At 69.4% G+C, this 56,897-nt stretch carries 52 protein-coding genes and 2 pseudogenes (2 of these 54 only partly in view); 34 read left to right on the top strand and 20 right to left on the bottom strand.

Features of this window, described 5'->3' with window-relative positions:
- Positions 1-1,134, top strand: the 3' portion of a protein-coding gene (gene pruA, locus OG734_RS10720; RefSeq protein ID WP_330293623.1) for an L-glutamate gamma-semialdehyde dehydrogenase. Its footprint begins 492 nt before the window's first position; the window shows 1,134 of its 1,626 coding nt (coding positions 493-1,626); the start codon falls outside the window, past its left edge; it ends in the stop codon at positions 1,132-1,134.
- 288 nt (positions 1,135-1,422) lie between these two features.
- Here the strand turns inward: pruA and OG734_RS10715 are convergent, their stop codons facing one another.
- The 3 genes from OG734_RS10715 to OG734_RS10705 form a co-directional block, all read right to left on the bottom strand.
- Positions 1,423-2,025, bottom strand: coding sequence for a HutD/Ves family protein (locus OG734_RS10715; RefSeq protein WP_330287264.1), 603 nt, complete (start codon positions 2,023-2,025; stop codon positions 1,423-1,425).
- Between the two features lie 277 nt (positions 2,026-2,302).
- A complete protein-coding gene (locus tag OG734_RS10710) occupies positions 2,303-3,325 on the bottom strand; it encodes an ornithine cyclodeaminase family protein (RefSeq protein WP_330287263.1) in 1,023 nt (340 codons plus the stop codon).
- A gap of 343 nt (positions 3,326-3,668) precedes the next feature.
- A complete protein-coding gene (locus OG734_RS10705; protein ID WP_330287262.1) occupies positions 3,669-4,334 on the bottom strand; it encodes a GntR family transcriptional regulator in 666 nt (221 codons plus the stop codon).
- A 96-nt stretch (positions 4,335-4,430) separates the two neighbouring features.
- On the opposite strand from OG734_RS10705, the gene glyA reads away from it, so the two are divergent.
- The 6 genes from glyA to OG734_RS10675 are packed head-to-tail and all read left to right on the top strand — an operon-like array spanning position 4,431 to position 11,282.
- Positions 4,431-5,774, top strand: a complete 1,344-nt coding sequence (gene glyA / locus OG734_RS10700) for a serine hydroxymethyltransferase (RefSeq protein ID WP_330287261.1) — start codon at positions 4,431-4,433, stop codon at positions 5,772-5,774.
- Positions 5,771-6,991, top strand: a complete 1,221-nt coding sequence (locus OG734_RS10695) for a sarcosine oxidase subunit beta family protein (RefSeq protein WP_330287260.1) — start codon at positions 5,771-5,773, stop codon at positions 6,989-6,991. The genes glyA and OG734_RS10695 overlap by 4 nt, the downstream gene beginning before the upstream one ends.
- Before the next feature lie 23 nt (positions 6,992-7,014).
- A complete protein-coding gene (locus tag OG734_RS10690) occupies positions 7,015-7,311 on the top strand; it encodes a sarcosine oxidase subunit delta (RefSeq protein ID WP_328842721.1) in 297 nt (98 codons plus the stop codon).
- Positions 7,308-10,208, top strand: coding sequence for a sarcosine oxidase subunit alpha family protein (locus OG734_RS10685; protein WP_330287259.1), 2,901 nt, complete (start codon positions 7,308-7,310; stop codon positions 10,206-10,208). The genes OG734_RS10690 and OG734_RS10685 overlap by 4 nt, the downstream gene beginning before the upstream one ends.
- Positions 10,201-10,809, top strand: a complete 609-nt coding sequence (locus OG734_RS10680; RefSeq protein ID WP_330287258.1) for a sarcosine oxidase subunit gamma — start codon at positions 10,201-10,203, stop codon at positions 10,807-10,809. Before OG734_RS10685 ends, OG734_RS10680 begins: the two co-directional genes overlap by 8 nt.
- On the top strand, positions 10,809-11,282 hold the full coding sequence (locus tag OG734_RS10675) for a hypothetical protein (RefSeq protein ID WP_330287257.1): 474 nt from the start codon (positions 10,809-10,811) through the stop codon (positions 11,280-11,282). Before OG734_RS10680 ends, OG734_RS10675 begins: the two co-directional genes overlap by 1 nt.
- 122 nt (positions 11,283-11,404) lie before the next feature.
- On the opposite strand, the gene tnpA is transcribed toward OG734_RS10675, so the two are convergent.
- Positions 11,405-11,821, bottom strand: coding sequence for an IS200/IS605 family transposase (gene tnpA / locus OG734_RS10670; protein WP_330287256.1), 417 nt, complete (start codon positions 11,819-11,821; stop codon positions 11,405-11,407).
- 25 nt (positions 11,822-11,846) lie between these two features.
- Between tnpA and OG734_RS10665 the strand changes: the two genes are divergently transcribed.
- Both OG734_RS10665 and OG734_RS10660 read left to right on the top strand, forming a co-directional pair.
- Positions 11,847-13,070, top strand: a complete 1,224-nt coding sequence (locus OG734_RS10665) for an RNA-guided endonuclease InsQ/TnpB family protein (protein WP_330287255.1) — start codon at positions 11,847-11,849, stop codon at positions 13,068-13,070.
- A 51-nt stretch (positions 13,071-13,121) separates the two neighbouring features.
- A pseudogene (locus tag OG734_RS10660) lies at positions 13,122-13,472 on the top strand (formyltransferase family protein); the annotation flags it as partial.
- A gap of 89 nt (positions 13,473-13,561) precedes the next feature.
- On the opposite strand, the gene OG734_RS10655 reads toward OG734_RS10660, so the two are convergent.
- From OG734_RS10655 to OG734_RS10640, 4 genes are all read right to left on the bottom strand, one after another.
- Positions 13,562-13,975 (bottom strand): hypothetical protein, encoded by a 414-nt coding sequence (locus OG734_RS10655; RefSeq protein WP_330287254.1) that lies wholly within the window; start codon positions 13,973-13,975, stop codon positions 13,562-13,564.
- 251 nt (positions 13,976-14,226) lie between these two features.
- Positions 14,227-15,330 carry a mandelate racemase/muconate lactonizing enzyme family protein gene (locus OG734_RS10650; RefSeq protein ID WP_330287253.1) on the bottom strand — a complete coding sequence of 368 codons (1,104 nt, stop codon included), beginning with the start codon at positions 15,328-15,330 and terminating at the stop codon, positions 14,227-14,229.
- 18 nt (positions 15,331-15,348) lie between these two features.
- Positions 15,349-16,443 (bottom strand): alcohol dehydrogenase family protein, encoded by a 1,095-nt coding sequence (locus OG734_RS10645; RefSeq protein ID WP_330287252.1) that lies wholly within the window; start codon positions 16,441-16,443, stop codon positions 15,349-15,351.
- 38 nt (positions 16,444-16,481) lie between these two features.
- Positions 16,482-17,660 (bottom strand): hybrid-cluster NAD(P)-dependent oxidoreductase, encoded by a 1,179-nt coding sequence (locus OG734_RS10640; protein ID WP_330287251.1) that lies wholly within the window; start codon positions 17,658-17,660, stop codon positions 16,482-16,484.
- A gap of 472 nt (positions 17,661-18,132) precedes the next feature.
- Here OG734_RS10640 and OG734_RS10635 point away from each other — a divergent pair, with 472 nt between their 5' ends.
- From OG734_RS10635 to OG734_RS10600, 8 genes are all read left to right on the top strand, one after another.
- Positions 18,133-19,443, top strand: a complete 1,311-nt coding sequence (locus tag OG734_RS10635) for an aromatic ring-hydroxylating oxygenase subunit alpha (protein ID WP_330287250.1) — start codon at positions 18,133-18,135, stop codon at positions 19,441-19,443.
- 86 nt (positions 19,444-19,529) lie between these two features.
- Positions 19,530-20,792 carry a quaternary amine ABC transporter ATP-binding protein gene (locus OG734_RS10630; protein WP_330287249.1) on the top strand — a complete coding sequence of 421 codons (1,263 nt, stop codon included), beginning with the start codon at positions 19,530-19,532 and terminating at the stop codon, positions 20,790-20,792.
- The gene (locus tag OG734_RS10625) at positions 20,789-21,766 is read left to right on the top strand and encodes an ABC transporter permease (protein ID WP_330287248.1); all 978 of its coding nucleotides are present in this window, start codon (positions 20,789-20,791) and stop codon (positions 21,764-21,766) included. The genes OG734_RS10630 and OG734_RS10625 overlap by 4 nt, the downstream gene beginning before the upstream one ends.
- Before the next feature lie 66 nt (positions 21,767-21,832).
- Positions 21,833-22,714, top strand: a complete 882-nt coding sequence (locus OG734_RS10620) for a glycine betaine ABC transporter substrate-binding protein (RefSeq protein WP_330287247.1) — start codon at positions 21,833-21,835, stop codon at positions 22,712-22,714.
- Positions 22,715-22,885: 171 nt separating this feature from the next.
- Positions 22,886-24,100: a formaldehyde dehydrogenase, glutathione-independent gene (fdhA, locus tag OG734_RS10615; protein WP_330287246.1), complete on the top strand. Its 1,215-nt coding sequence runs from the start codon at positions 22,886-22,888 to the stop codon at positions 24,098-24,100.
- 86 nt (positions 24,101-24,186) lie between these two features.
- Entirely contained in the window at positions 24,187-25,569 is a 1,383-nt protein-coding gene (locus OG734_RS10610; protein WP_330287245.1) for an FAD-dependent oxidoreductase, read from the top strand.
- A 94-nt stretch (positions 25,570-25,663) separates the two neighbouring features.
- Positions 25,664-26,578 (top strand): 4-hydroxy-tetrahydrodipicolinate synthase, encoded by a 915-nt coding sequence (gene dapA, locus OG734_RS10605; RefSeq protein WP_330287244.1) that lies wholly within the window; start codon positions 25,664-25,666, stop codon positions 26,576-26,578.
- A 68-nt stretch (positions 26,579-26,646) separates the two neighbouring features.
- Complete coding sequence (locus tag OG734_RS10600; protein ID WP_330287243.1) at positions 26,647-28,149, top strand: aldehyde dehydrogenase family protein; 1,503 nt, start codon at positions 26,647-26,649, stop codon at positions 28,147-28,149.
- A gap of 252 nt (positions 28,150-28,401) precedes the next feature.
- Here OG734_RS10600 and OG734_RS10595 read toward each other — a convergent pair whose 3' ends face one another.
- The 8 genes and pseudogenes from OG734_RS10595 to OG734_RS10560 form a co-directional block, all read right to left on the bottom strand.
- Positions 28,402-29,187 carry an IclR family transcriptional regulator gene (locus OG734_RS10595; protein WP_330287242.1) on the bottom strand — a complete coding sequence of 262 codons (786 nt, stop codon included), beginning with the start codon at positions 29,185-29,187 and terminating at the stop codon, positions 28,402-28,404.
- A gap of 951 nt (positions 29,188-30,138) precedes the next feature.
- Entirely contained in the window at positions 30,139-31,224 is a 1,086-nt protein-coding gene (locus OG734_RS10590; protein ID WP_330287241.1) for an aldo/keto reductase, read from the bottom strand.
- 139 nt (positions 31,225-31,363) lie between these two features.
- Complete coding sequence (locus OG734_RS10585; protein WP_330287240.1) at positions 31,364-32,359, bottom strand: SMP-30/gluconolactonase/LRE family protein; 996 nt, start codon at positions 32,357-32,359, stop codon at positions 31,364-31,366.
- A 141-nt stretch (positions 32,360-32,500) separates the two neighbouring features.
- Positions 32,501-32,725, bottom strand: a pseudogene (locus tag OG734_RS10580) (aldo/keto reductase); the annotation flags it as partial.
- A complete protein-coding gene (locus OG734_RS10575; protein ID WP_330287239.1) occupies positions 32,677-32,925 on the bottom strand; it encodes an aldo/keto reductase in 249 nt (82 codons plus the stop codon). The pseudogene OG734_RS10580 and the gene OG734_RS10575, both read right to left, overlap by 49 nt.
- Before the next feature lie 258 nt (positions 32,926-33,183).
- Positions 33,184-34,437 (bottom strand): MFS transporter, encoded by a 1,254-nt coding sequence (locus tag OG734_RS10570; RefSeq protein ID WP_330287238.1) that lies wholly within the window; start codon positions 34,435-34,437, stop codon positions 33,184-33,186.
- 404 nt (positions 34,438-34,841) lie between these two features.
- A complete protein-coding gene (locus OG734_RS10565) occupies positions 34,842-35,720 on the bottom strand; it encodes a helix-turn-helix transcriptional regulator (protein ID WP_330287237.1) in 879 nt (292 codons plus the stop codon).
- Between the two features lie 130 nt (positions 35,721-35,850).
- On the bottom strand, positions 35,851-36,126 hold the full coding sequence (locus OG734_RS10560) for a hypothetical protein (protein WP_330287236.1): 276 nt from the start codon (positions 36,124-36,126) through the stop codon (positions 35,851-35,853).
- 248 nt (positions 36,127-36,374) lie between these two features.
- Here OG734_RS10560 and OG734_RS10555 point away from each other — a divergent pair, with 248 nt between their 5' ends.
- From OG734_RS10555 to OG734_RS10515, 9 genes are all read left to right on the top strand, one after another.
- Positions 36,375-37,085, top strand: a complete 711-nt coding sequence (locus OG734_RS10555; protein WP_330287235.1) for an SDR family oxidoreductase — start codon at positions 36,375-36,377, stop codon at positions 37,083-37,085.
- 91 nt (positions 37,086-37,176) lie between these two features.
- Complete coding sequence (locus OG734_RS10550) at positions 37,177-38,181, top strand: DJ-1/PfpI family protein (protein ID WP_330287234.1); 1,005 nt, start codon at positions 37,177-37,179, stop codon at positions 38,179-38,181.
- 171 nt (positions 38,182-38,352) lie between these two features.
- On the top strand, positions 38,353-38,751 hold the full coding sequence (locus OG734_RS10545) for a MerR family transcriptional regulator (RefSeq protein ID WP_330287233.1): 399 nt from the start codon (positions 38,353-38,355) through the stop codon (positions 38,749-38,751).
- Between the two features lie 637 nt (positions 38,752-39,388).
- On the top strand, positions 39,389-40,597 hold the full coding sequence (locus tag OG734_RS10540) for an NAD(P)/FAD-dependent oxidoreductase (protein ID WP_330287232.1): 1,209 nt from the start codon (positions 39,389-39,391) through the stop codon (positions 40,595-40,597).
- Positions 40,594-40,908 (top strand): (2Fe-2S)-binding protein, encoded by a 315-nt coding sequence (locus OG734_RS10535; protein WP_330287231.1) that lies wholly within the window; start codon positions 40,594-40,596, stop codon positions 40,906-40,908. The genes OG734_RS10540 and OG734_RS10535 overlap by 4 nt, the downstream gene beginning before the upstream one ends.
- Positions 40,892-42,406, top strand: coding sequence for an NAD(P)/FAD-dependent oxidoreductase (locus OG734_RS10530; protein ID WP_330287230.1), 1,515 nt, complete (start codon positions 40,892-40,894; stop codon positions 42,404-42,406). The genes OG734_RS10535 and OG734_RS10530 overlap by 17 nt, the downstream gene beginning before the upstream one ends.
- 130 nt (positions 42,407-42,536) lie before the next feature.
- Positions 42,537-43,442 carry a dihydrodipicolinate synthase family protein gene (locus OG734_RS10525; protein ID WP_330287229.1) on the top strand — a complete coding sequence of 302 codons (906 nt, stop codon included), beginning with the start codon at positions 42,537-42,539 and terminating at the stop codon, positions 43,440-43,442.
- Between the two features lie 79 nt (positions 43,443-43,521).
- Entirely contained in the window at positions 43,522-44,523 is a 1,002-nt protein-coding gene (locus OG734_RS10520) for a proline racemase family protein (RefSeq protein WP_330287228.1), read from the top strand.
- Between the two features lie 52 nt (positions 44,524-44,575).
- Complete coding sequence (locus tag OG734_RS10515; RefSeq protein WP_330287227.1) at positions 44,576-45,247, top strand: GntR family transcriptional regulator; 672 nt, start codon at positions 44,576-44,578, stop codon at positions 45,245-45,247.
- Positions 45,248-45,331: 84 nt separating this feature from the next.
- Here the strand turns inward: OG734_RS10515 and OG734_RS10510 are convergent, their stop codons facing one another.
- Positions 45,332-46,720: a lanthionine synthetase LanC family protein gene (locus OG734_RS10510; RefSeq protein ID WP_330287226.1), complete on the bottom strand. Its 1,389-nt coding sequence runs from the start codon at positions 46,718-46,720 to the stop codon at positions 45,332-45,334.
- Between the two features lie 149 nt (positions 46,721-46,869).
- On the opposite strand from OG734_RS10510, the gene OG734_RS10505 reads away from it, so the two are divergent.
- On the top strand, positions 46,870-47,394 hold the full coding sequence (locus tag OG734_RS10505) for a MarR family winged helix-turn-helix transcriptional regulator (RefSeq protein WP_330287225.1): 525 nt from the start codon (positions 46,870-46,872) through the stop codon (positions 47,392-47,394).
- A gap of 177 nt (positions 47,395-47,571) precedes the next feature.
- On the opposite strand, the gene OG734_RS10500 is transcribed toward OG734_RS10505, so the two are convergent.
- Positions 47,572-48,330 carry a DUF4142 domain-containing protein gene (locus OG734_RS10500; protein ID WP_330287224.1) on the bottom strand — a complete coding sequence of 253 codons (759 nt, stop codon included), beginning with the start codon at positions 48,328-48,330 and terminating at the stop codon, positions 47,572-47,574.
- Positions 48,331-48,486: 156 nt separating this feature from the next.
- On the opposite strand from OG734_RS10500, the gene OG734_RS10495 reads away from it, so the two are divergent.
- The 4 genes from OG734_RS10495 (at position 48,487) to OG734_RS10480 (ending at position 51,095) form a co-directional block, all read left to right on the top strand.
- A complete protein-coding gene (locus tag OG734_RS10495) occupies positions 48,487-49,017 on the top strand; it encodes a MarR family winged helix-turn-helix transcriptional regulator (RefSeq protein WP_330287223.1) in 531 nt (176 codons plus the stop codon).
- A gap of 156 nt (positions 49,018-49,173) precedes the next feature.
- On the top strand, positions 49,174-49,791 hold the full coding sequence (locus OG734_RS10490; protein ID WP_330287222.1) for a DsbA family protein: 618 nt from the start codon (positions 49,174-49,176) through the stop codon (positions 49,789-49,791).
- Positions 49,792-49,866: 75 nt separating this feature from the next.
- Positions 49,867-50,673 (top strand): MBL fold metallo-hydrolase, encoded by an 807-nt coding sequence (locus OG734_RS10485; RefSeq protein ID WP_330287221.1) that lies wholly within the window; start codon positions 49,867-49,869, stop codon positions 50,671-50,673.
- The gene (locus OG734_RS10480; protein ID WP_330287220.1) at positions 50,664-51,095 is read left to right on the top strand and encodes a nuclear transport factor 2 family protein; all 432 of its coding nucleotides are present in this window, start codon (positions 50,664-50,666) and stop codon (positions 51,093-51,095) included. The genes OG734_RS10485 and OG734_RS10480 overlap by 10 nt, the downstream gene beginning before the upstream one ends.
- A gap of 103 nt (positions 51,096-51,198) precedes the next feature.
- Here OG734_RS10480 and OG734_RS10475 read toward each other — a convergent pair whose 3' ends face one another.
- Both OG734_RS10475 and OG734_RS10470 read right to left on the bottom strand, forming a co-directional pair.
- Positions 51,199-51,813, bottom strand: coding sequence for a hypothetical protein (locus OG734_RS10475; protein WP_330287219.1), 615 nt, complete (start codon positions 51,811-51,813; stop codon positions 51,199-51,201).
- A gap of 177 nt (positions 51,814-51,990) precedes the next feature.
- Entirely contained in the window at positions 51,991-55,254 is a 3,264-nt protein-coding gene (locus OG734_RS10470; protein WP_330287218.1) for a BTAD domain-containing putative transcriptional regulator, read from the bottom strand.
- A gap of 175 nt (positions 55,255-55,429) precedes the next feature.
- Here OG734_RS10470 and OG734_RS10465 point away from each other — a divergent pair, with 175 nt between their 5' ends.
- The 3 genes in view from OG734_RS10465 to OG734_RS10455 are tightly spaced (at most 29 nt apart) and all read left to right on the top strand, a layout consistent with a single transcriptional unit that may run on beyond the window.
- Complete coding sequence (locus OG734_RS10465; RefSeq protein WP_330287217.1) at positions 55,430-56,104, top strand: NADPH-dependent FMN reductase; 675 nt, start codon at positions 55,430-55,432, stop codon at positions 56,102-56,104.
- Positions 56,047-56,823, top strand: coding sequence for a thioesterase II family protein (locus tag OG734_RS10460; protein WP_330287216.1), 777 nt, complete (start codon positions 56,047-56,049; stop codon positions 56,821-56,823). The genes OG734_RS10465 and OG734_RS10460 overlap by 58 nt, the downstream gene beginning before the upstream one ends.
- Positions 56,824-56,852: 29 nt before the next feature.
- On the top strand, positions 56,853-56,897 hold the 5' end (the start) of the coding sequence (locus tag OG734_RS10455; protein WP_330287215.1) for a BTAD domain-containing putative transcriptional regulator. 2,343 nt of this gene lie beyond the right edge of the window; the window shows 45 of its 2,388 coding nt (coding positions 1-45); it begins with the start codon at positions 56,853-56,855; its stop codon lies off the right edge, out of view.

Raw genomic sequence — 56,897 nt, 5'->3', positions numbered from 1 at the left:
GCGCTCCCCGGTGACATCAACATCCTCGACCAGCGTCCGCTGGAGGGATTCGTCCTCGCGATCACCCCGTTCAACTTCACCGCGATCGGCGTCAACCTGCCGACCACTCCCGCCCTCATGGGCAACACCGTCGTGTGGAAGCCCGCGGAGAAGGCGGCTCTCGCGGCCGAGGTCACCATGCGGGTACTCGAGGAAGCCGGGCTGCCGCCGGGTGTCATCAACCTGGTCCACGGTTCCGGCGCCGCGGTGTCTGCCACCGCCATCGCGGACCCGGACTTCGCCGGCCTCACCTTCACGGGCTCCACGGCGGTCTTCCGGAGCCTGTGGCGCGCCATCGGCGACAACATCGACACCTATCGTTCCTTCCCCCGGCTGGTCGGCGAGACCGGCGGCAAGAACGCCGTCCTCGTGCACCCGACGGCGGACGTCGACGCTGTCCGCACCGCGCTGGTCCGTTCGGCCTTCGAGTACCAGGGCCAGAAGTGCTCCGCGGCCTCGCGCGCGTACATCGCGCGCTCGGTGTGGAACAAGCTCCGTGACGAGCTGGTCGACATCGTCCGCGAGCTGCCCGTCGGTGACCCGACCAAGCACGAGACGTACGTCGGTGCGGTGATCGACCGGAACGCTGCGGATCGCCTCCAGTCGGCATTCGACCGTGCGAACGCGCTCGACACCCACGAGCTCCTGGCGGGCGGCAGGACGGACACGTCGACAGGCTGGTTCGTCGACCCGACGATCTACACCACGACCGACCCGACGGCGTTCACCCTGTCGGAGGAGTTCTTCGGTCCGCTGCTCACCGTGTACGTCTACGAAGACAGCCAGTGGGACACCGTCCTCCGCGAGGTCGACCGTGCCAGCGGCTACGCGTTGACGCTGTCCGTCTTCGCCTCCGACCGCCGGGCGATCTCCAACGCCCTCGACGTGCTCCGCAACACGGCCGGCATGACCTACGTCAACGACAAGCCGACTGGTGCGCTCATGGGCCAGGTCTCCTTCGGCGGCGGCCGGGCCTCGGGCACCAACGACCGAACGGGTTCGCGTCTGGCGCTGCAGCGCTGGATCTCGCCGCGGTTCATCAAGGAGAGCCTCACCCCCGCCACGGACTGGACGTACCCGTACCTCCAGCGGTGACGGCATGACCGCGAGTTCGACCATGACGTGTCACCGCGGGGCCGGACTCGTCTCCGGCCCTCGCTGCGGATTTCCCTGCCGGCCCCCGTGCCGAGCGGCCACGTGTCAGGACCGCGTGGGCGACTCGTGACCGTAGGGCGGGGCGCGCAGGGGTGTCTCCCGACACACCCCGCCGCGTTGTCATCGCGGGACTACACCGGTGCGGGGTGTGCGCCACGATGCGGGAGCGTCAGCACATCGCCGACACCGAGTACGAGACGACCGGTCGGCGGGCGCCGTTTCACGTCGTCAGCGCGCCGCGGTGATCCTGATCCCGGCCACCGTGCCGTCGCCCCGCAGAGTCAGCGCCACCGGGCCTTCGTGACGCACGCAGTCGAGACGGCCGAGCGTGGTCTCCCGGCCGTCCGGTCCGCCGACTTCGATCCCGTCGGTGACGGCCATGACGAGCAGGGTCTCGCCCGCGGCGCAGCCCAACTCTGTTCCCCGTGCGGTGGCGACGGTGATGATCCGCACCTGTGCCGCCGCCCGGCTCCTGCGGGTCATCACATTCATGTTGCGGACCGCGCCCACCTTGAGCCGACAGTCCGTCGCCGCGTCGCCGGAGAAGGCGAAGGGACTCAACGGCCCGACCGGATGTCGTATCCCGTCCACAGTCAGCACCATGCCCTCGCCCTCGACGAGGGTGATCACGCGGTCGATCCCGGGAAAGACGGAGAAGGAGCCTCCCGCGTCCACGTCCGCGACACTCACCCGCCAGTCGAAGCCGTCCGCGATCTCCGCCGAAGCCACCGGCGTTCGTACGGCGCCCGACGCGACCTCTCGGGTTATACCGCCGCCGTTCTTCCACGGCACGCTGCGGTAGTCGCTCCAGCGCAGAGCGTCTCTGCCCATCCGACACCGCCTTCTTCCGTCATCCGGCCGACCGCCTTCACCGGCGAACCCGGGCCACCAGCCGCTCGGTTGTCGGAACGCAGGAGCGCAGGAGCGCCCAGGCACGTGATCATCGCGCCTGGGGCCAGCCTACGCGCCGACCAGGCACGGAGGGCGAGAGTGCCTCACCGGACGGGTCGAGCTGAGGAGGCCCGGCGCGATTCCGAGCGCCGGGCGGTCTCCCGCCGCGGCCAGGTCGGACAGCGTCGTGAGCATGCCGCGTCCGGGCCGACCTGAGTCAGCGGGGGGTCGTTGACGCTCGTTCCGCACCCGCGGTGTTTCGCGGCCAGTCGACGCTCTGGCCGACGCCGTGTGCTTCGGCCCGTTGGTAGATGCTCCAGGCAGCCGCTGCGTCCTGAACTCCGAGGCCGGCGCTGATGTACGTGACGATGTCGTCGTCGCTGACGCGACCGGTCGCGGCACCGGTCAGGACATGGCCGAGTTCGAGGATTTCCAGCTCCGCCGCGTCGTCCTGGGCCAGAGCCGCGACGATCGGACCGCAGTTCTGCCGAGCCGTCGGTTCGTGATCGACGACGACATGACGGCCGGCGCGGAGGATGTCGGGTCCGATCTCGCAGCGGTGCCGGTCGAAGGAGCCCACCGTGACGACGGTGGTGCCCGGGGAGAGCTCGCGCGCGGAGAACAGCGGCTCCGTTGCCAAGGTGGCGCAGACGATGACGTCCGCCTCGGCGATCGCGTCACTCAGGGACTCCACCTGCTCGACGTCGAACCCCTGCTCGCGCAGGCGGCCGACGGACGCGTCGAGCGAGGACGGGCGCGGTGACCACATTCCGGTCCAGGCGTAGGACCTCTCCCTGTGCAGTGCGGCGATGTGCGCCTGCCCCTGCACGCCGGACCCCAGTACGAGCAGACGGGTCGCGTCCTTCCTGGCCAGTGCCCCGACTGCGACCGCGCTGGCAGCGGCTGTGCGCAGGGTGGTGAGCGCTGTGCCGTCCATGAAGGCCACAGGAACGCCGGTGTGTGGGTCGAGCACGGCGACCACGGCATTCACTGTTGGTCGGCCCGTCACCGCGTTCCCGGGATTGATGCTCCCGAACTTGCAGACGGGGCCGCTTTCGCGGTCGAGGCGGGAGGCATAGCAGAAGACGGTGTCGGGCTCGTCTGCCATGTGGCCGCCCAGGATCTTCTCGGGTTGCCACGCCTTTCCCTGTGCGAGAGCGATGAAGGCCGTCCGCTGCGAGGAGATCGCGGTGTCGATGTCGAAGAGGGAACGGACGTCCTGCTCGTCGAGGAATCTCATGGCTGCTGCACCGTTCGCCGCCGTGAGGCCGGCATCACGGCAGTGGTCTCAGCCGCGAGACCGGCGGGACCACCGGGGATCGCGGCCAGGAGCCTGTCCGACGCGCTTGGTGAGACAAGTGCGATGCGGTCACCGCTCGGGTATGACGACATTTTCGAGTCTCCTCAAGGGCGACCAGCTCGGGGTTTCGCGGGGAGCCGGCAGCGTGGCCGCCGGTGGTAACGAAGTATGTGAAGGACAGCGGCGACCAACAACGCCTTCGCTGCCGGACCGGTCCTCGCGGTACGTCTGAGTCAAAAATCCGGCCGCGTTCCCGACAGCCGGCCGCCCGCGCAACGCCTTCTCAGATGGCCGCGCGAATGGCCTGTTCGAAGCCCACGACGTGACTGCCGGCCAGCTGTGCCGCCGTGTCGGGGTCACCGGCGACGATCGCCTCGATCAACGGTCCGTGCTCTTCGACGTGACCCGCCATGTCGGACAACCGGTCGACGAACAGGCACCAGATGCGGGTGGCCAGGTTGTCGTACCGGACGAGGGTGTCCTCCAGGTACGGGTTGTGTGTGGCCGCGTAGATGGCGCGGTGGACCTGAAGGTCCAGGTGCATGAGCTCGGTGGCGTCGCGCCGCCCGGGATCCACGCTCTCCAGCTCCCGCAGGACGGCCGTCAGCGTCGCGCGGTCGGTGGCCGTGGCGCGCCGCGCAGCCTGGGACGCGGCCAGGGGCTCCAGTTCCTGGCGCACCTCGGAGATGTGGGCCAGGTCGGTGATGTTGACGTCGGTGGCGAAGGTGCCGCGCCGGGGGTAGGTCGCGATGAGGCGCTCGTACTGCAGCCGCTTGAGGGCCTCGCGCACCGGCGTCCGTCCGACGCCGAGGGACTGTGCCAGCTGGTCCTCGTTGATCGGCGCCCCCGGGCGGATCTCCAGCATGACGAGCCGGTCGCGGATGACGCGGTACGCGCGTTCGGCGAGGGACAGTTCCTCACCCGCGGGCTCTGTCGCCGTCTGCTGCATGAGATGCCCCCTTGACCTGACCGACAAGCTCCCATACCTTACCGCACAGGTTGATATATCAGTCGTTCATTAGTTGGCTCTCAGAACGGTGTGCAGATGGCAACGAACCCGTCCACCACCACGGTCGCCTCCCCTCTCTCCGTCCCGCTCAGCGAGCTCGACCCGGAGGTCGCCACCGCGGTCGACGCCGAGCTGTGCCGTCAGCAGTCCACCCTGGAGATGATCGCCTCGGAGAACTTCGCCCCGGCGGCAGTCATGGAGGCCCAGGGCTCGGTTCTCACCAACAAGTACGCCGAGGGCTACCCCGGCCGCCGCTATTACGGCGGCTGCGAACACGTCGACGTCATCGAGCAGTTGGCCATCGCCCGGGTGAAGGAACTGTTCGGCGCCGAGGCCGCCAACGTGCAGCCCCACTCGGGTGCCCAGGCCAACGCGGCCGCGATGTTCGCGTTGCTCCAGCCCGGCGACACGATCCTCGGCCTCGACCTCGCGCACGGCGGCCACCTGACCCACGGCATGCGCCTCAACTACTCCGGCAAGCTGTACAACGTCGTGCCGTACCACGTGCGTGAGTCCGACCTGCGCATCGACATGGACGAGGTCGAGCAGCTCGCTCTCGCCCACCGGCCCAAGATGATCGTCGCCGGCTGGTCCGCCTACCCCCGGCGCCTGGACTTCGCCGCGTTCCGGCGGATCGCCGACGCGGTGGGCGCGTATCTGCTGGTGGACATGGCGCACTTCGCCGGGCTGGTGGCAGCGGGCCTGCACCCGAACCCGGTGCCGTACGCCGACGTCGTGACGACCACCACACACAAGACCCTCGGCGGCCCGCGCGGCGGGGTGATCCTCAGCCGTGCCGCCCTGGCCAAGAAGATCAACTCCGCGGTCTTCCCGGGCCAGCAGGGCGGCCCGCTGGAGCATGTCATCGCGGCGAAGGCCGTGGCCTTCAAGGTGGCGGCGAGCGCGGAGTTCAAGGAGCGTCAGCAGCGCACCCTGGACGGCGCCCGCATCCTCGCCGGACGACTGCTGGCCGACGATGTGGCCGAGGCCGGGATCACCGTCCTGACCGGCGGCACCGAAGTCCACCTGGTCCTCGTCGACCTGCGGAACTCCACGCTCGACGGGAAACAGGCCGAGGACCGGCTGCACCGCATCGGCATCACCGTCAACCGCAACGCGGTGCCGTTCGACCCCCGCCCGCCGATGGTCTCCTCGGGGCTGCGGATCGGCACCCCGGCCCTGGCCACCCGCGGCTTCGGCGCGGCGGAGTTCCGGGAGGTCGCCGACATCATCGCCGAGGCCCTGAAGGACGAGCAGCTCGGCGACGAGCGCGCGGCGTTGTTGCGCGACCGGGTCGAGAAGCTCGCCTCCGCTTTCCCCCTCTATCCCCACCTGTCCAATCTGTCCCACCTGTCCCACCTGAACGGAGACGCGGTATGACCAGCACGGCGCTGCCGGAGCATCCGGACTGGCTCTGGCGCAACCCCGACCCGCGCTCCTCGTACGACGTCGTCATCGTCGGCGCGGGCGGCCACGGCCTGGCCACCGCCTACTACCTCGCCAAGAACCACGGCATCACCAACGTCGCCGTCCTGGAGAAGGGCTGGCTGGCCGGCGGCAACATGGCACGCAACACCACGATCATCCGCTCGAACTACCTGTGGGACGAGAGCGCGGCGATCTACGAGTACGCGCTCAAGCTGTGGGAGCGGCTCCCGGAGGAACTGGACTACGACTTCCTGTTCAGCCAGCGCGGCGTCCTCAACCTCGCGCACACCCTGCAGGACGTCCGCGAGGGCATGCGCCGAGCCAACGCCAACCGCCTCAACGGCGTCGACGCCGAGTGGCTCGAACCGGAGGAGGTCGCCAAGGTCTGCCCCATCCTCAACGTCTCCTCCCGCACCCGGTACCCGGTCCTCGGCGCCACCTTCCAGCCGCGCGCCGGCATCGCCAAGCACGACCATGTCGCCTGGGCGCTGGCCCGCCGGGCCGACGAGATGGGCGTGGACCTGATCCAGGGCTGCGAGGTCACCGGCTTCCTCAAGGACGGCGACCGGGTCGTGGGCGTCGAGACCAACCGGGGCCGCATCCTCGCCGGCAGTGTCGGCCTCGCGGCCGCCGGGCACAGCAGCGTGCTGGCCGAACGGGCCGGCGTCCGGCTGCCGGTGCAGTCCCATCCGCTGCAGGCGCTGGTCTCCGAGCTGCACGAACCGGTACACCCGACGGTCGTCATGTCGAACCACGTGCACGTGTACGTCTCCCAGGCCCACAAGGGCGAGCTGGTGATGGGCGCGGGCGTCGACTCGTACAACGGCTACGGCCAGCGCGGCTCCTTCCACGTGATCGAGCAGCAGATGGCCGCCGCCGTCGAGCTGTTCCCCGTCTTCGCCCGCGCGCATGTGCTGCGGACCTGGGGCGGCATCGTCGACGTCAGCCCGGACGCCTCCCCGATCATCGGTACCACCCCGGTGGAGAACCTTTACGTCAACTGCGGGTGGGGGACCGGCGGGTTCAAGGCCACCCCGGCCGCCGGCTGGACCTTCGCGCACACCATCGCCACGGGCGAGCCGCATCCCCTGAACGCCCCCTTCGCCCTCGAACGTTTCGCGACGGGCGCCCTGATCGACGAGCACGGCGCCGCAGCCGTGGCCCACTGACAGCCTGCTGAGAGAAGGACACCGTGCTGCTGATCAGCTGCCCATGGTGCGGTCCCCGCAACGAGACCGAATACCACTACGGGGGACAGGCCCACGTCCCCTACCCCGGCACCCCCGCCGACCTCACCGACGAGCAGTGGGCCGAGTACGTCTTCTACCGGGACAACCCCAAGGGCCCCTTCGCCGAGCGGTGGATGCACAGCATCGGCTGCCGCCGCTGGTTCAACGTGCTGCGGGACACCGCCACCCACGAGGTACTGACCTCCTACCGGCTCGACGAGCCACGCCCCGAACTGCCCCAGGCCGGAGGACAGCGATGACCGACACCGACCAGCACTTCCGGCTCCGACAAGGCGGCCGTATCGACCGCGACGCCGTACTGCGGTTCACCGTCGACGGGCGGGAGTTGACCGGGCACCCCGGCGACACCGTCGCCTCGGCGATGCTGGCGAACGGCGTGGTCGAGGTCGCCCCCTCGCTCTACCGCGGTCGCCCGCGCGGCATCGTCGCCGCGGGCGTCGAGGACCCGAACTCCCTGTTGCAGGTGGACGGTTCGTACTCGGAGGGCATGCTGCCCGCGACGACGACGGAGCTGTACGACGGCCTGTCCGCCTCGACACTGTCCGGGATGGGCCGGCTCGACCCGGGCTCCGACCCCGCCGTCTACGACAAGAAGTACGTCCACACCGACGTCCTGGTCGTCGGCGCCGGACCGGCCGGGCTCGCTGCCGCCGCCGCTGCCGCGGGCTCCGGCGCCCGCGTGATCCTCGTCGACGACCAGCCCGAGTCCGGCGGTTCGCTGCTCTCCGCGCGCACCGAGCGGGCCGGCGCGCAGAGCGCCCTGGAGTGGGTCGCCGAGATCCGCGCGGCACTCGACGCCGCACCCGAGGTCGTCGTACTGCAACGCACCACGGCGTTCGGCTCGTACGACGACAACTACCTGCTGGCCCTCCAGCGGCGTACCGATCACCTCGGAGCCGACGCCCCCGAAGCCTCCGCAGGCGTCTCACGGCAGCGGCTGTGGCACATCCGGGCCCGGCAGGTGGTCCTGGCGACCGGCGCGCACGAACGTCCGCTGGTCTTCTCCGGCAACGACCGCCCCGGCGTGATGCTCGCCGCGGCCGTGCGCTCGTACCTCAACCGGTACGCCGTGGCGCCGGGCTCGCGGGCCGTGGTGAGCACCACCAACGACAGCGCCTATGACACGGTCGCCGACCTTCACGCCGCCGGGATCGACATCGCCGCCGTCGTGGACGCCCGCCCCGAACTGTCCCACCGGGCCGCCGAGGTCGCCGTGGCGACGGGGGCGCGGGTGCTGACGGGCAGTGCGGTGGTCGACACCGAGGGGGACGGTCGGCTGACCGGCGTCACCGTCCAGGCCCTCGACGAGAACGGTCAACTCGCCGATGCTGCCGAGTCGTTCGACTGCGACCTGCTCGCCGTCTCGGGCGGCTGGAGCCCGGTTGTGCATCTTCACAGCCAGCGCCAGGGCCGGCTGCGCTGGGACGATGACCTGGTCGCCTTCGTCCCCGACGGCACCGTACGGGACCAGCAGGTCGTCGGTGCGGCTCGCGGGACGTACGACCTCGACGGCTGCCTGTCCGAGGGAGCGCGGGCCGGTGCGCGGGCCGCGACGGACGCGGGGTTCGCGGTTCCCGTACCGTCGCCCGGCGATGCGCGGTCCGGCGCCGGGCCGACGCGTGCGCTGTGGCTGGTGCCCGCCCCCGACGGTGACCCCGGCAGTTGGGACACCCACTTCGTCGACCTGCAGCGCGACGTCACCGTCGCCGACGTCTGGCGGTCCACCGGCGCGGGCATGCTCGGTGTCGAACACGTCAAGCGCTACACCTCGCTCGGCACGGCCAACGACCAGGGCAAGACGTCGGGCGTCAACGCGATCGGTGTGATCGCCGAGGCCCTCGGCGCGGGCGCGTCTCCCGGGGAGATCGGCACCACGGCCTACCGGGCGCCCTACACGCCGGTGGGCTTCGCCGCCCTGGCCGGCCGTGAGCGCGGTGAACTGTTCGACCCCGAACGCACCACGTCCATCCACAGCTGGCATGTGGCACACGGAGCGGAGTTCGAGGACGTCGGGCAGTGGAAGCGCCCCTGGTACTACCCCCGGCCCGGCGAGGACATGGACACGGCCGTGGCCCGCGAGTGCCGCGCGGCCCGCGAGGGCGTCGGCCTCATGGATGCCTCCACCCTCGGCAAGATCGAGATCTGGGGCGCGGACGCGGGCGAGTTCCTCAACCGCGTCTACACCAATGCCTTCAAGAAGCTCAAGCCCGGCTTGGCGCGCTACGGCGTGATGTGCAAGCCGGACGGCATGATCTTCGACGACGGAGTGACGCTTCGCCTCGACGACAACCGTTACTTCATGACCACCACGACCGGTGGCGCCGCCGGGGTCCTGGACTGGCTGGAGGAGTGGCTGCAGACCGAGTGGCCCGAGCTCGACGTCCACTGCACCTCGGTGACCGAGCAGTGGTCGACGATCGCGGTCGTCGGCCCGCAGTCACGCCAGGTCGTGGCCCAACTCGCGCCCGATGTCGACCTGTCCGCCGAGGCGTTCCCCTTCATGGCCTTCCGCGAGACCACCCTGGCCTCCGGCATCCCGGCCCGCATCTGCCGGATCTCCTTCTCCGGCGAACTCGCCTACGAGATCAACGTCTCCGCGTGGTACGGCCTGGCCGTCTGGGAGCAGGTGTACGCGGCCGGGCAGCCGTACGGCATCACCCCGTACGGCACCGAGACCATGCACGTGCTGCGGGCCGAGAAGGGGTACATCATCGTCGGTCAGGACACCGACGGCACCGTCACCCCACAGGACGCGGGCATGTCCTGGGTGGTCTCCAAGCAGAAGGACTTCGTCGGGAAGCGGTCCTACTCCCGCGCAGACACCTCCCGCACCGACCGCAAGCAACTCGTCGGCCTGCTCCCCGTCGACCGTACGACCCGGCTGCCCGAAGGCACCCAACTCGTCGCGCCGGATGTGCCCGTCACCCCCGAGGCCGGGCCGGTGCCGATGCTCGGCCACGTCACCTCCAGCTACCACAGCCCGGCCCTCGGCCGCCCCTTCGCCCTCGCCCTCGTCGCCGACGGGCGGGCAAGGATCGGCGAGACCCTGCTCGCCCCGGTGGGCGAGGACCTGGTGCCCGTCGAGGTGACCGACTTCGTTCTCTACGACCCCGAAGGGACCAAGCGAGATGGCTGAGCCGATCGCTGCATCGCGTACCAGCCCCGTGGCGCATCTGGCAGAACGGATGCGGGCCGCCACCGTCACCGGCGCCCGAGGCGTCACGCTGACCGAGTGGCCGTTCATCGCCATGGTGAACGTGCGCGTCGACCCCGCGTCCGAAGCGGCAGACCGTATCGGGAAGGCCCTGGGGGCGCCGCTCCCGTCGCGGTGCGGCCACACCTCCGCATCCGGACCTCACACGGTCCTCTGGCTCGGCCCCGACGAGTGGCTCGTCCTGTCCCAGGCCGACGCGACCGCTGTGACCGCCGAGTTGAGGGAGGTGCTCGGAGCGGACCCCGGCTCGGTCGTGGACGTCTCGGCGAACCGCACCACGCTGGAGCTGAGCGGCCCGGCCGCCCGGCACGTGCTGGAAAAGGGCTGCACGCTCGACCTCCACCCCCGGGCCTTCGGCCCCGGCCAGGCCGTGTCGACCACGGTGGGACCCGTCGCCGTACTCCTTTGGCAGGTCGACGACACGCCGACCTACCGGCTCCTCCCACGTTCCTCGTTCGCCGACTACCTGGCCCGCTGGCTCATCGACGCGATGAGCGAGTACCACGGCCCGGAGATTCCCTGATGGCGTCGACCGGTGACGGCACGCACAAGGTCACCCCGGACAAGGCCGTCAAGGCCATGCGCGACACCGGCCGGGACATGAAGGCCAAGTACATGGAAACCGAAACCGCCCACTCCGACTCGCGGACCGACCCCACCACGGCACCGGTCGAGCACGTACTCACCCTCGACTGCCCCGAAGCTCCCGGCATCGTCCACGCCGTCTCCCGGTTCCTCGTCGAGCACGGCAGCGACATCATCGACAACCAACAGTTCGGAGACCGCAGCGACGGCCACTTCTTCATGCGGGTGCGCTTCGCCACCGTCGGCAGCGAGAACACCCCGCAGACCCTGCGCCGTGACTTCGCCGCCGTGGCCTCCTCCTTCACCATGCGGTGGCACCTCGAACCGGTCAGCACCCGGCGCCGCGTGCTGATCATGGTGTCCCGCTACCGGGATTCATTCGCAGTGCATCGGGCTTCGGCCCGGTGGTGAAGCGAATCTGAGGGTTGCGACGCGGAGCGTCGCAGGTTCTTGTCCGGCGGAGCCGGACGGCGTGTTCCGCACCCGTGGCGCGGAGCGCCACGACGGCCGGTCCCGGCGGGGCCGGGTGATGCTCACGAGGGCCGGTTCTGCTGTTCGATGTACTGCCTGACCGCGGTGAGTGGGGCGCCGGCGACGGTGCCGGCGAAGTAGGAACCGGACCAGAGCTTGTTGGCCCGCCAGTAGTGGCGTACCAGGTCGGGGAACTCCTGGCGCAGACGGCGGGAGGAGACTCCTTTGAGTGAGTTGACGAGTTTGGTGACGGCGACCTTGGGCGGGAAGTTCACCAGGAGGTGGACGTGGTTGTCCTCGCCGTTGAACTCCACCAGCTCGCACGCGAAGTCCGTACACACCGACCGCATGATCTCCTCCATCCGCGCCAGATGAACATCCGTGAACACGTTGTGCCGGAACTTGGTCACGAAGACCAAGTGCACATGCATCACGAAAACACAGTGCCGGCCAGTTCTGATCTTCCGCGTCTCGCCCATAACCCAAGTATGTAGCGTGACGGTCATGCAGCTTCGGTACGCCTTCAGGTTGTACCCGGACTCCGGCCAGCAAACGGCACTGGCGAAGGCGTTCGGGTGCGCCCGCGTCGTGTTCAACGACGCGGTGCGCGCCCGCGAGGACGCTCGCACAGCGGGCGAGGCGTTCCCGACGGCCGGTGAACTCTCCAGGAAGCTGGTCACCGAGGCGAAGCAGACCGACGCGCGGTCGTGGCTGGGCGAGGTGTCCGCCGTCGTGCTCCAGCAGTCCCTGCGCGATGTGGAGGCTGCCTACAAGAACTTCTTCGCCTCCCTCAAAGGAGCCCGTAAGGGTCCGAAGACGGGTGCGCCCCGGTTCAAATCCCGCAAGGACAACCGGCAGTCGATCCGGTTCACCGCCAATGCCCGCTGGAAGATCACCGGCAGTGGGCGGCTGAACCTGCCGAAGATCGGGGCGGTGAAGGTGAAGTGGTCACGCACTCTGCCCACTACCCCGACCTCGGTCACCGTGATCAAGGACGCGGCCGGTCGGTACTTCGCCTCCTTCGTCATCGACAGCGACCCGCACGCCGACGCCGCCGCGATGCCCGCCACCGACCACACGATCGGCATCGACCTGGGCCTGACCCACTTCGCGGTCCTCTCCGACGGCACGAAGATCGACAGTCCCCGGTTTCTGCGTCGCGCGGAGAAGAAACTGAAGCAAGCCCAGCGGGAGCTGTCCCGCAAGCAGAAGGGATCCAGGAACCGGGAGAAGGCCCGCCTGAAGGTCGCCCGCGCCCACGCACAGGTTGCCGACGCACGCCGGGAGTTCCACCACCAGCTCTCCACCAAGCTGATCCGCGAGAACCAAGCGATCGGTGTGGAGGACCTGGCGGTCAACGGACTCGCGCGCACCAGGCTCGCCAAGAGCGTGCACGACGCGGGCTGGTCACACTTCGTGCACATGCTGGAGTACAAGGCACTCCGGTACGGCCGGACCCTGGTGAAGATCGGCCGGTTCGAGCCGACCTCCCAGACCTGCTCGGCCTGCGGTGTCAAAGACGGACCCAAGCCCCTGAACGTCAGGGAATGGAGCTGCACCGCCTGCGGCACCCTCCACGACCGCGACCACAACGCCGCGATCAACGTCAAGACGGCCGCCGGACTGGCGGTCACAGCCTGCGGAGCGCCGGTAAGACCAGGACTCGTCCCGGCACAGCGCGAAGAAACAGGAAGCCACGGATTCCCGCCCGAAACCTGTGCCGCGTAGCGGCACAGCTACGGATGAGAAGGCCAGAATCCCCGGGCTTCAGCCCGAGGAGCAAGTCAAATGCAGGTGCTCTCCGACGACGACCTGTGCACCCGACTGGCCGGCCGCATGATCAACATCCACCACTCGTTCCTGCCCAGCTTCAAGGGCGCCAAGCCCTACCACCAGGCACACGAGCGGGGCGTCAAGCTCGTCGGCGCCACAGCCCACTACGTCACCACCGACCTCGACGAGGGCCCGATCATCACCCAGGAGGTCATCGACGTCGACCACAGTCACACCCCCGACGACCTGGCCGCCATCGGCCGTGACGCGGAGTCGGCGGCCCTGGCTCGAGCAGTCCGGTGGCACTGCGAAGGCCGGGTGTTCGTCCAGGGCAGGCGCACGGTGGTCCTGCGCTGACGGCACGGACGCAGGGTGGTGTCCGGCACGCCGGAATCCGCCGGCGATCCGGCGCCGACACCGTCACCGGCAGCCCGTTCTGCCAGGCGTCACCGTCGGCCCGGCACCGGTGAGGGTGTCGTTTCCTGCTCTACCTGGGCCTCGCCCCCCTCGTGATCGTCGGAGTCGTCGGGGCGACCTTCCTGCGCACTTCTGGACGCAGTTGAGTCTTTATCAAGCCTCATCCATGTGAACGGATCTGATTGTGGCGTCCACGTGCCGCACCAGGCGCGGAGGCCGTCGCGGAGTGCGGTCGTCGATGCCGCGAAGCCGGGCACGTTCTCGTGGGTGAGCAGCGGATTGTTCGCCAGGAGAACCTCGACCTCGTCGAGCCATGACGCGTCGGTGGGAACGAGATGCCGGTGGAAACGTGGATGACGCCGCACCCATGTCTCGACCGTGCCCCGGGCGGGGCTGTCGGGCTCGCCCCCGACGAGAAGGTGCACTTCCGAGCCCGCGGTCACCCGCCGGTCGAGACTCTCCAGGAAAGCGCCCAGAGACGCGCCCGGGCCGGTCGAATCGTGCGTGTCCGGTGTGTCCGGTCCGCCTCGGCTTCACCGTCGGGGACATCTGGGCCTGAGCCCTGAGCCCGGTCCGGACGAGCGGGGCCCCACCACTGGGTCACGGTCACCAGGCTCGTGCTGTCTGACGACGGCCGTGGAGTGGTCAGCCGGACGGGGTCCCCACCAGGCGGTCCACCTGACCCTCCGCTCAGCTACGCGAAGGATGCGACAGGCTTGCCGAAGACGCCCTCGTCGGGAACGACGCCGAGACCGGGGCCGGTCGGTACCTGAACATGGCCGTCTACGACCCGGACCGGATTGTCCGAGTCGTAGTGGACGTCCATGAAAGGTTCGGCGAGCCATACGCCTTCGAGCAGCCGCGGCTGCACCGTCGCGCCGATGTGAACGCATGCGGCAGCGATGATGTCCCCTCCCCATGAGTCATCACACGTATGAGGCATGGAACGTGACTCGCAGAGGTCTCGGACGGTCGCGATACCTCCCAGACCGCCGAATCGGGTGACCTTGAGTCCGAATCCGTCGCACACTCCGAGCGAGATCGCCCGGAGCACGTCATTCAGACTCTCGGTGTTCTCATCGAGGTAGATCCCGTGGTGCAGTTGCCCGCGAATCGCGGCGATCTCCTCCATCGTGTTGCAGGGCTGCTCGAAGACGAAGGGGATGTCGGCGCATTCCCGGCCGATGCGAAGCACGTCGCGTGTGTTCAGCGCCCGGTTGGCGTCGACGGAAAGGCGGGTGCAACCCGTCGCTTCCCACACCTTGCGGATCGTCTCGATATCGAGTTCGACCGGTCGCCCGCCCACCTTGATCTGAAGACGCGGATAGCCCTCGGCGATCCTTTCCACGGCGGTGCGGGCAACTTCATCCGGCTCGCCGACGGGCAGTGCGTAATAGGAGTTCACGCGCTCGCTCGCCGCGCCGCCCAGCATGTCGCACACCCGTATGCCGTGGGCCTTGCCGATCAGGTCGTGCATCGCGATGTCGATCGCGGCCTTCGCGTAGTTGTGCCCGTGGAGGAGCGCTGCCATCGCGCGGCGTATCTCCAGTGGACCCGTCACCGTTCTGCCGATCAGACCAGGCGCCATCTGGTTGAGTGCGGCCCGGGCACCCAGGGCGTGCTCCTGCGCGTAGGTCGGGCCGACCGGGCACACTTCCCCCCAGCCGGAGATTCCCGTGTCGGACACGACTTCGACAATCGTCGAGTCCAAGGTCGTATAGGCGCCTTCGGACATCCGGTAGACCTTGCCGCTCAACGGCAGGTCCATTTGATACACGTGAATCTCGGCGATGCGCATTCTTACCTTCTTTCGCTTTCACGCCGTCGGGGCCGGCGGGATGAGCACCAGCTTTCCGAGGTGGCGTTTCGTGAGGAAATCTTCCTGCGCTTGAGCGATGGCTTCCAGGGGGTAAGTGCGGGAGACAACCGGTCGCACTTCCTCGCGTTCGACGTACTTGATCACGTTCTCGAACACTTCGTCCTCTTGGAACGTGCAGCCGAACACCGTGAGGTCTTTTAGGTACAGCGTGCGCAGATCGATCTCCGCGACAGGCCCTCCGATGGCGCCCGCTACGGCGTAGCGGCCGCCGGGGCGCAGCAGGTCCAGCAGGCTCGGTACCTGAGGGCCACCGACGAGATCGATCACCACGTCGACGGAGCCGCCGCCAAGGGCGCTGATCAGATCGGCGCCCCGGTCAACGGTCCGGTCGGCGCCCTGCGCCATGACATCGGCGGCCTTCGTTGCCGAGCACACCGCGATGACGGTCGCGCCCCGGCGTTTGGCGAGTTGTACGGCGGCGAGCCCCACTCCGCCCGAGGCGCCGGTCACGAGCACACGCTCCGCCCCTACCGCGGCCCGGTGCAGCATGTTCTCCGCGGTGGAGTAGGCACATGGCACGGCCGCGAGTTCCTCGTCGCTCCAGTCGCTGTGAACGGCGTACGTCTCCGCGGCGGGAGCAACCGTGAACTGTGCGAATCCGCCGTCGCATTCGCTGCCGAAGGTCCAGCATGCGAAGGGCTGGTAGTCGACGGGTGTGCGCAGCATGTTCCGTACGAGGACTCGTTCGCCGATGCGATCGCGTGAAACTCCCTCGCCCACGTCGGCGATGCGGCCGCAGACGTCCGCACCCTGGATGCGGGGGAATTCAAGGGCTTTGCCGGTCCACGTCGCGTCCGCGTCGTCGACGGCGTCGAAACCCGCTGATCCCCCTTCGCCTGTCCCAGAGGTGATCGCTTTCGAATACCAGCCGATACGGGTGTTCACGTCCGTGTTGTTGATCCCTGCGGCGGCGACCTGGATGAGCACCTCGCCCTTCTTGGGGCGGGGAACGGCGACGTCCGTCCGGTACTCGAGTTTCTCCAGTCCGCCATGACCGGTGAGGAGGACGGCTGCCATCGTCTTCGGCAACAAGTTTTTGCCCTTCGGCTTCGTCAACTCACAGCCTGCTGTCATGCGTCGATACAGACGTTACTCAGGGGCTTGGAGCAGCAGATCAGGATCTTGTTCTGGGCGACTTCGCGGGGACGGATCCCCCCGTTGTGCTGCATGTCGACCTCTCCGGAGAGCATGGTTGTCTTGCAGGTCCCGCACATTCCCTGGGTGCACGAGGCCGGAGGCCTGAGACCGGCCGCGTAGGCGGCGTCGAGGAGGGTTCCGTCCGCGGCGCAGGTGACGGTGCGGCCACTGCGGACGAACTCGACGCTGTAGGTGATGGGTGCGCCGGGTGGCGTCGCGGCTCCGTCGCCCTCGGCGGCGCCATCGACAGGAGGGGGAACGTCGGAGGCTGGGAGGTTCTCGAAGGAGAAGCTCTCCTCGTGGTAGCCGCGCATGTCGTAGCCGACTTCCCCGAGGATGCCCCGGATCGACGCCATGTAGCCGGCGGGCCCGCAGGTGTAGGTCTCGCGTTCGTCGAGATCGGGTGCGAGTGCCTGGAGTATGGGCGCCGAAAGGCGGCCGCGCAGCCCCATCCACCGTTCCGACGGGTAGTCGTCCTCACACACATTGACGACCCGGATGTTCGGCATGACAGCGGCCATGGCTTCCAGCTCGCGGCGGAAGATGATATCCGCGGGCGTGCGGGCGCTGTGTACGAAGAGGACGTCCGCATCCGAGCCGAGGTCGTACATGGTCCGCGTCATCGACATGAGCGGAGTGATGCCGCTGCCGGCGGACAGGAACAGGTACTTCGGCGCCGACGGGTTCGCCAGCGTGAAGCCGCCCAATGGAGCCTGGGCGGTGATGCGTGCGCCGGGGACCATGTGGTCGTGCAGCCAGTTGGAGACCGGGCCACCGGGGACGCGCTTGACCGTGATCGAGATCAGGTGCGGGCGGGTCGGCGGTGACGAGATGGTGTAGCAGCGAGTGAACGCCGCCCCGTCGATCTCGAGCTGGAGCGTGATGAACTGCCCCGGGTCGAAGCTGAACGTGCGATGGCTGTCGGCCTCGAAGTGGAAGCTCTTGACGTCATGGGTGATCTCGAGGACCTTGCGGCACACCAGGACCGCCTGCTCCTCCTCGCCCCAGCAGTCCGGAGCCCAGGGCGGGGGCATCAGACCGAAATCCGCCTGGGCCCCGAACAGGTCACCTGCGGTGACGACGGTGTCCGGGCCAGTTGCTGCGACCACCACTTGAACCTCCAGTAGCACGGTGGGCACCGATTGGTGACTCGAAGCCGAACCCGCTGCGTCAGGTGAGCAGCGCCTCGGTCAGGTAAAGCGTCAAGTTCTGCGCGCCTGGACTCAGGTGCCTCCATCGGGCAACTCTGTACCGCATAGCGCAACGATCGTGGTATGCGAGACAAGAGTGGGTCTGCCGGTCCTCGGTTGTCAACAGGCCTCGTCGGGTCGCCCGGGGGTCCTTGAGTGAGGGTGCCGCCGCTTGTTCGTCAACCGGATCGCCGCCGCCGTGAGCCGGGTCGGCAGGTGAAACCGCCAGGTAATCAAGCCTTTACCGAGCGGGCGGCAATCCATCGAAACCGCCAGGACGGAGCCCTTGACAGGTTATGGGGTCACTCCTAGCCTCGGTTCGCACAGTGCGATTGTCCCACTCTGCGAAACAGGGACGCGTCGTGAATTCTTGATCATGAGTGGGAGATGTCCCGTGAACTTCTCGTCCGGCAATCCGGCATCGGCCCCTGACATCGCTGAGATGGTCGCGCGCCGAGCGGTCGGCTACAGCCTCGAGGCGCCCTTCTACACCAGCCAAGAGGTGTACGACCTCGACCTGGACGCCATATTCGGCAAGCACTGGCTGTTTGCCTGCACGGAGGCGGAGCTGGCCGAGCCGGGCGATTACGTCACCCTGGACATCGGGCGGCAGTCGATCATCATCGTGCGGGACGACGACGAGACCGTTCGAGCCCTGCGCAACGTCTGCAGACATCGCGGATCCCGGATCCTGCAGGACGCGTGTGGTTCTGTGGGCAACCTGGTCTGCCCGTACCACCAGTGGACCTACCGCACAGACGGCAGCCTGATCCATGCCGAGGGCCAGGACCCCGCGCTCGACCGTAAGCAGTTCGGCCTCAAGCCCGTCAGTGTGCGCACCGTGGCCGGCCTGGTCATGGTGTGCCTCTCCGATGAGCCTCCCGCAGACATCGACGAGGTGGCCGCGGTCATCGAGCCCTACCTGGCGCCCTACCGGCTCCAGGACGCGAAGGTCGCGCACCAGATCGACCTGATCGAGGAGGGCAACTGGAAGCTGGTGGTGGAGAACAACCGCGAGTGCCAGCACTGCGATGCCGGTCACCCCGAGTTGCTCACCGCCTACTTCCCCGTCGGCCTCTACGCAGGGGGCGACTACCCCCCGCGGATGCGTGCCGTTCTCGAGCGTTACCAGGCCGCCGAGGCTCGTCTGCACTCCGCCTGCGCGGCGACCGGCATGCCGATCGGCACGCATCGCGAGCTCGACGGCCGGCCCACCGGATACCAGATCACCCACCTGCCGCTCGACGGCGCCGGCGTCTCCTTCGGAGAGGCGGGGGCGCAGGTCAGCCGCAAGCTGATGGGTGAGATCTCGGCCCCCGAGTTCGGTGACATGTCACTGCACATGCAGCCCAACTCCTGGTTCCACATGCTCAGCGACCACGCCGTCGTCTTCCGGGCCGTGCCTGTCGCTCCGGACAAGACCCTGGTGCGCACCACCTGGCTCGTGCACGCCGACGCCGTCGAAGGTGTCGACTACGACGTCGAGTCGTTGATCGCCGTGTGGCGTGCCACGAACGATCAGGACCGGGCGTTCGTCGATCTGGTCCAGCGCGGTGCGAGTGACCCGGGATACGAGCCCGGCCCCTATGCGGGAGTCGAGGGTGACGTCGAAGCGTTCGACAATTGGTACATAGAGCGCCTACGTGAGCATCTCGGCATCAAAGATGCTTACCAGGACCAGCTCACTCAGGTCTCAGAGCAGTGATCATCCACAGAGCACTCGAAGCTTCGAGCCCCGTGATCTTCACGTGTCTGTGAACCGAGTACGCACCACCGTGACGGGAGTCCGGCATGAACGCGATTGTGGCCCGTGAGACATACAAGGTCTTCGGTAAACGCCCAGACCGTGGCGTCGCACGTCTACGCGAAGGGGCGACGCGCGAGGAGCTTCGTAAGGACGGCATCACCGCAGCGGTGATCGACGCGTCCTTCGAGGTGCGCGAAGGCGAGATCTTCGTCGTCATGGGACTGTCCGGCTCGGGCAAGTCGACGCTGATCCGCATGGTGAACGGGCTGTTGGAGCCGACGGCGGGCGAGCTGCTCGTCTACGGCGAAGACGTCGTCACGATGAACGACCAGCAGCTGCGACGCATGCGCCGCGAGAAGGTCAGCATGGTCTTCCAGCACTTCGCGCTGTTTCCGCACCGCACCGTGGGTGAGAACGCCGCGTACGGCTTGGAGATCCAGGGAATCGGCAGGGACGAGCGCGAGCGCAGCGCCAAGGAAGCACTGCGCCTGGTGGGACTGAAGGGCTGGGAAGAATCACTTCCGGGACAACTGTCCGGAGGTATGCGGCAACGCGTCGGCCTTGCGCGCGCACTGGCGACAGGCACCAACATCCTGCTGATGGACGAGGCGTTCAGCGCCTTGGACCCCCTGATCAAGCGCGAGATGCAGGACCAACTGATCGAGCTCCAGCACAAGCTGGGCAAGACCATCCTCTTCATCACGCACGATCTGAACGAGGCCATGCGCCTCGGGGACAGAATCGCGATGATGCGCGACGGGAAGATCGTTCAGATCGGCACCGCGGAGCAGATTCTCAACGACCCGGCCGACGACTTCGTCGCCCAGTTCGTGCTGGATGTCGACCGAACGCGAGTGCTGACCGCCGGCGCCGTCATGACGCCACCGGTGGCCCTCGTCGGGTCCGAGCTCGGACCCCGGGCCGTCCAGAAGCTGATGCGTGACCATCAGGCCGCGCGTCTCTTCGTGGTCGACCGGAACAAGAAGCTGTGCGGTGCCGTCGACGAAGAGGCGGTCGTCAAAGCCGTACAGGGCGGGGCGAAGACCCTCGACGGCGTCCTCGACGACCAGGTGGTCAGTGTGTCCGTGCATGCCCACCTCTCCGAACTGCTGGCGGTGAGCGCCGACACACCCAAGGCACTGGCCGTCGTCGACGACGACGGTCGAGTGGAGGGAGTGCTCGCCAGAGTCACGCTGCTCCACGCTCTGGGGCAACGCGGCGCCGCACCTCAGGCCAGTAACGGCCAGGCCTCCGCACAGCAGGAACTCCCATCCGAGCACGTCCGTACGGAGGTGAGTGCGCGATGACCGTGCTGTCACTGATCGATGTCCCCAAGATCCCCGTCGGGGACGCGCTCCAGGACTTCTTCGACTGGCTCACCAAGAATCTGGGTGGCTTCTTCGACGCGGTGAGCAATGTCATCGGCTCCGCTGTCGACGGACTCATCAGTGCGCTCGAAGCTCCGGACCCCGTGATCCTGGCGCTGGTCTTCGCCCTCGTCGGGTTGCTGACGAAGGGGTGGAAGTTCGCTGTCGTCTCCCTGCTCGGGTTGATGCTCATCATCAGCATGGAGCAGTGGGAGGCCGCGATGCAGACGCTGGCGCTCGTGCTGGTCGCCACCCTGGTCGCGGTTCTGATCGCCATCCCCACCGGGGTGCTCGTGGCGCGCAAGCGGTGGGCGAGTGCGGCGTTCAGGCCGGTCATGGACCTGATGCAGACGATGCCCGCATTCGTGTGGCTCGTGCCGGTCGTCACCCTGTTCGGCATCGGTGTCGTCCCGGGTGTCGTCGCGACGATCATCTTCGCCCTGCCGCCGGGCGTCCGACTCACGGAGCTGGGCATCCGGAACGTGGACCCGGAGGTCGTCGAGGCGGCCAACGCGTTCGGTTCCACGCCTCGGCAGACCCTGTTCGGCGTACAACTGCCGCTGGCACTCCCGACGATCATGGCGGGCGTCAACCAGGTCATCATGCTCTCCCTCTCGATGGCGGTCATCTCCGGTCTGGTCGGAGCCGAAGGACTTGGCGGGCAGGTGACAACCGCCATCTCGACGCTGGACCTCGGTCTCGGCTTCGAGGCAGGGCTCTCGGTGGTGATCCTGGCCATCTATCTGGACCGGGTCACAGCCTCCGTCGGACAGGGCATGGGCGGCGGGAGGCGCGGCTTCTGGCTTCGCAAGCCACGACCGTCCGCTCCCGAAGAAGAGGCTTCCACTCTCGACGGAGGTGAGAAGGAATCACCCGCAGCGGCGGAAATCGGGGCAGCCAAGATCGGCGGATAGGCCACTGCGGCCGTCCGGTACGTGAGAGGAACAAGAATTATGGCGAAGCGATGTAGAGCGGTTTCGATGCGGCTGGGTATCGCCGTGTCAGTGCTCGCCCTGGCGGCGGCCGGCTGTGCGGGCAGCAGCGGCTCCGGTGGCGACGGCAAGACCATCACGATGGGCGTGATCCCGGGATGGACCGACGAAACGAGCACGGCGTATCTGCTCAAGAACGTCCTGGAAAAGCATGGCTACACGGTAAAGATCACCAAGCTCAGTGACAACGCCCCGATGTACACCGCGCTTGCGAAGGGGGACATCGACCTCCTTTCCTCCGCCTGGCCGGAGCGTACGCACAAGTCCTACATGGACAAGTACGGCGACAAGATCGAGGACGTCGGCACCTATTACGACAACGCGGGGCTCTTTCTCGCGGTGCCCACGTACTCGGACATCAAGTCCATCGCCGATCTGCCCGGCCATGCGAAGGAATTCGACGGCAAGGTCACCGGAATCGAGCCGGGCGCCGGTCTGACGAAGGCGACGAAGGACGACGTCTTCCCCGCCTACGGGCTCGACAGCAAATTCAAGCTGGTGACTTCCTCGACGACCGCGATGCTCACGGAGCTGAAGAAGGCCACGGGGGAGAAGGACCCCATCGTGGTGACGTTGTGGAAGCCGTTCTGGGCCAATCAGGCCTTCCCGGTGCGGCCCCTCGAGGACCCGAAGGGAGCGTTCGGCAAGCCGGAAGGCCTGCACAGCCTCGCGCGCGACGGATTCTCCAAGGACTTCCCGGACGTCGCCGACATGATCAAGAACTTCAAGCTGTCCGACGCGCAGTACGGCAGCTTGGAGGACGCCGTGGTCAACAAGTTCGGCCAGGGCAAGGAAGCGCAGGCCGTTCAGGCGTGGCTCAAGGAGAACCCGGACTACGCGCCCTCCCTGGAGAAGTACCTGAAGAAGTGACGCGGCTGCCCCGGTACGGCATTTGCCTCGCCATGAGGGCCATGAGGCAGAGCGCCGTACCGAGGCCCGACCGTTCCACCGACCGGGCGGGACTCACCTGACGAAGCCCGCCACACACCCGTGAATCGTGCATCGCGCTCCACATCCAGGAGCAGGACGGAGTCACCTCACATGGCAGGCAACAAGGTCGTCGTCTACCAGGGGCCCGGCAAGGTCGGGGTCGAGGAGATCGACTATCCCAAGCTCGAACTCCCCGACGACGTGGTGAACGGTCTGGGCATCAAGAAGGCGGCGCCGCATGCCGTCGTACTGAAACTCGTCACCACCAACATCTGCGGCAGTGACCAGCACATGGTCCGTGGCCGTACGACGGCTCCCATAGGCCAGACGCTGGGCCACGAGATCACCGGCGAAGTGGTCGAGGTGGGTGACGACGTCCTCTTCGTCAAGGAGGGCGACATCTGCTCGGTGCCGTTCAACATCGCCTGCGGACGCTGTCGGATGTGCGACGAGGGCAAGACCGGTATCTGTCTGAACGTCAACCCGGCCCGCGCCGGCGCGGCGTACGGCTACGTCGACATGGGCGGCTGGCTGGGCGGCCAGGCGGAGTACGTCATGGTGCCGTTCGCCGACTTCAACCTGCTGAAGTTTCCCGACCGCGACGCCGCGTTGGCCAAGATCCTCGACCTGACGATGCTGTCCGACATCTTCCCGACCGGCTACCACGGCGCCCACACCGCCGGTGTCACCACCGGCTCCACCGTGTACGTCGCGGGCGCCGGACCCGTCGGTCTCGCCGCGGCGTACTCCGCGCAGCTGCTGGGCGCCTCGGTCGTCATCGTCGGTGACATGAACGCCGAACGCCTCGCCCAGGCCCGGAGCTTCGGCTGCGAGACCGTCGACCTCGGCACCGGCAACGACCTGGCCGACATGATCGCGGAGATCCTGGGCGAGCCGGAGGTCGACGCCGCCGTCGACGCGGTCGGCTTCGAGGCCCGCGGACACGGGGCGGGGGCAGGCGAGGCTCCGGCGACGGTACTCAACGACATGATGACCGTCGCTCGCGCCGGCGCGTCCCTCGGCATCCCCGGGCTCTACGTCACGGGCGACCCCGGTGCGGTCGACGACGCGGCCAAGGTAGGGCAGATCGGCGTACGCCTGGGCCTCGGCTGGGCCAAGTCGCACGTGCTTACCACCGGCCAGTGCCCAGTCAAGCGCTACAACCGGCAACTGATGAACCTGATCCTCGCCGACAAGGCGCACATCGCCAAGGCGGTCAACGCCGTCACGATCGGACTCGGCGAGGCGCCGCAGGGCTACCAGGAGTTCGACCAGGGCGCGGCGAAGAAGTACGTCATCGATCCGCACGGGATGGTGGCCGCCTGACTCCCGTTCATCCGGCGGCCGTACAGCCGTCGTAGGGAAGGCCGTCCCCCTGCACACACCACTGAGCAACACCTACGCAAAGGCACATGGAGGACACAGTGAAGGACGTGGTGATCGTCGGGGGCGGCCTCGCCGGACTGGCGGCGGCGTGGAGACTGCGCCACCGCGACATCCTGTTGATCGAGGCCGGCGACCGGGTCGGCGGCAGGATCCGCTCCGAGGCCCGTGGCCCCTACTGGCTGAACTGGGGTGGCCACGTCTACGACGGCGGTCCCGCGTCGGCCACCCAGCGCCTGCTGAAGGACACAGGGTTCACGTCAAGGCCGGTGCCGGGGAACCTGACGGGCCTCAGCATGAACGGCCGACTGCTGCTCAGCGGTCGCGTGGAGACCTTCCCCTTCCGGGTCCCCATGTCGTGGGGTGACCGGGCGAGTCTGATCCGGGTGGGAGCGAAGGTCCGGCTGGCCGTGGCGCGCTACGCCCGGCTCGTCAAACGCCGGCCGGGCGAGGACGAGGCCACCCGCCAACAGCGGGTCTACGACTTCATGAACGACCGTTCCTTCGCCGACTTCATCGGCACGCTCCCCGAGGACGCCGAGGCGCTCTTCAAGCCCACGGTGACCAGATCCTCCGCGGAGATGCACCAGATCTCCGCCGGGGCCGGCATCGGGTACTTCAACCTGGTCTGGAACATCGGCGCGGGACTGTCGCACAGCATCGACGGGGGACCCTCTACCCTGCTGGAGGGCATCGCCGACACATTGGGCGACCGGGTGCAACTCGGCGCCGCCGCCGAGGAAGTCGTGAGCAAGGGCCAGTCCGTCGTGGTGCGATACCGCCAGAACGGCGTCGAACACGAGGTCGAGGCTCAGAGCGTCATCCTCGCCACGACCGCGAGCGTGAGCCACCGCATCGGTGTCGACCTCGACGAAGACCTCCGCCAGGCACTCTCCCAGGTCAAGTACGGCCCATTCGTGAGCGCGGCCTTCCTCACCGACGAGACCGAACGCCAGAAGTGGGACGGCACCTATGCGATAGCCACCCCCAAGCGGTCGTTCAACGTGGTGCTCAACATGTCCAACAACGTGCACGGCCACACGCAGGAACGGCAGCCGGGCAGCAGCTTCATGACCTTCTCTCCGGCCGGTCTCGCCCGCCAACTGCTGGAGCAGGACGACGAGACCATCCTCCGGACCTACATCGACGATCTCGACCAGGTGCTGCCCGGCTTCGCCTCGCACGTCGCCGAGGCGGAGGTGGCACGGTGGCCCGAGGCCTCGCCCTACTGCTTCCCCGGTCGCGGCCGGCTCCAGTCGACCCTCACCAGGCCCAACGGTCGAGTGATGCTGGCGGGGGACTACCTCGGCACCCAGTACACGGAGACCTCGGTGCATACCGCCTTCGCGGCCGCCCAGGCCGCGGAGAACCTCCTGGACGCCGCCGACCGGCCCCAGCGCCGAGTCGCGTAGACGCCGCCGGACCTGACGCTTGCGTAGGTTCCCCGCTCTCCTCCCCTTCCCCTTCCTCCCACATCTCCGACTTCACACCGAAGGTGCTTCCACGATGTCCTCACCCCTGCGCGGCGTCCTGTCCGCCCTCCTCACCCCCTTCGACGACAACGACTCGGTCGACGAGGCGACCCTGCGACGAGTCGTCGACCGCAACATCGACGGCGGCGTCCACGGCGTCGTGGCCTGCGGCTCGACCGGGGAGTTCACGACTCTCAGCAACGCCGAGCGCCGCCTCGTCGTGGAGACCGTGATCGACCAGACAGCGGGCCGGGTGCCCGTGGTGGCGCAGACAGGCGCCCAGTCCACCAGGGAGGCCATCGAGCTCTCCCGCCACGCGGAGCAGGCGGGGGCGTCTGTGCTGATGGTGGTGGCGCCGTACTACGAGCCGCTCACGATCGAGGAGACCAAGCGCTACCTCACGACCGTCGCCGAGTCGGTGAGCATCCCGATCATGCTCTACAACCTCCCGGTCGCCACCGGCGTCAACATGACGCCCGACCTGGTCGCCGACCTCGCCCGCGAGGTCGAGAACATCCAGTACATCAAGGACACCTCCGCCGACGTCGCCCAGGCCGGGCAGCTGATCCACCACCACCGGGACGTCGTCTCGACCTTTGTCGGCTGGGACTCCCTGCTGCTCGCCGCGCTCTCCGAGGGCGCCGCCGGAGTGATGGCCGGAACCGCCAATGTCATAGCGGCCCAACTGGTCTCGATCCACGCCGCCATGAGCGAGGGCGACCTGCACTGGGCACGGGCCGAGTGGGGGCAGGTCTACCCGCTGATCGACGCGATCATGGCGGCGCCCTTCGCCCCCGCGGTCAAGACGGCACTCGCCGCGACGGGCTTCGCGATCGGCGGCTCACGGCCGCCTGTCGCTCCCCTCGACCCCGAGGTGGCCGCGGCCATCTCGAAGCTGGCGGCGCCTTTCTCGGTATCGACGCTGAGCCAGGACGCCGCAGCCGTCTGACCTGCTCACCCGCGCGGCGGTCATGGCCGGCCGCGTGCACAGCCCCCACAACCACCGAAGGAGTGGACATGTCCACCGAGGACCCGACCACCGGCGTACGGCGTGCGCAGGCGGCCACCAAGTTCGATCCGGCGGACCTGCCGCCGGCCGGGCATGTCATAGACGGCGCCTTTCGCGAGGCCCCGACCGCCGAGCTGCTCGACATCGTCGATCCAGCCTCCGAGGAGGTGATCGCCCGGGTCGCGCTGGGCACCGGGTCGGACGTCGACCTCGCGGTCGCCGCAGCGGTCAAGGCCAAGGCATCCTGGGCGCGTCTCGTGCCCAAGGCACGCTCGGAGATCCTGCACTCCATCGCCGACCGCCTCGCGGACAACCACGACGTGCTGGTCCGGCTGGAGTCCGCCAACACCGGCAAGCCGATCTCGGTGGCCCGCGACGACGTCGCCGGAACCATCGACACCTTCCGGTTCATGGCCGGCGCGCTGCGCGCGACCACGTCGATGGCGGCCGGCGACTACGCCGAATCCCACCTCTCGGTGATCCTGCGCGAACCACTCGGCGTCGTCGGCGTCGTCACCCCGTGGAACTACCCCCTCCTGATGGCGGCGTGGAAGATCGCCCCGATCCTGGCCGCGGGCAACACCCTCGTGATCAAGCCCTCGGAGCAGACACCCCTGACCACGCTCAAGTTCGCCGAACTGGTCGCCGACCTGCTCCCCGCGGGTGTGCTCAACGTCGTGACGGGACTCGGTCCCGTCGTCGGTTCCGCCCTTGCCTCGCACGCCGACATCGACATGATCGCGCTGACCGGATCGGTCGGCAGCGGGCGTGCCGTCGCACGTGCCGCCGCGGAGACTCTCAAGCGAGTTCACCTCGAACTCGGCGGCAAGGCCCCGGTCGTGGTCTTCGAGGACGCGGACCTGGACCTGGTGGCGACCTCGCTGCGCGTCGCCAGTTTCTACAACGGGGGCCAGGAATGCGGTGCCGCCTGCCGTGTACTGGTTCACGAGTCGGTCGCCTCCGACCTCGTCGACCGCCTGGTGGCACAGGTACGCGAACTGAATGTCGGTGAGCCGGGCGCGGGCGACGACATCGAGGTCGGTCCGCTCGTGTCCAAGGCGCACTACGGCCGGGTGCTCGCCCACCTCGACCGGGCGTTGGCCGAGGGAGCGCGCGCCGCCGTGGGTGGAGGCGCCTTCGACGGCACGGGCTACTTCGTCCAGCCGACCGTGCTCGTCGACGTTCCCGTCGACGCCGCGTGCACCCGGGAGGAGATTTTCGGGCCGGTGGTGACGGTCGAGACGTTCTCCACGGAGGACGAGGCCGTCCTGCGCGCCAACAACGTGCCGCTCGGCCTGTCCGCGTCGGTCTGGACGAGCGACGCCCGCCGCAGCCACGACGTGGCCGCCCGGCTCGACTCCGGCACGGTCTGGGTCAACTCCCACCTCGTGCTCGCCAACGAGGTGCCCTGGGGAGGCTTCAAGGGCTCTGGGTACGGGCGCGACCTGTCGATCTACGCGCTCGACGACTACTCGCGTACCAAGCACGTCATGCACTATCACGGCCGCTGATCTTCCGTAGTCACCAGTGCCAGGGTGACTACAGGCCTACGTGAACGCAGAGGCGCCCGGCAGTACTCCGCCGGGCGCCTCTGATGGCGGGTCTGCTGCCGAAGCGTGATGCCGTCGTGCATCCGGGGCCGCTGAGGCGGCGGCAGGAATGTTCCTCCTCTGCCGCCGGCGAGTCTGTGCGTCGCGTTTCCCGCGATCAGCGCTGATGCGCCGTACCCGCCAGGTGTTGTCCTCAGCCGCAGGCAGGGCGACTCAGCCGGCTTTCCGATACCCGTTTCGCTCAGAGATCTCCGCAGCAGCCGACAGCAGGCGTTCGACTATTTCCGGAATCGTGTCCTCGTTGATGCGGAACGCGGGACCGGAGACCACCAGGGTGGCGGCAACCTGACCGTCGTGCGCTCGAATCGGCGCCGCGACGGCCGCGAGCCCGATCTCCTGTTCCTCGTCGACTCGGGCATAACCGAGTTTGCGCACGGTCTCCAGTTCGGTCGCCAAGACGCTCGGATCGACAATCGTGTGCGGGGTGAGGCGTTCCAGTTCCGCGTCGAGGTAGGTCTGCAGTTCGGTGCGGGGCATGTACGCGAGAAAGACCTTGCCGGCGGAAGTCGGGTGCAGCGGATGGCTCTGCCCGACCCGGTTCACGATGCTGAGCGAGTCCGAGCCGTTCACCTGGTCGATGGAGACAACTGTGCGGCCTTCGTGCACCGCGACGATGACGGTCTCTTTCAGCTCCTCCGCGAGGCGGTTGCACACGGTGCGACTGATCACGGTCAGATCGTGCTGCTTGCCTACGCCATCGGCCAGACGCTGGACGCCGTAGGCCAGCCGGTATCCACCTCGCGTGGAGGCTTGCTCCACCATCCCTCTGGCTTCCAGAGTCGCAATCAGCCGAGACACCGTTGACTTGTGCACGGAGATCTCATTGGCGATCTCTGTGACGCCGACGACACCACGCTGAGCAAGTACCTGCAGGATCGAGATCGCCCTGTCTACCGAATGGACCGAATTATCTCGTCCTTGCCTGCGCCCGTCGCTCACATGGGACAAGATACAGAGTCGTCCACTCCCTGAAGAAATCTGTCATATCAAATGAGTCGTTTTGGGGCTTTCTGATGCTTCTGGGGCTACGCCCACAAGCCGGGGCGCGTTCATCTAAATGGCCGCAGCCGTCGTCGCACCTGACGTTGCTGGTCGGGGAAGGCGCCAGTGCCGCAAGAGTGACAGCCCGGCCGGCGGAACCGGGCACGAACAGACCGATGCGTCCGTTGATCGCACAGCGACCTCGCCGCTCGATCTTGTCGTCAGCGTGCAGCGTCCTGATGTCGTAGCCGAAAACGGCGCGGCATGCGTAGTCAGGGTCTTGGACTCGGACACTTCGAGTTTGAGCTCGTCATTCAGGAATGTCCGCAACCGTGCCTTGATCTCCGCGGCTTCGTGCCGGGGACCGGTTTCCCGCGGCTGGGCCGGAGTGGTTTTTTTGTCGACTGCCCCACTCGACTACCCCGGCCGGGGCAACGCCGTAGCGGCGAGTGACACAACTGTGGGCGGGTAGCCGGAGCCCATTGCTGGACCCGGCCCCGCAGAACCGCACACTGCCCATGTAGGCCCGCAGGCTTCGCAGTTCAACAGACCTATACGGTCCGCCTGTCATCGCCTGCGTGATGCAGGCGATGACAGGCGGTGTGGACGAGGCGGTGGGTTTATCGCTCCTCCGCGGCGCCGGCAGACGAAGGGATGCTTGTGAAGCATCTCCTTCGCCCCCGCGAACCAGTTGATCCACTCGCGTGGGCTGTCCGGTTCGTTTACGGCTCCGACGATCAGCGCCTGCCTGCAGAGAGGACAGAGCCCCCTCTGCCGGGCCGTTCAGGCCAAGCTGACCTTGTCTATGGGCAGTGGCGCCTTGCCCGTACAGCGGCGGGGCGGCGTTGTCGCCGGGTTTCGGCCGACGCGATCCGCCCGTGAGTGCGTACGTGGACCCGTCCGGCGCGGCTATGCGTGACCGAGAGGTGTGTCGCTTCCGCCGGCGATGAGGTTCGCCTGGGCTTTGCTGCCGTGGAAGTCGCGCGAGCGCTGCGCGGTGCCGAAGCCGCCGTAGGGGTAACCGCCGTGCTGCGGTGCGCTGACGGTGTTGAGGATGGCGGTGGTGTCGGCGTCGAGGTGCAGTTCGGCCGCACCGAGATTCTCGGTGAGGTGGCTGAGGGTGCGGGCGCCGACGACGGGAGCGGCGACGGAGGGCTGGTCGGCTGCCCAGGCCAGGGCGACCTGGCTGGGCGTCGCGCCGGTCTCGCGGGCGATGCGGATGACTGCGTCGATGGTGTGCCAGTTGCGGTCGGAGGTGGCGTACTCGGCGGAGACCCACTGGTAGAGCTTGTCGTCGGAGCCGGCGCGGGTGTCGGGGGCGGGGGTGGTGCCGCGCTGGTACTTGCCGGTGAGGAAGCCGCCGGCGAGCGGGGACCAGGGCAGCAGGGAGACGTGGTTGTGCAGTGCGGCGGGGATGACCTCGTATTCACTCTCCCGGGAGAGCAGGCTGTACTGCTGCTGGAGCGTCACGGGCATGTGGGTGCCCATCTGCTGCGCGGTGGAGAGGGTGAGCTGGAGCTGCCAGCCGGTGAAGTTGGACAGCCCCACGTAGTTGATCTTCCCGGAGTGGACGGCGTCGTCGAGGAAGGACAGCGTCTCCTCGACCGGCGTCAGGGGGTCCCAGGCGTGGATCTGGTACAGGTCGACGTGGTCGCGTCCAAGGCGGCACAGGGAGGCGTCCAGTGATCGGCGCAGTTGTCGGCGTGTGGAGCCGAGGCTGTTGACGTCGGTGCCGGTGCCGTAGCGGCCCTTGGTGGCCAGGACGACGCGGTCGGTCACATCGCTGGGGCGGTCGGCGAACCAGCGGCCGATGATCTCTTCGCTGCTTCCGCCGCCGTAGACGTTGGAGGTGTCGACCAGGTTGCCGCCGGCCTCCACGAACGCGTCCAGGAGCGCGAACGCCTCGTCTTCCGGGGTCTGGACGCCGAAGTACATGGCGCCAAGCGCGATGCGGGAGACGGCGGTTCCTGTGTTGCCGAGCTTGCGGTACTCCATGGTGCTCCTTGTCGTTGTGCGGCTCACGCCGCGGTGGGGGAGAGCTGCGGCGGGCCCGGGACCACCTAGACGGTTCATGACACCGGCCGGAGGCGACGACTTCAGCCCGCTTGGCGGATGGTGGGGCTCGCGGGGCGGTTCAGTGGTGCCGGGGGTGCGTGGTGAGGGCGTCGAGGTTGATGGTTCCGCGCTGCAGTTTCGCGTCGTGGGGGGTGTTGAATCCGGCATTGGCGATGAACAGTTGATTGCCGCGTACGGCGGTGGTGGTGGGTGAGGCGAGGCCGTCGTCGACGGTCAGGGCGCTCTCGTGGGTGCCGTTCGGGTGCACGACGCTGACCCGGTCGGTCGGGTCGTTCTGGGCGGCGAAGACCGTGTCGGAGCGGTTGTTGAGGAAGGAGAAGTCGTCGAGGTCGGGGAGGTTGTCGGCGACCGTGCAGATGGGGCCTGGGGTTTCGTGGGCGGTGACGGGGATCCGCAGCAGCGTGCCCTGGTTGAAGTTGCTCACCCATACACCGCCCTGGTGGAAGCGGACGCCGTTCACGCCCAGCTTCAGTGATGCATTCGGGTCGGGTGCGAGCTCCGGGCCGGTCAGCCAGATCCGCGCCGCCCCGCCGGAGACGGGCACGGCCCAGACCGTGCCGTTCAGGCTGTCGGCGGCGTAGAGGGTGCGGCCGGCCTGATCGATGGCCAGGCCGTTGGGCAGGCCATCGGGGAGGACGGCCAGGCGCTGGGGACGGCCGTGCGGGGGCAGTTTCCAGGTCCCGTTCCGGGAGGCGTCGTCGGAGTCCACGTTGTAGTAGACGGTGCCGTCGTTGCCGCGGGTGTTGCCGGTGATCTGGTCGCCCAGGTGCCCGCCGACGAGGGTGGTGCGCTGCCCGGATGCGGTGATGCGCACGAGCTTGGGCGGCTTGTTCGCGGGGACGCCCAGCATGGACAGGGTCAGGGAGCCGTCCGGGTTGACGGTGATGTTCTCGGGTGAGTCGCCGGAGGCGAAGTCGAACGCGGTCGCGGTCTTCACCCGGGTGATGACCGGCTGCGTCCGGTCTCCTCCGGTGGCGGCGGACGCCGACGGGGTCGAGACGAGAACAGCCGCCAGAGCGGGGACGGCTGCGGCGTGAGCGAAGCGAATGCGCATGGTGTTGCCTCCTGTGGAAGCGGCTGGAGAACGACAATGCGGTGCCGTATGTCTCCGGTCCGAGCGGTGCCCCGGCCGGCCGTCTGGGGCCGGGGAAGGGATGGCGCGTGGGTGACTGCGGGAGCTAGGCGCGGCGCGGCATCAGGTGTCGAACCGCACCCCGCCGAGCCACGTGACCTTTTCGGGGTCGTGGTGGTCGAAGATGTGGCTGCGCCCGGTGTCCAGGCCAGCGATGCGTGCCATCTCGTCGGCGGTGAGCTGGAAGTCGAAGACGTCGAGGTTTGCTGCCATGCGTTCGGGCCGCACCGACTTCGGGATCACGACGATCTCGCGCTGGACGAGCCAGCGAAGGGCGATCTGGGCGACAGGATCTCACCCCAGGCCGTCTCGGCGGCCCCCTGTCCGTAGACATTGGCGGTGTCGAAGAAGTTGATTCCGGCGTCGAAGGCCGCTTCGGTGCAGGCACGGGTCGCGTCGGCCTCGATGCCGCCGGCGTAGGTAAGCCACGAGCCGAGGGAGATCTCCGAGACCTGAAGGTCCGAGCTGCCGAGTGTGCGGTACCGCATCGATGCTCCTTGCTGGTTCGGTGTTCGGTGAAAGTCCCCCGGTCAGCGGCGGCGGGCCGCCGGGTCCAGGGCGGGGTCGGCGAGGCTGTCGGCCGGGTCGATGACCGTGCCGGGCCGACGGGGCGGCGATGCAGTCCAGGACCACGTCGGCCGCGGGCAGTTGCGTCTCCAGACGCTGGAGCGTGCGCGGGCCGATGAGGACCGAGACGACCGCAGGATGGCCACCGGTCGGGGAAAGCCCGGCCTCCCCGTGCGGTGTCAGTTCTGCGCTGATTCCGGCTTGCGGTGGGAGGCGGCCAGCAGGCCCAGCGGCAGAAGGGCCGCGAGGGCGAAGGCGAAGCCGGTCAGCGACGGGCCTTTGAGGCCCAGGCTGGAGGTCAGGGCGATGCCGCCGAGCCAGGAGCCTGTGGCGATGCCGACCTGGAACGCGGACGTCGCCAGGGCCATGGGCAGGGACCGGCCGGCTCCGGCGATGCGCACGACCTCGCCGACCACGATGGGGTTGGTGGCGAAGCCGGCTCCGCCGAGCAGCACGACCAGGACCACGGCCACGACGCTGTTGGTCGCCCACAGGGTGATGGCGCCCAGGACCACGGCCGTGACCGCGGTGGCCGGGATGAGCGTGGTGTAGGGCCGGCGATCGCCGAGGCGTCCGCCGACCGTGGTGCCGGCCAGGGCGCCGATGCCGAAGCCGAGCATCGCCAGCGGCACCACGGCACTCGCGAGGTGGGCCCGCTCGGTCAGCAGCGGGGCGACGTAGCTGTAGGCACCCATGATGCCGGCCTGGATGAGCGCGATGGCCAGGTACACCAGCCACAGGCGCGGATGCTTGAGCGCGGCCGTCTCGGCGCGCAGAGATGTGTCGGCGCGTGTGGTGTCGGCCGGCAGCCGGCGGGCCACCACCACGGCGGCGGCCACGGCGAAAGCGGCGAGCATCCAGAAGGGGGCCTGCCAGCCACCCAGTTGACCGGCTGCCGTACCGAGCGGGACGCCGACGATGTTGGCGAGGGTGATGCCGCCGACCATCACGCCCGTGGCACGGGTGCTGGCGGCCGGTCCCGCAGCGGCGGTCGCCACCACCGCGCCCACGGCCCAGAAGGTGCCGTTGCCCAGCGCGGCGGCGACCCGGCCGACGAGCGCGAGCCCCAGGCTGGAGCTGAGCGCGCTGACGACGTGACCCGCGGCGAAGACCAGCAGCGCGGCGACCAGGGCCGAGCGACGCGGCAGACGCCGGGTCGCAATCGACATCACGGGCGCGCCGATCATCATGCCGACGGCGAAGGCGGTGATCAGCGTCCCGGCGCTGGAGACGCTGACACCGAGGGTGCCGGAAATCTCCGGCAGCAGGCCGGAGACGACGAACTCGCTGGTGCCCATGATGAAGGCGATGCCACCCAGCAGCCACACCACCGACGGCAGCTTGACCTTCCCGGCAGGCGCTGCCGTGCCGCCGTCACCCGTCAGGGATGCGGTGGCCGAGGGATCCGGCTTCGTGGACGAGGGGGAACTCACTGGCGATCCTTTCAAGAGAGCCGGCGCGGGCCCCGGTCGTCCGGAGGCGTTCCGGTGAAGCGGCATGCGCGCCGTAGGTGGTGCGGGCGGAGCACTTCTGGCCCCCGGCAATCCACGAAACCAGCAGCCGCGCCCCGCAGGCAGTCACGCTTGTGAGGGGTAACAGCAGGGACCCCCTCACGCCGAAATCGTGTGTGAGAACACCGCGAAAAGGGGCACCGAGCGGGCCGGCCACAGCACGCAGCGCGGGCAGCGGCAGTGGCCGCAGGGAACGCGCGGGCGCCGAGGCCGGACGAGCATGAGCGGAGGTGTGCTCGGCCCCGGCGGGCAGCCATGAGGCGCGGCGGGGGCGAGAGTTAAGACCGTGGGGAAGTCTGCAGGAGCAGGAGGGGCCGGGCCTGAGGTCAGTGCTCGGTGTCGGCCTCGGAGGCGGCCGCGTCCCGGTTCTGGCTCGCTGCCCAGCTGGCCAGCAGCTTCAGGGCGTCCGCGGCCGGGGTGTGGGGATCGGCGCTGTACACGGTGATGGACAGCCCCTCGTCGCCGGGCAGGGCCAGCGACTCGTGCACCAGCTCCATCTCGCCCACCGCCGGATGGTGGAACCGCTTGGTTCCCTCGGTGAAGACGTGCACGTCGTGCGCGCCCCACATGGTGCGGAACGCGTCGCTGCGGGTGGACAGCTCACCGATCAGGTTCGACAGCTCCCGGTCGTAGGGGTTCTTGGCGACCTCGACACGCAGCACCCCGACTCCGTCGCGGGCCACGCGTTCCCAGTCGGGGTAGAGCCGAGTGGCGCGGGGGTCGAGGAAGACGAACCGGCAGGTGTTGACCGGCTCCCCCTCGAACACGTCACTGAGCAAGGCGCGGGCGAGCGGATTGGCCGCCAGAATGTCCATGCGGTTGTTGCGCACGTACGCCGGCTGGTCGTGCAGGCCCTCGACGACGCGCAGCACACTGGGCCGCACGGTCGCCTTCTTCGGGCGGCGCCGGACCCGGGCCCCACTGGTGTTGGCCGCCCGGGCCAGGGCATAGAGGTGATCCCGCTCGATCTCGTCCAGCCGCAGGGCCCGGGCGAGGGCGTCCAGGACGCTGTCGGAGACCCCGGTGAGGTTGCCGCGCTCCAGACGCGTGTAGTACTCGACGCTCATCCCGGCCAGCATCGCCACCTCACCGCGGCGCAGCCCGGGCACCCGCCGCTGCCCGTACACCGGCATGCCCGCCTGCTCCGGCGTGATCTTGGCGCGGCGGGACTTGAGGAATGCGCTGACTTCGACCCGGTTGTCCATAGATCCCAGCGTAGGAAAACGAAGCGAAGGGTGGGGGTCCCTGTCATTACCCCTCACGGCACGGACTCCCACAACAGGGCCGGAGTCGACCTCGGGGCTTCGGCGCAGTCGGCGGGTGTCCGTTTCGTGATCACTTGAGGCCGAGCAGGGCAAGCAGGCGCTCCGCGTCGCGGGCGTTGTGTCGCAGAGCTGCGGCGATGGTGGTCGCGCCGGCCAGCCGCAGGGCGCCGATGGAGAGGTTGCGCCAAGTTGCCATCGCCCGGGGCGCGTTGCCGGTTCGCAGCTGTGGGGCGTCTTCGGCGAACGTGGTGTCTCTGACGTGGTGCAGGGCTTCGATCTGCCAATGATCACGGATCAGGGTCGCCAGCTGGGCGGGGTTGGCTGACTCCGCGGTGAGGTCACCCAATTCCGCCGGCTAGGAATCACCGGCCGGCTCTGAAGGCACCCGGCCCGACTCCGGGCCGGTGCTGCTGGTCGACCGCCGCCCGCCCGCGCGACGGCGCGGGGATCACCGTGAGCTAGCGGCGTATGTCTCCTCGCGGAGGTCGCACCCCGAAAGGACTTGCATCTGACGTTAGCGTGAGGTTCTAACGTGGCTGTTGTCGGGCCCATCAGGGCGCTCCCGGCGACGCATACCTACGTGAAGGACCCCACATGCACATCGCCAACTCTGTCGCTCTCGTCACCGGTGCGAGCCGCGGCCTCGGCCGCCACTTCGTCACCCAACTGCTGGAGCGGGGAGCGACGAAGGTGTATGCCACCGCGCGCAACCCCGAGAGTGTTGATCTGCCCGGGGCGGAGGTGCTTCGGCTCGACATCACTGACCCGGCCTCCGTCGCCGCCGTGGCGGAAGTCGCCTCGGACGTGACGCTGTTGGTCAACAACGCCGGGATCATCACTGTCAATGGCCTGGTCAGCGGCGATCTGGACCAGATCGAACTGGAGATGGACACCGCCTACTACGGCCCGCTGCGCATGATCCGGGCCTTCGCCCCGATTCTGAAGGCGGGTGGCGGCGGGGCGATCGTCAACGTTCTGTCGGTCGCGTCCTGGGTTCCTTCCGAGCACTGGGGTGCCTACAGTGCGGCCAAGGCCGCCGCGTGGAGCCTGACCAACAGCGTCCGCCTCGAACTCTCCTCACAGAACACCCTGGTAACCGGCCTGTATCTGGGACCCACCGACACCGACATGGCTAAAGGTCAGCCGTTCGAGAAGAACGATCCGGCCGACGTTGTCAGGGCCGCACTCGACGGGGTCGAGGCCAAGCAGTCCGAGGTCATCGCCGACGCGCTGTCCGCGCGGGCCAAGGTCAACCTGGCTCTGGACCCCGCCGTGGTCTATACACCGGCCGCGACCGCCGCCTGACATCAAGGGATCTCTCACCACGGCGCGACGGTCCGCGACCGAGGAGCGCCCCTCCATTCCCCCAGCTCGCAGTGTGAAAGAAGGCCCCGCCATGAACACCCCCACCTCGTCCAAGCCCAAGGCACTGATCGTCGTCCCGTCGGCCGCTGTCCTGCCGCTCACCGAACCGGCGGGCCACCCCGGCGTTTCCACCGGGTTCTACCTGGTCGAGCTGGCGCAGATCCTCAAGGAATTCGGCGACGAGTACGAGTTCACCTTCGTCACCCCAGGCGGGCTCGTCCCGCAGCTGGAGATCAACGGCCTGGCCCTGTCGATGCACGCCGCGGACAAGTTCAGTTCCGCGACGGTCTCGGCCACCGCGGCGCAGGCGTTCCGCTTCGATGTCGACACCTTCCGCGCCAAACGGCCCGGACTCGTCGCCCGCCGGGACAGCGAACTCGCCCTCGCCCGCCGCTACCTGGGCCGCCTGCCCGTCTCCGAGTCGCTGCCGGGCAGTGACAAGGAAGTCGTGGTGCTGCGCGACGACCTGATCAAGTCGATGCAGGACCTGCCGGAGCACACCTACCAGTCCATCGAGCAGCTCGTGCTCAGACACCGCGACCCCGAGGACGCCTTCGACCTGAGCGCGTTCGACTTCGTGCACATGCCGGGCGGCCACGCGCCCATGGTCGATTTCGTCGACAACCCCTGGCTCGGCGAACTCCTGCACACCCTGCGGGAGAACGGGGTGCTGATCTCGCTGATCTGCCACGCCCCCATCGCCATGGCCTCGGCCAAGTACCGGGTGGGTGCTGACGGCACCGTCATCACCGACCTCGACCACGCCTTCAAGGGCGTGCGGGTGACCACGGTCGCCAAATCCGCCGAACTCTTCGTCCTCAGCAACGGCTACCTCAAGATCCCCGGCAAGAAGGTACGGATGGGCTACTTCATCGACGAAGCCCTCAGGAACGCCGGCTACAAGGTGGAGACGACCACCAACCCGACCGCCATCAAGGTCATCTGGGAGGAGGGCGTCCGCCTGCTCACCAGCAACGGTCCCCAGTCGATCGACGAGCACGCCGCCCGCCTGCGCACCCTCCTGCCCCGTCACTGAGGCCCCGCCTCCCGGCACCGCCAGATCGGCATGTCCATCTGATCGACCGTGATCCGGCACGCTGCTGCCGGACGAGAAGAAGGGCCCGTGATGTCAATGTCAGCTACGCTGAAACCTCACACTAACGTCAGCTGCATCTCTGACACGATGCTGAACCGGCAAGGAGGAGCGATGCGGATCGGGGAGGTCGCCGAACAGGCAGGGGTGAGCGTTCGGGCGCTGCGGTACTACGAGGAGCAGGGGCTGCTCGGTGCCACGCGTACCGGCGGGGGGCAGCGGCAGTACCCGGAGGGCGCGGTCGCCCGGGTCAGGATGATCCAGCAGTTGTACGCCGCCGGCCTGGCGAGCAGGCTTGTTCGCGAGGTCCTGCCGCGGTGCATGAACGAGGGTGAATCGCCCGTCGGGTTCAGCGACAGCCTCATCACCGAACGGGCCCGCATCGACCGCCAGATCGGCGACCTGACAGCAGTACGCGCCCGCCTCGACGAGATCATCGCGGTGGCGACAGACCCCAGCCACCCGCACCACAGCCACCCCGTACGCGGCGGTGCTGCCGCCAGTACCGCCTGAGGCGTTCTTGTCGCACACCACTCATCAGTGGTGTGCGACAAGAACGCCTCAGCGACCGACCCCAGCGTCGCCTCGGTGGGGTCGCTGCGCGCGAAACGTCGACCGCCTTGCTGCACGGCCTCGCCGCGGCCTGTGCGTCCGGTACCGGACAGCGACGGCCTCTGTCCCGGCTGGGACAGAGGCCGTCGTGCGAGAGGGTGGATGTCGTGCTCATGGTGAGGGCGACCCGCCCTTGGAGCCCGCCCTTGATCATGCGCATGTAAGCCTTCGGAGACCATGGTGACAGCGGGGGGACTGACTGCGTCCCTGAGAAGGGGCGCTGCCGTGACCAATCTGACGGGACGTGGCAGCGCCCTCCCCATCACCACCGTGGGAGCTCATCCGCCGCTGTGCGGACGCCGCCGTCGGCCTGTGGGCGTGGGTTGCGACAGCGGCGGCCTGTCCGGCAGTCGCACCGAAACCGTCCCGGCCAGGGCCGGGACGGCCTCCCGACTCGAAGAACAAACACCGGGCCAGGCGCCATGACGTCGGCAAGACCGTCAAACGCGCCGAATTGATCAAGGAGCCGCGCTCAGCGGCCGGCGAGTCGAGCCTAGGCGCCCTTGGCGGGGGAAGAAACATGTGACATTGTACTGGCGTGAGCAAGCGACTGACCTGCGATGTTGTGGTCATCGGCGCCGGAATGGTGGGCGCCGCCTGTGCCCTGTACCTCGCCCGGGCGGGCCTCGCGACCCTCGTCCTCGACCGGGGCCCGGTGGCCGGCGGTACCACCGGCGCCGGTGAGGGCAACCTGCTCGTCTCCGACAAGGAGCCGGGGCCCGAGCTGGACCTTGCGCTGCTCTCCGCCCGCCTCTGGCACGACCTCGCTGCCGAACGCGGTCTCGGCGGCGCCGTCGAGTTCGAGGCGAAGGGCGGGATCGTCGTCGCCTCCGACGCCGAAGGCATGGCCGCGCTGACCGGCTTCGCCGCTGGACAACGGGCGGCGGGCGTCGAGGCCGAGATCGTCGACGCCGCCCAACTGCGGGACCTGGAACCGCACCTGGCCCCCGACCTCGCGGGCGGCGTCCGGTACCCGCAGGACTGCCAGGTGATGCCCTCCCTCGCCGCAGCCCAGGTCGTCCGAGCGGCCCGGCGGGCCGGAGCCGAGCTCCGCACCGGCACGGCCGTCACGGACATCCTGCGCGCACCGGACGGCTCAGTGTGCGGCGTACGGACGGCGGGGCACGGCGACATCCACGCCCCGGTCGTCGTCAACGCGGCCGGCACCTGGGGCGGCGAGGTCGCCGCGCTGGCCGGGGTGCACCTGCCCGTGCTGCCACGCCGCGGCTTCGTCCTGGTCACCGAACCGCTGCCGCCCGGCACCGTCCGGCACAAGGTGTACGCCGCCGACTACGTCGCCGATGTCGCCAGCGGCGACGCCGGGCTCCAGTCCTCGGCGGTCGTCGAGAGCACGGCCGCGGGGCCGGTACTGATCGGCGCCAGCCGCGAACGGGTCGGCTTCGACCGTACCTTCTCCCTCCCTGTCGTACGCCGACTGGCCGCCCAGGCGACGGCCCTCTTCCCGCTCCTCGGCACGGTCCACGCGATGCGCGCCTACCTGGGCTTCCGCCCCTATCTGCCGGACCACCTGCCGGCCATCGGGGCCGATCCCCGGGCGCCGGGGCTCCACCACGCGTGCGGTCACGAGGGGGCGGGGATCGGACTCGCGGTCGGTACGGGGCACTTGATCGCACAGTCGTTGACGGGCGGGACTCCCGATCTGGACCTCGCGCCCTTCCGTCCGGACCGTTTCAAGGAGAAGACGGAGAAGACGGAGAAGACGGAGAAGGAGGCCGGGGAGCGATGAAGAGGAAGACCCCCCTGGAGCTGGCCGCGGCACAGCCCGGACCGGCCCACGTGGTCACCGTGGACGGACGCGAGATCGCCGCACTGCCCGGTCAGACCGTCGCCGCCGTGCTCTGGTCGGCGGGCATCACCTCCTGGCGCAGCACCCGGGGCAGCGGTGCGCCGCGCGGGATCTTCTGCGGCATCGGTGTCTGCTACGACTGCCTCGTCACCGTCAACGACCGGCCCAACCAACGGGCTTGCCTGGTACCGGCCGTATCCGGCGACGCGATCCGCACGCAGGAAGGGGTCGGTCATGACGAACTCGGCTGAGCGCTCGGTGGGACATCTGGTGCATCGGCTGCGGTCCGGTGTGGGCTGGTCGCGCCCCCATCGGGGCGCCGTCGCGCACCCGACTTCATCAGGACCGCCCAGCGCCTCGCTCGTGGTCGTCGGCGCCGGTCCCGCAGGCCTCGCCGCCGCGCTGACGGCGGCCGACCGGGGCGTACGGGTCGTGCTGCTCGACGCGGGCGCGCAGGCGGGCGGGCAGTTCTACCGGCAGCCCGCGGCGGCGCTGAAGGCGCGCAGACCGCAGGCCTTGCACCACGCCTGGGGCACCTGGAAGAAGCTGCGCGACCGGCTGGCGGCGCATGTCGATGCGGGCCGGATCACCCACCTGACGGATCGTCATGTCTGGTTCGTGGAGAGGGAGTTCGAAGAGGGCCGCTTCGGTGTGCATGCCCTCCTCGGCCCCCGGCAGGCCGAGTCGCAGACCGTCACCGCCGACGCCGTCCTCCTCGCCACCGGCGGCTACGAGAAGGTGCTGCCCTTCCCCGGCTGGACCCTCCCCGGTGTGGTCACCGCGGGTGGCGCACAGGCGATGCTCAAGGGCGGCCTCGTCCTGCCGGGCCGTACAGCGGTCGTCGCCGGAACCGGGCCGCTCCTGATGCCGGTCGCGGCCGGCCTCGCCGCGGCGGGCGCCGAAGTCGCCGCGTACGTCGAGTCCACGCACCCCGCCGACTTCGTACGGCACACCGCGACACTCGCCGGCAACCCCGCGAAGGTCGCCGAGGCCGCCCGGTACGCGGCCCAACTGCTGTGGCACAAGGTGCCGGTGACGGTACGTCACACCGTCGTCGCAGCGCACGGCACCGACCGCGTCGAAGCCGTCACCGTCGCCGCCCTGGACACGCACGGCCGGGTACGGCCGGGCACCGGGCGGCGGATCGCGTGCGACACCCTCGCCGTCGGACACGGCATGCTCGCGCACACCGACCTCGCCGAGACCCTGGGGTGCGCGATCGACGCCACCGGTGACGCTTTTGTCGTCACCGACGCCGAACAGCGCACCGACGTCGACGGTGTCTGGGCGGCGGGCGAAGCCACCGGCATCGGGGGAGCGGTGCTCGCGCTGGCCGAGGGTGAGATCGCCGGACACTCGATCGCCGCGCGCATGACGGGAGTTGAGCTTCGCCCCGCCGACTGGGCGACGGCCGCCCGGACCCGTACCCGGCTGCGGAAGTTCTTCGCCGCCCTCGACGATGCCTACGTCCCACCCGCGCACTGGGCGGAACAGGTCGCCGACGACACCGTCGTCTGCCGCTGCGAGGAGGTGACGGCGGCCGAAGTCCGGGAAGCCGTCGAGGAGTTGGGCGCGACTGATTTGCGTACCGTCAAGCTGCTCACCCGTGCCGGTATGGGTTGGTGCCAGGGTCGGGTTTGCGCACCGGGAGTCGCCGGGATTGCGGGCTGCCCGGCGGGCCCGGCGAAGCGGCCGTTCGCCCGACCGGTACCACTCAGTGTGCTGGCGCAGGAACCCGAGCGCCCATGAGAACGGCAGTACGTCGTCTGCGGGCCCGTCGTGGCTGGTCGCGCCCCGCGGCGGAGCCGCAGATCGATACAGCCCCGCGCCCCTTCGGGCGCGTCCCTCTCCGCCCCCGATTCCGAAAGATGAGGCACTCATGAACAGCCCCGCCCCCGCCCCCACCCCCGTCTGGCGAGGCGTTCTCGTCGCCACCGCGTTGCCGCTGAACGACGATCTGAGCGTCAACTACGCCGCGTACGCGGACCATTGCCGCTGGCTCGTCGAGAACGGCTGCGACGGCGTCGTACCGAACGGCTCGCTCGGCGAGTACCAGGTGCTCAGCATCGAGGAGCGGGCGAAGGTCGTCGAGACCGCGGTCGCCGCGATCGGCGGGGACAGGGTCATGCCGGGCGTCGCAGCCTACGGCTGTGCCGAGTCCGCCCGCTGGGCAGCGCAGGCCAAGGACGCCGGCTGCGCCGCCGTCATGCTGCTGCCGCCCAACGCCTACCGTGGCGACGAGCGTTCGGTGCTCGCGCACTACGCCGCAGTCGCCGAGGTCGGTATCGACATCGTGGCGTACAACAACCCGATCGACACCAAGATCGACCTCACCCCCGAACTGCTCGCCAAGTTGCACGCGGCCGGACACATCAAGGGCGTGAAGGAGTTCTCCGGGGACACCCGGCGCATCTACCAGATCCAGGAACTCGCCCCGGAACTCGACGTGTTGATCGGCGCCGACGACGTCCTGCTGGAGCTGGCCTCGGCCGGCGCGGTGGGCTGGGTCGCCGGTTACCCCAACGCCCTGCCCCGGGCGACGGTCGAGCTGTACCGCGCCGCCGTGGCGGGCGACCTGGCCACCGCCCTGCCGCTCTACCGGCAGTTGCACGCACTCCACCGCTGGGACTCCAAGGTCGAGTTCGTGCAGGCGATCAAGCTGTCCATGGACATCGTCGGGAGGCACGGCGGTCCCGTCCGCCCGCCGCGCATGCCGCTGCTGCCGGAGCAGGAGAAGGCGGTCCGCGAGGCCACCGAGAAGGCCGTCGCCCTCGGCCTCGCCTGAGCCGACAGCACGCCGACCTAACCCGACCTGACCCGACCTGACCCGACCTGACGTGAGTTGACCTGAGAGGATCGCGATCATGCGCAGCAAGCTCGTCCTGCACGCCGTCGACTCGCACACCGAGGGCATGCCGACCCGGGTCGTCACCGGCGGAATCGGCACGATCCCCGGCGACACGATGAACGAACGCCGGCTGTGGTTCCGCGAAAACCGGGACGACGTACGGAACTTCCTCATGAACGAGCCGCGCGGGCACCCGGCCATGAGCGGGGCGATCCTCCAGCCGCCGACCCGGCCCGACTGCGACTACGGCGTGGTCTACATCGAGGTCTCCGGCTATCTGCCGATGTGCGGACACGGCACGATCGGTGTGGCGACCGTGCTCGTCGAGACCGGCATGGTCCCGGTCGTCGAGCCGGTCACCACCATCCGTCTGGACACCCCGGCCGGGCTCGTCGTCGCCGAGGTGGCGGTGGAGAACGGCGCGGCGAAGGCGGTCACGATCCGCAACGTGCCTTCGTTCGCGGTGGAGTTGGACCGCAAGGCGACCCTCGCCGACGGCCGCACGGTGACGTACGACCTCGCCTTCGGCGGCAACTTCTACGCCATCCTGCCCCTGGAGCAGTTCGGCCTTCCCTTCGAGCGCGAGCGTAAGGACGACATCCTCGCCGCCGGGCTCGCCCTGATGGACGCGATCAACGCCGACGGCCCACCCGTACACCCGGAGAACCCGACCATCAGCGGCGTCCACCACGTCTATCTGGCGGCCCCCGGCTCGAATGCGACCCGCTCCCGGCACGCGATGGCCATCCACCCCGGCTGGTTCGACCGCTCGCCCTGCGGCACGGGCACCTCCGCCCGTATGGCCCAGCTCCACGCCCGCGGTGAACTTCCGCTGCACCAGGACTTCTTGAACGAGTCCTTCATCGGTACGTCCTTCACCGGGCGGCTCGTCGAGAGCACGGAGGTCGCCGGACGCCCTGCCGTGGTGCCCACGATCACCGGCCGCGCCTGGATCACGGGCACCGCCCAGTACCTGCTGGACCCGGACGACCCGTTCCCGGCCGGCTTCGTACTCTGACACCGCCCGACCCGAGATCCACCAGATCCACCAGTCCACCAGGAGAAAACCCATGGCCGCTCAGCGCACCGGCCCCGTTCTGCCCAGCATCGGTGGGTCGCGGCCCAGTTACCGGGCGAGCGTCGCCGACGCGCTGCGGGCCGCGCTCGTCGCCGGTGAACTGCGGCCCGGCGAGGTCTACTCGGCGCCCTCGCTCGCCGCCCGCTTCGGCGTCTCGGCGACCCCGGTGCGCGAGGCCATGCTCGACCTGGTGAAGGAGGGCATGGTCGATCCCGTACCCAACAAGGGCTTCCGGGTCACCACGGTCTCCGAGCGGCAGCTCGACGAGTACACCCACATCCGGTCGCTGATCGAGATCCCGACCACCGTCGGCCTCGCCGCGACCGCCGACCCGGCCGCGCTGGAGGCGTTGCGCACGTACGCGGAGGAAAGCATCGCTGCGGCGGACAGCGGCGATCTCATCGCCCACGTCGACGCCGACCGCCGCTTCCACCTCGGTCTGCTCGCCCTGGCCGGCAACCAGCATCTGGTCGAGGTCGTCGGCGACCTGCGCAAACGGTCCCGGCTGTACGGGCTGACCGCACTGGCCGAGCGCGGCCTGCTGAAGTCGACCGCCGAGGAGCACCTGGAGATCCTCGACGCACTCCTCGCCCGGGACGCGGAGCGCGTACGGACCGTGATGACCCGGCACCTGGGGCACGTCCGGGGCGATTGGGCCCACTGAGCCCGCTGAGCCCCCTCCGCCTCACCGCACCTGCGGGGGGCGATCCGGGCGGAACAGGCGCTGACCTGAGCGGTCCGAGCGCGCTCAGGAGACGGCCGTACCGCCCGTCGTACGCAGCCGCTCCGGCACCGCCCACCACTGGTCGGGCCGGTCCACCACCGCCGCCTCCGGCCCGGTCCCGAGGAACCGGGTGAGCCGGAAGAGATACGCCGCGATGCCCGCCGCGCCCTGCATCCACGCGGTCCCCGGGGGCAGCAGCGGCGACTCCTGACGGTGTTCGAGGAAGCGCCAGCGGGCGCCCTCCTCGTCCCTGATCGCCCGCTCGACCAACGCGTCGCCCATCCCGCGGGCCGCCCGCACAAGCGTCTCAGCGGTCTCCGGGTCCCCGCAGTCCTGTGCCGCGTCGAGGAGTACGTCGCCCACGCCCGCCGTGCCGCAGCAGCGGCCGTCGTTGTCCCAGAACCCGGGGCGCAGGCGCTGCGGGAGGCCCGAGGCGAGGATCGACGTCAGACAGCGCTGCCGCAGCTCGCCGACGCCGAGGCCCGTCACGCCCGCGTGCGCCAGGGCCGAGAACAGGTGCGAGGTGCCCGCCGGACCGTGGCACCACGTGTACGTCACCGGCTCCACCTCCCGCTTCGACGGCGGGATCGTGTGCGGAACGACGAAACCGCCGTCGTCCAACGAGCCCACCGACAGGACGTGCCTGGCCCCCTGGACCGCGGCCTCGACAAAGTCCTCCCTGCCGAGCGCCGCCCCGGCCACGGCCAGTGCGGAGGCCACTCCGGCGGTGCCGTGGGAGTAGTTCGGCGCCCGCCACTCCGTGGTCGCCCCGATGCCCCAGTCCAGGCCCGCCGCCGTCCGGTCCGCCACCCGCAGCAGCGCCTCGCAGCCCGTCGTGGCGATCGGCTCCGCGAACTCGCCGCCCGCCCAGACAGCGGTCAGCACCACGCCCGCGGTGCCCATGATGATGTCGTTGAGGGGCGCGTCGGAACCGGCCTCGAACCCGACGGTGGTCTTCCAGCCGTCGGGCGTCGCCAGCTCGGCCAGCCGTCGCAGCGCGACCGACTCCGTGCCTGGTTCGAGCAGCCTCAGCGCCGTCACGTCACCGGCCAGACCGTCGTACAGCGAGGGTTCCGTCCGGTTCTTCGCCGCCGCCGACAGTCTGGTCACGATGCCGGCCGCCAACGACCGCTCCCGGTCGGTCGGTTCGCGGTACCGGGCGATCTCGGCCAGCACGGGGGCCAGGCCCGCGATGCCGGAGTACAGACTGTCGCGGTCCTTCGCGGGTGCGATGCCCGGACCGTCCTGTGCCGCGTCCTCGGGCACCGTCTCCGGCAGCCACGGGCCGTCGTCCTCGCGGACCTGGTCCAGCACCCACGACCAGGCGGCCTCGCCGAGTTCCCGGTACCTGTCGTACGAACCGCGTGAATTGATCGAGTCGCTTGTTTCGCTTGATTCGTTCTTCTCCGGCACCCGGTCACGCTACAAGCGCACTGCCGCCGCCGGTAGGGCGCCCACCTGCGGTGCCGGGGTGCTCCTCCTCCGCCGCCGCGGTCATGGGTCGGGAAAATCTGTTCCCATCGGGTGCGGGAGCGGCTGCTTCGGCACGGTAGAAAGGACCCATGGCGGAGCGCGAGACCCCTGCGGGGGACATGGACGATGTTGACGCGGTGGCCCGTGCGGTGCTGACCGCGTCGCGGCTGCTGGTGGCGGTCTCGGCCCGCTCCCTCGCCGAGGTCGAGGAACGCGTGACGCTCCCGCAGTTCCGGATGCTGGTCGTCCTGTCCACTCGCGGCGACACCAAGCTGGTCACGCTCGCCGACCTGCTCCAGGTGGCCCCGTCCACCGCGATGCGCATGGTCGACCGGCTGATCGCGGCAGGTCTCGCCGAACGGCACCTCAATCCGGACAACCGCCGTGAGACGCAGCTGGGCCTCACCGAGGAGGGCCGCCGAACGGTCGAGGACGTCATGGCCCGGCGGCGGGCCGAGGTCTGCGGGATCGTGTCCCGCCTCGCCCCGGCGCAGCGGGCAGCGCTCGTCGAGGCGCTCAACGCCTTCAGCGAGGCGGGCGGCGAGCCCCTGGCCCCGGTGGCGGGCGACATGGAGCCGCACCCACTCGGCTGGACGGACACCGTGATCGTGTGACGCCGTTCACGGCGGACGAGATCCGAGCCGCCCCGAAGGGACCCGACCCGACCCGAGCCGACCCGAGCCGACCCGACCCGACCCGACCCGAGCCGAGCCGAGCCGATCTGAGCCGAGCCGAGCCGCCCCGAGCTGATCTGATCCGAGTTGATCAGATCTGATCCGATCCGAGGGCTGTCAGCCCGCTGACGGCGATGGACTGGACGGGCCCGTGGGGGCCGGGGCGGCCGTGTTGATGTTCAGGTCCGGGCGCGGGGTGAGCGCGACGATCGGTGCACCCTGCAGGGGCGGCGGCGGGGTCGTGTCGTCCTTGGGCAGTTTCGGTGGCGTGCTCTGCTGGAAGTTCACCTGGTCGATGTTGACGAGGCCGGTGTTCTCCAGCACGGTGATGTGGTCGAGGACGGTGTCGTTGGCCAGGTCGGCCAAGGCGCGGATCATGACGTTCTGGGTGGTGGCGCGGATCTTGGCGATGGTCGGGAAGATCTGGCCATGGGTCACCCGCATGATGGTGACCGCGGTGGAGTCGAACTGCCTGCCGGTGGCCGCGTCCGCCGTGGCCACGAACTGCTGCTGTTGCGGCGAGGCCTGGTTGGGCAGCACCACCCCGAGTTCGGGGGCGATCTTGCGGCACATGTCGTCGAGTCCGGCGTGACCGACGATCAGGTGTTTGCCGGCTTCCCTCATCTCTGGGGTCGTGCCCCGCTGCATCGCCATCTCGCCCAACGGGTACTCCCACAGCCCCGCCGCGCGCACCTTCACCACGAAGTCCCGGTCGGCCTCGGTCAGCGGGCCGTAGCGGGTGTTGGCGACGACGCGGTCCGGTGAACTCGTCGTGTTCTGCACCCCGAGCATGGCGGGGTAGGCCAGCGCGGCGAGGGTCAGCCCCAGCGCGCCGAACACGAACAGGTTTCCGGCCTTCTTGGCCGAGACGGGCATGGGGCCTCCTGGTGTGAGCGGCTCGTACGCCAGGAGGTACGGGAGCGAGGAGGGATTCAATCATTGCTCAGGGTAAATTTTGCACTCTGCTAAATCCGCCCCTGTCGTTCCGGGGGATGGTGCGTCCTCCGGCCCGAGACACGGCATGATCAATGGATGGGAGCTGCAGAGGACGAGAGTGGGGGTGGTCAGGTGGCTGGGCGGGTGGAGATCTCGTCGCCGCAGGAGGCCGCGAACAACGCCTTGGTGCTGGCGTTCGGGCGGTTGCAGGGCGCGGCGAACCGGCTCGAATACATCCTGGGCCGGTCGCTGGAGCAGGAGTGCGGCATCAGTCACCTCATGTTCGAGGTGCTGCTCATCCTGGGGCGGGCGGGCGAGCCCGGGCTGTCCATGCGGGCCGTCGCCCAGGAGCAGGTGCTGACCACGGGCGGTGCGACGCGTCTGGTGGACCGGATGGCGGCGGCCGGTCTGGTCGAGCGCGCCGAGGACCCGGACGACCGGCGCGGCCGGCTGGTGCGTCTGACCCGGCTGGGGGAGGAGACCGCTGTGCGGGCGTCCCGCCTGCACGTGGAGAACATACGCCGCTACTTCGTTGCGCCACTGCCGCCCGAGGACTGGGAACGGTTCGCCGAAGACCTGCGCATCCTCAGCCACTCCGCGCGGGACGAGCTGCCCCGCCTGCCCTGACTTCGGGATCCGGATCCAGATCGCCATCGCGGGCGCGGGTGTGTCGGGCGTCACATGCGCGAGGTCGGTGCGGGGAAATATCTGACTCGTCAGTTACTGTTTTCTCAGGCGAAGCGCTCGCATCCGGCGGACGCCACACCACTGCCGAGGTCCTCCATGAAGCTCGTCTACGTCTTCGACGCCTACTGCGGCTGGTCGCACGGCTTCTCCGGAACGCTGGCCGAGGTCGCCTCCCGCCATCCGGACCTCCCTGTGGACGTGGTCTCCGGTGGCCTGTTCACCGGGTCGCGCCGGGTGCCGGTCCGGGAGTTCGGGTATGTCCAGGGCGCGAATGCCCAGATCACCGAGCTGACGGGGGCCGAGTTCGGTGAGGCGTACGAGGAGCTGATCGCGGACGGTTCGTTCGTGATGGACTCCGAGGCCGCCGCCCGTGGCGTCGCCGCCCTGCGCCAGGCCGCGCCCTCCCGCGCGGCGGAACTGGCCGTCGCACTGCAGCATGCCTTCTACGTCGACGGGCTCAGCCTCTCCGACGCGGCGACCTACCGGAAGGTCGCCGAGGCGGCCGGACTCGACGCCGATGCCGTGCTGGCCGCCTTCGACGGGCCCGGAGTGCGGGTCGCGGCCGGGGCCGACTTCCACCGGGCCGCCTCGCTGGGCGTCACCGGCTTCCCCACCCTCCTCGCCGTGGGCGGCGACCGAGTCACCGTGCTGGCCCGGGGGCGCGCCACCGCCGACGAGGTCGACCAGCGGCTCGCGACCCTTCGTACCGCCTGAGCTTCCCCCGTCCCCACCCCTTCCCTCACTCGCTCACCCCTCACCCCAACCCCCCTCTCCCACAAGGAGTCTTCGATGAGTGCTCTTTCCTTCAAGGTCCTGGACCTGGATTTCCCGGCCGGTTCCAAGAACAAGACGGCCACCCTGGTCACCGGTGACAGCGAGGCGCTGCTGGTGGATGCCGCGTTCACCCGGGCCGACGGGCACCGGCTGGCCGCGGAGATCCTCGACTCGGGCAGGACGCTGACCACGGTCTTCGTCAGCCACGCCGACCCCGACTTCTACTTCGGCGCCGAAGTCCTGGCCGACGCCTTCCCCGAGGCGGCGTTCGTGGCGACGCCGCTGGTCATCGAGCACATCCAGCACTCCTACGAGGGCAAGCTCAAGGCCTGGGCCGCACTCGGCGCCAACCTCCCCACCCGCCTGGTCGAACTCGCCCCGCTGACGGGTGACCTGACCCTGGAGGGCCACCGCTTCGAGCTGAAGGGCGGCACGGCCGCGCTGCCCGACCGCCACTACCTGTGGCAGGCCGAGACCCGCGCCCTGCTCGGCGGGGTGCTGCTCTTCCAGCAGGAGCACGTCTGGGTCGCCGACACCCCCACCCCCGGCGACCGCGCCGCCTGGATCGACCTCCTCGACGAGATGACCGCCCTCGCCCCGCAGCTGGTCGTGCCCGGCCACCGCCTGCCCGGCACCGCGGCGGACGCCTCCGCGATCACCGCCACCCGTGACTACCTGCTCGCCTTCGAGGAGGAACTCGGCAAGGCGGCCGACGGGGCCGCGCTGACCGAGGCGCTCGTCAAGCGTTACCCGGACAACGGCATGCTGATCGCCGCGCAGATCGGTGCGAAGGTCGCCAAGGGTGAGATGACATGGGGCTGACCAGCACGACCGCCACCGACTTCGCGACCTCCGCGGCCCCCGCCGACGTCGTGCGCCGCCAGTACCTGGCGTCCGCGGCCGGCGACCTGGACGCCCTGCGCGCCACTCTCGCCCCGGACGTGGAGTGGACCGAGATGGCGGGCTTCCCGCTGGCCGGTACCTATCGCACCCCCGAGGGCGTCACCGCCAATGTGATGGAACAGCTGGGCAAGGAGTGGGAGGGCTGGGCCGCGCACGACGACACGTATGTGGTGGACGGGGAGAACGTCGTCGTCCTGGCCCGCTACACGGCGGTCAACAAGGCCACCGGCAAGGCGATCGACGTCCGCGTCGCCCACCACTTCGTCGTACGCGGCGCACTCATCGTCCGCTTCGAACAGTTCGTCGACACCGCCCTCGTCCGCGACGCCATGACCGCCTGACGCAGTGCTGCCCGCGCTCGCTTTCCTCTTCCTCCCGGCCGTCAGGAGGATGAGGGCGCGAGCGCGGCAGCCTGCTCGGGGCGGGGGTGGGCGTTCCGCCTGATCAGTAGAGGAAGCGGTGGAGCGGTGCGTCCTCGGTGAGCAACATGGTCAGACGGTGCGCGAGGCGCTGCCACGCGTCTTCCTGTGCGTAGGTCAGCCGTACGTCCTGGCCGTCGGCGGCTTCGAGCGCGCCGGTGAGCGTGTCGGTGTCGGTGTCGGGCGTCAGATCCATGAGCGACAACACGCGTGCCATCGTGCCGACCAGACTTACCGCGGTGCCTTCGCCTGCGGAGTCGAGGGAGTGGAGCGCCACCGCCGTGCCCGTCGGCCGAGTGGAATCGGGGGACCCGACGAGGGCGCCGGACAACTCGCGCAACACGGAGTAGAGCAGGTCTATGTGTGGAGTCGGCAGGTCGACGATTCTCAGGCCCTCGTGCTCCCAGCGGCCGTTCGGCGTCCAGACGCGCGGTCCCCGCTCGACGGCCGCGGCCAGGGAATCGCTGATGCTCCGGAAGGCTGCCAGCGCTTCCACCAGTGCCTCATGTCCCTGCCCGCCGCGCGTCGACTCGGCGACGGGTACGAGCAGGTGCTCGTTCACCCGCTCGCACTGGGCCTCGAAGTCCGGATCCACCACGACGAGGCGAGCCGACACGCCCGGCCTGCTCTGCTTGATCACCGCGTCAACGTTACTCGAACTCCTGCACGCCATACCTGAATTGAGCACTTTGCCCGTCGGTGTGCGCGCTCGCGCCGTCGAGCGATCAGGGTCCGGTGACACCGCGTCGGACGTACTCGCCGCACGGACGAACCGGCCGCGAAGCGCTCTTGGCCTGTGGTTTCCGTGCGCAGCGGCTCACCGTGTGCTCGGGCGCGCCGACTCCACCGTGGCCTGGGTCTCGTGGCCCCTGAGGGTGCCGTGGGCGAACTCCCGGGCGTAGGTGCCCTCATCGATCGTGGCGCGCACGCGGGTGGAGATGCGCTCGACATCACCCTGTTCCGCCGGGGGGTGCGGAGCCCCGGCCCGCTCCCTGGTCGCCGCCGCCGTGCCGAGCAGGCGCGCGGCCCGCTCCGGGTCCCCGGCCAGGGAGTGTGCGCCTGCCAGGCCTTCGAGTGCCAGGGCGACCGAGCGGGGGTCCTTGGTCGTCACGGCAGCCGCAAGGCCGTCCCCGTGGTACGCGAGGGCGCGGCCGGCGTCGCCGCGTTGTTCGGCGATGAAGCCCAGCTCGGCCAGGACCAGCGCGAGTCCCGGCGCGTCGTCGCGCCGACGGTTCCAGGCGAGCCAGGGCCGCAGCCACTCCTCGGCGGCGTCCAGCCGGCCCTGGCGCCGGGCGCTCAGTGCGAGCCCCAGCGCGGCGAACTGCTCGGCGGGCTGGTTGCCCTGCTCGGCCGCGAGGCGCAGGGCACGCGTGTGCAGATCGTCGGCCTCCTCGTAGCGCTGCGTGAGCAGGGCGATCCTGCCGAGGCCGGACAGCTTCGCGGACAGCTCGGGCCACATCTCCAGGGTCTGGGCGATCCGCAGGCTCTCGCGGTGCAGTTGGGCCGCCAGGTCGTAGTCGCCGTTGATCTCGGCAAGCCTGCCGAGCACGTCGGTGGTCTTCAACCTGCCCCAGAGGTCGCCCAGTTCGGCGAAGTGGGCGCGGGCGTCCTCGGCGTTGCCGCGCACCGCCTCCAGATCACCGCGCGCCAGGGCGAAGCCGGCGCGCGTGGTGAGCGCGGCGGCGGTGCCCCACGCGTCGCGCAGCGTACGGAAGGAGACCAGGACGCGCTCGACCCGCTTCTCGCCGTCGGTCAACGCCCCCACCGTCCACTGCGCGTGCGCCAGGAACCACTCGGCCCTGGCCGACTCCACGGTCGACCCGGCCGCGTACTCGCCGAGTGTGTCGAGCTCTCCGTCGTGCCCCGCGTCGCGCTCCGCGTCGTGCTCGCCGAGCAGCAGACGGATGCCCGCATGCCAGAACGTCGCCTCCAGGCGCTCCTCGGGCGCGGCCGGGCCCGGCGTGTCCATGGCCGTAGCCAGCGCCCAGCGGGCCTCGCCGAGCCGACCGCGCACGAACCAGTACCAGGTCAGGGAATTGACCAGGCGCAGCGCGTCCTGGGTGGCTCCGGCCCGGCCCGCCTCGTGCAGAGCGCGCTGCATGTTGGTCGCCTCCAGATCCAGGGACTGGAACCAGCGGGACTGTTCGCGCTCGTGGAGATGCGGCCGGGCCCGCTCGGCGAACCGGACGTAGTGGCGCAGGTGCCGGGTCGCGGTCTGGGCGCTCTCCCCGGACTTGGCGAGCTGGTCACGCGCGTAGACCGCGACGGATTCCAGCAGCCGGTAGCGCGGACCGTTCGGGCCCTCGGTCCGTACGGCGAAGGACCGTTCCACGAGCAGGCTCAGCGCGTCGAGGACATCGGCGCGGGACGTACCACCCCCGGAGCACACGTCCTCGGCGGCCTCCAGGCCGCACCCTTCGCTGAAGGCCGATAATCGCCGCAGCACCGTCTGTTCCCGGTGGTCGAGCAGGCTCCAGCTCCAGTCGAGGGTGGCCTGCAACGTCCGGTGGCGCGAAGGGGCGTCCCGGTAGCCGCTGTTGAGTACCTTGAAGCGGTCGTTGAGACGGTCGTGCAGCTCCCTGATGCCCAGGGATCTGACCCGCGTGGCGGCCAGCTCCAGGGCCAGCGGGATGCCGTCGAGGCGCCGGCACACGTCCGCGACGAGAGGGGCCGTGGTCGTGTCGAGCACGAACGCCGGGTCCGTCGCGGTGGTCCGCTCCACGAAGAGGCGTACGGCGCCCGAGCTCGTCAGCGCGTCGAGTCCCGGCCGGTCGGCCGGGGGCAGCGACAGCGGCGCCACCGGGTACACCGTCTCGTTCCTGGTGCGCAGCGGTTCCTGACTGGTGGTCAGGATGTGCAGGTGCGGGGCCCTGCCCAGCAGCAGGCCGGTCAACTGCGCGACGGCCTCCACGACGTGTTCGCAGTTGTCCAGCACGAGGAGCAGCCGCCGCGCGGCCAGCGCGTCGGCGAGGCGGTCCGCCGGGCCCTTGCGGTCGTCGTCCGAGGCGTTCTCACGGATCCCGAGCGCCGCCATGACCTGCTCGGCCAGCGACTCCGTGCTCGCGAACCGTTCCAGGCCACCGATGTCCGCGAGCTCCACCAGCCAGACACCGTCGGTGAACGCGCCGGTCAGACTCTCGGCCGCGGCCTGTGCGAGCCGGGTCTTGCCGACGCCCCCGGGACCGGTGAGCGTCACCAGCCGGCGCTGCGGGAGCAGCGTCCGGATCGTCCGTACGTCCTGGTCACGGCCCACCAGGGGCGAGGCCGACGACGTCGGTCCCGGCCGCACCGGCACGCCCCCGGCCGACGGAACAGGCGGTTCGGGCCGGGCCAGTTCCGGGTCGTGGCGCAGGATGGAGCGCTGCAGTGCCTCCAGGGACGGGCCGGGGGTGAGCCCCAGTTCCTCGTCGAGCCGGCGCCGCAGATCGGTGAAGCAGTCGAGCGCGTCGGACGAGCGCCCCGCCTGATACAGCGCCCACATCAGGGCGCCCCGCAGCCCCTCGCGCAACGGGTACTTCCCCACCAGCTCGGTCAGCTCACCGACCAGCAGGCTGTGCTCGCCCAACTCCAGCCGCGCCTGAGCGTGTTCCTCCACCGCCGTCAGACGCTCCTCCTCCAGGTTCGCCGCCGTCGGCCGTACGCACGGCTGGTCCGCGAACTCGGCGAAGGCCGGGCCGCGCCACAGCGCCAGCGCCTCGGTGTACAACGCCGCCCGCGCCCGGGGATCCTCGGTGGCTCGGGCCTTGGCGACCAGGGTGCGAAACCGCCCCGCGTCCAGCGCGGCGGCCGGGATGTCCAGGACATAACCGGGCGCCCGGTATGCCACGAACTCGCGGCCGCCCGCCTCCGCGTCCTCCAGGGCGCGCCGCAGCTGGGACACCTTGGCCTGCAGGGACGCCGTGGGCCGGGCCGTGAACGTCGAGCCGCCCCACAGGTCCTCGACGAGCCGGCTCACCGGCACGACCTGCCCGTTGTGGGCGAGCAGATCGGCGAGGAGCATACGGACCTTGACTTCGGGCACCCGCACGACGCGCCCTGCGTCCGTGCGCACCTCCAGCGGCCCAAGCACCCCGAATTCCATGATCTCAGCGTACTTGGCAGCCGTGCGAAGTGATCGGCGACGAACAGGGCTCGGCCACCGGCCCGAAGGCCGACTGCAGTCGGTCCGAAGCCGCCCGAAGCCGATCCGAAGGGGCCTGGGCCAGGCTTCTTTGAGGAATGACCGGTTCGGCGGCGGTGCGGAAGGCGGTTGAGAAGTGGCCGAGAGTGAACGGCTGCGGCTGGCGATCATCATCGGCAGCATCAGAAAGGGCAGGTTCGGCCACGTGGCGGCGGAATGGCTCGCCGCGCGCGCCCGGCTGCGGCACGACTTCGACGTGGACGTCATCGACCTCGCCACGGCCTGGCTGCCCGACGTGATGTCCGCCGACCCGTCGGCGCCCAAGCCGCAGGCCGTCAAGGACCTGGCGCCCTGGCTGGGGGCGGCCGACGCGTTCGTGGTGGTCACCCCCGAGCACAACCAGACCTTCCCGGCATCGCTGAAGAACGCCATCGACTGGTACGACGAGGAGTGGCACGCCAAGCCCGTCGGCTTCCTCTCCTACGGTGGCCCTTCGAGCGGACTGTGTGCCGTGGCCGGTCTGCGTCAGGTCTTCAGCCTGGTCCACGCCGTCCCGGTGTCGGAGACCGTCAGTTTCCACAACCACTGGGAGCGGCTCGCGCCGGACGGCAACCTGGTCGCCTCCGACGAGTGGGAGACCTCGGCCCGGCTGATGTTCGACCGCATCAGCTGGTGGGCCGAGGTGCTGCACCGGGCCCGTACCGAGAACGGCTACCAGCCACCGCAGATGAACAGACAGGAGCGCAGCGCACCATGGACGGCCAGTGGTTCCGACGTTTCGGCGATCCCGAGCCGGGCGCTTTCAGACTGATCTGCTTCCCGCACGCGGGCGGCGCGGCCAGCGCGTACCTGCCGCTGTCCCGGTTGCTCGCGCCACACATCGACGTCTGGGCCGTGCAGTACCCCGGCCGCCAGGACCGCCGACGCGAAACGCCGGTGACCGACATCGGGGAACTCGCCGCGGTCATCGCCGGGAAGCTGGAGTCCGACGACCAGGACCAGCCCTGCGCGTTCTTCGGCCACAGCATGGGGGCGCTGATCGCGTACGAGACCGCCCGCATCCTCCAGGAGCGCGGGGCCCGACCACCCCGCAGGCTCTTCCTGTCGGCCCGCGGCGCGCCGGGACCGAAGCGGAACCCGCACGACGCGCCGCCGGACGACGACGCGATCCTCACCGCCGTACGCCGGCTCGGAGGAACCGGCGCGGCGCTGCTCGACGACCCCGAGCTGGTGGCAATGGTGCTGCCGGCTCTGCGCGCCGACTACACGGCCCTCGCCGGGTACTCCTGGGTGCCCGGGGAGCCGTTGCACACGCCGGTCACCGTGCTGTGCGGTACCGACGACCCGGTCGTGTCCGTGGAGGAGGCGGCCGGCTGGCGGACGCACACCCTCGCCGACACCGAGGTGCGGGTCCTTCCCGGTGGTCACTTCTATCTGGACCAGCGACTCGGCGACGTGGCCGAGGTGATTCTGCGCGGCGTCAGCTCGGCGAACGCCGCTCGGGCGGGCAACGGCGCCTGCCATGACTGAACATGGATGCTCGACGTTCGGGGGTGGGCGTGGAATTCAAGGTTCTCGGGCCGATGGAAGTGGTGAGCGGGGGG

The organism is Streptomyces sp. NBC_00576 (genome assembly GCF_036345175.1).
Classification (GTDB): Bacteria; Actinomycetota; Actinomycetes; order Streptomycetales; family Streptomycetaceae; genus Streptomyces.
Note: the sequence above shows the minus strand (reverse complement) of the source record. Positions and strands in the feature narration are given on the sequence as shown.

Excerpts from the sequence above, each read along its gene's own strand:
- OG734_RS10500 (WP_330287224.1), bottom strand. The coding sequence starts at position 48,330 with ATGCCCGTCTCGGCCAAGAAGGCCGGAAACCTGTTCGTGTTCGGCGCG.
- OG734_RS10460 (WP_330287216.1), top strand. The coding sequence starts at position 56,047 with ATGGACGGCCAGTGGTTCCGACGTTTCGGCGATCCCGAGCCGGGCGCT.
- OG734_RS10600 (WP_330287243.1), top strand. The coding sequence starts at position 26,647 with ATGTCCACCGAGGACCCGACCACCGGCGTACGGCGTGCGCAGGCGGCC.
- OG734_RS10610 (WP_330287245.1), top strand. The coding sequence starts at position 24,187 with ATGGAGGACACAGTGAAGGACGTGGTGATCGTCGGGGGCGGCCTCGCC.
- OG734_RS10715 (WP_330287264.1), bottom strand. The coding sequence starts at position 2,025 with ATGGGCAGAGACGCTCTGCGCTGGAGCGACTACCGCAGCGTGCCGTGG.
- OG734_RS10625 (WP_330287248.1), top strand. The coding sequence starts at position 20,789 with ATGACCGTGCTGTCACTGATCGATGTCCCCAAGATCCCCGTCGGGGAC.
- OG734_RS10665 (WP_330287255.1), top strand. The coding sequence starts at position 11,847 with ATGCAGCTTCGGTACGCCTTCAGGTTGTACCCGGACTCCGGCCAGCAA.
- OG734_RS10535 (WP_330287231.1), top strand. The coding sequence starts at position 40,594 with ATGAAGAGGAAGACCCCCCTGGAGCTGGCCGCGGCACAGCCCGGACCG.
- OG734_RS10705 (WP_330287262.1), bottom strand. The coding sequence starts at position 4,334 with ATGCAGCAGACGGCGACAGAGCCCGCGGGTGAGGAACTGTCCCTCGCC.
- OG734_RS10575 (WP_330287239.1), bottom strand. The coding sequence starts at position 32,925 with ATGCGGTACCGCACACTCGGCAGCTCGGACCTTCAGGTCTCGGAGATC.
- OG734_RS10530 (WP_330287230.1), top strand. The coding sequence starts at position 40,892 with ATGACGAACTCGGCTGAGCGCTCGGTGGGACATCTGGTGCATCGGCTG.
- OG734_RS10485 (WP_330287221.1), top strand. The coding sequence starts at position 49,867 with ATGAGTGCTCTTTCCTTCAAGGTCCTGGACCTGGATTTCCCGGCCGGT.
- OG734_RS10550 (WP_330287234.1), top strand. The coding sequence starts at position 37,177 with ATGAACACCCCCACCTCGTCCAAGCCCAAGGCACTGATCGTCGTCCCG.
- OG734_RS10470 (WP_330287218.1), bottom strand. The coding sequence starts at position 55,254 with ATGGAATTCGGGGTGCTTGGGCCGCTGGAGGTGCGCACGGACGCAGGG.
- OG734_RS10480 (WP_330287220.1), top strand. The coding sequence starts at position 50,664 with ATGGGGCTGACCAGCACGACCGCCACCGACTTCGCGACCTCCGCGGCC.
- dapA (WP_330287244.1), top strand. The coding sequence starts at position 25,664 with ATGTCCTCACCCCTGCGCGGCGTCCTGTCCGCCCTCCTCACCCCCTTC.
- OG734_RS10520 (WP_330287228.1), top strand. The coding sequence starts at position 43,522 with ATGCGCAGCAAGCTCGTCCTGCACGCCGTCGACTCGCACACCGAGGGC.
- OG734_RS10680 (WP_330287258.1), top strand. The coding sequence starts at position 10,201 with ATGGCTGAGCCGATCGCTGCATCGCGTACCAGCCCCGTGGCGCATCTG.
- OG734_RS10650 (WP_330287253.1), bottom strand. The coding sequence starts at position 15,330 with ATGCGCATCGCCGAGATTCACGTGTATCAAATGGACCTGCCGTTGAGC.
- fdhA (WP_330287246.1), top strand. The coding sequence starts at position 22,886 with ATGGCAGGCAACAAGGTCGTCGTCTACCAGGGGCCCGGCAAGGTCGGG.
- OG734_RS10545 (WP_330287233.1), top strand. The coding sequence starts at position 38,353 with ATGCGGATCGGGGAGGTCGCCGAACAGGCAGGGGTGAGCGTTCGGGCG.
- OG734_RS10630 (WP_330287249.1), top strand. The coding sequence starts at position 19,530 with ATGAACGCGATTGTGGCCCGTGAGACATACAAGGTCTTCGGTAAACGC.
- OG734_RS10495 (WP_330287223.1), top strand. The coding sequence starts at position 48,487 with ATGGGAGCTGCAGAGGACGAGAGTGGGGGTGGTCAGGTGGCTGGGCGG.
- tnpA (WP_330287256.1), bottom strand. The coding sequence starts at position 11,821 with ATGGGCGAGACGCGGAAGATCAGAACTGGCCGGCACTGTGTTTTCGTG.
- OG734_RS10515 (WP_330287227.1), top strand. The coding sequence starts at position 44,576 with ATGGCCGCTCAGCGCACCGGCCCCGTTCTGCCCAGCATCGGTGGGTCG.
- OG734_RS10675 (WP_330287257.1), top strand. The coding sequence starts at position 10,809 with ATGGCGTCGACCGGTGACGGCACGCACAAGGTCACCCCGGACAAGGCC.
- OG734_RS10585 (WP_330287240.1), bottom strand. The coding sequence starts at position 32,359 with ATGCGCATTCGCTTCGCTCACGCCGCAGCCGTCCCCGCTCTGGCGGCT.
- OG734_RS10565 (WP_330287237.1), bottom strand. The coding sequence starts at position 35,720 with ATGGACAACCGGGTCGAAGTCAGCGCATTCCTCAAGTCCCGCCGCGCC.
- OG734_RS10555 (WP_330287235.1), top strand. The coding sequence starts at position 36,375 with ATGCACATCGCCAACTCTGTCGCTCTCGTCACCGGTGCGAGCCGCGGC.
- glyA (WP_330287261.1), top strand. The coding sequence starts at position 4,431 with ATGGCAACGAACCCGTCCACCACCACGGTCGCCTCCCCTCTCTCCGTC.
- OG734_RS10710 (WP_330287263.1), bottom strand. The coding sequence starts at position 3,325 with ATGAGATTCCTCGACGAGCAGGACGTCCGTTCCCTCTTCGACATCGAC.
- OG734_RS10685 (WP_330287259.1), top strand. The coding sequence starts at position 7,308 with ATGACCGACACCGACCAGCACTTCCGGCTCCGACAAGGCGGCCGTATC.
- OG734_RS10490 (WP_330287222.1), top strand. The coding sequence starts at position 49,174 with ATGAAGCTCGTCTACGTCTTCGACGCCTACTGCGGCTGGTCGCACGGC.
- OG734_RS10505 (WP_330287225.1), top strand. The coding sequence starts at position 46,870 with ATGGCGGAGCGCGAGACCCCTGCGGGGGACATGGACGATGTTGACGCG.
- OG734_RS10620 (WP_330287247.1), top strand. The coding sequence starts at position 21,833 with ATGCGGCTGGGTATCGCCGTGTCAGTGCTCGCCCTGGCGGCGGCCGGC.
- OG734_RS10590 (WP_330287241.1), bottom strand. The coding sequence starts at position 31,224 with ATGGAGTACCGCAAGCTCGGCAACACAGGAACCGCCGTCTCCCGCATC.
- OG734_RS10525 (WP_330287229.1), top strand. The coding sequence starts at position 42,537 with ATGAACAGCCCCGCCCCCGCCCCCACCCCCGTCTGGCGAGGCGTTCTC.
- OG734_RS10695 (WP_330287260.1), top strand. The coding sequence starts at position 5,771 with ATGACCAGCACGGCGCTGCCGGAGCATCCGGACTGGCTCTGGCGCAAC.